Origin of the sequence: Bordetella bronchialis, assembly GCF_001676705.1 — a bacterium.
Lineage (GTDB): Bacteria > Pseudomonadota > Gammaproteobacteria > Burkholderiales > Burkholderiaceae_B > Bordetella_C > Bordetella_C bronchialis.
This window is the reverse complement of the sequence record NZ_CP016170.1, coordinates 2,158,190-2,213,134: the sequence shown is the minus strand read 5'-3', so window position 1 is coordinate 2,213,134 and position 54,945 is coordinate 2,158,190. Positions and strand designations below refer to the sequence as shown.

General features: G+C 67.2%; 55 protein-coding genes, 1 tRNA gene and 2 pseudogenes (2 of these 58 only partly in view). 22 read left to right on the top strand and 36 right to left on the bottom strand.

Features of this window, described 5'->3' with window-relative positions; translation table 11 throughout:
• A protein-coding gene (locus tag BAU06_RS09970) for an NAD(P)-dependent oxidoreductase (RefSeq protein WP_066348000.1) crosses the window boundary here: on the top strand, positions 1-853 show its 3' portion. Its footprint begins 32 nt before the window's first position; 853 of the gene's 885 nt are visible here — the last part of the coding sequence; the start codon falls outside the window, past its left edge; it ends in the stop codon at positions 851-853.
• An 89-nt stretch (positions 854-942) separates the two neighbouring features.
• Here BAU06_RS09970 and BAU06_RS09965 read toward each other — a convergent pair whose 3' ends face one another.
• A complete protein-coding gene (locus tag BAU06_RS09965) occupies positions 943-2,217 on the bottom strand; it encodes an amidase (RefSeq protein WP_231934034.1) in 1,275 nt (424 codons plus the stop codon).
• 58 nt (positions 2,218-2,275) lie between these two features.
• A complete protein-coding gene (locus BAU06_RS09960; protein ID WP_066347997.1) occupies positions 2,276-3,274 on the bottom strand; it encodes a Bug family tripartite tricarboxylate transporter substrate binding protein in 999 nt (332 codons plus the stop codon).
• Between the two features lie 120 nt (positions 3,275-3,394).
• Here BAU06_RS09960 and BAU06_RS09955 point away from each other — a divergent pair, with 120 nt between their 5' ends.
• On the top strand, positions 3,395-4,303 hold the full coding sequence (locus tag BAU06_RS09955) for a LysR family transcriptional regulator (protein WP_066347990.1): 909 nt from the start codon (positions 3,395-3,397) through the stop codon (positions 4,301-4,303).
• Here the strand turns inward: BAU06_RS09955 and BAU06_RS09950 are convergent.
• Entirely contained in the window at positions 4,300-5,280 is a 981-nt protein-coding gene (locus BAU06_RS09950) for an aldo/keto reductase (protein WP_066347989.1), read from the bottom strand. The two genes, BAU06_RS09955 and BAU06_RS09950, sit on opposite strands and share 4 nt — an antisense overlap.
• 136 nt (positions 5,281-5,416) lie before the next feature.
• Between BAU06_RS09950 and BAU06_RS09945 the strand changes: the two genes are divergently transcribed.
• Positions 5,417-7,279: an ABCB family ABC transporter ATP-binding protein/permease gene (locus BAU06_RS09945; RefSeq protein ID WP_066347987.1), complete on the top strand. Its 1,863-nt coding sequence runs from the start codon at positions 5,417-5,419 to the stop codon at positions 7,277-7,279.
• 93 nt (positions 7,280-7,372) lie between these two features.
• On the opposite strand, the gene BAU06_RS09940 is transcribed toward BAU06_RS09945, so the two are convergent.
• Positions 7,373-8,005, bottom strand: a complete 633-nt coding sequence (locus BAU06_RS09940; protein WP_066347986.1) for a nucleotidyltransferase family protein — start codon at positions 8,003-8,005, stop codon at positions 7,373-7,375.
• A 58-nt stretch (positions 8,006-8,063) separates the two neighbouring features.
• Between BAU06_RS09940 and BAU06_RS09935 the strand changes: the two are divergent.
• Positions 8,064-8,516, top strand: a pseudogene (locus BAU06_RS09935) ((2Fe-2S)-binding protein); the annotation flags it as partial.
• 113 nt (positions 8,517-8,629) lie between these two features.
• Complete coding sequence (locus tag BAU06_RS09930) at positions 8,630-10,945, top strand: xanthine dehydrogenase family protein molybdopterin-binding subunit (protein WP_066347984.1); 2,316 nt, start codon at positions 8,630-8,632, stop codon at positions 10,943-10,945.
• Between the two features lie 33 nt (positions 10,946-10,978).
• On the opposite strand, the gene BAU06_RS27270 is transcribed toward BAU06_RS09930, so the two are convergent.
• The 3 genes from BAU06_RS27270 to BAU06_RS09915 all read right to left on the bottom strand — a co-directional run bounded on the left by BAU06_RS27270 (position 10,979) and on the right by BAU06_RS09915 (position 12,800).
• On the bottom strand, positions 10,979-11,359 hold the full coding sequence (locus BAU06_RS27270) for a hypothetical protein (RefSeq protein WP_335617498.1): 381 nt from the start codon (positions 11,357-11,359) through the stop codon (positions 10,979-10,981).
• 62 nt (positions 11,360-11,421) lie between these two features.
• A complete protein-coding gene (locus tag BAU06_RS09920) occupies positions 11,422-12,576 on the bottom strand; it encodes an AGE family epimerase/isomerase (RefSeq protein ID WP_335617497.1) in 1,155 nt (384 codons plus the stop codon).
• 8 nt (positions 12,577-12,584) lie between these two features.
• Positions 12,585-12,800: a hypothetical protein gene (locus tag BAU06_RS09915; RefSeq protein WP_066347974.1), complete on the bottom strand. Its 216-nt coding sequence runs from the start codon at positions 12,798-12,800 to the stop codon at positions 12,585-12,587.
• A 78-nt stretch (positions 12,801-12,878) separates the two neighbouring features.
• Here BAU06_RS09915 and hpaI point away from each other — a divergent pair, with 78 nt between their 5' ends.
• Both hpaI and BAU06_RS09905 read left to right on the top strand, forming a co-directional pair.
• Positions 12,879-13,685, top strand: a complete 807-nt coding sequence (gene hpaI / locus BAU06_RS09910) for a 4-hydroxy-2-oxoheptanedioate aldolase (protein WP_066347972.1) — start codon at positions 12,879-12,881, stop codon at positions 13,683-13,685.
• Positions 13,686-13,724: 39 nt separating this feature from the next.
• A complete protein-coding gene (locus BAU06_RS09905) occupies positions 13,725-14,066 on the top strand; it encodes a hypothetical protein (protein ID WP_066347966.1) in 342 nt (113 codons plus the stop codon).
• Positions 14,067-14,081: 15 nt separating this feature from the next.
• Here the strand turns inward: BAU06_RS09905 and BAU06_RS09900 are convergent, their stop codons facing one another.
• Together BAU06_RS09900 and BAU06_RS09895 are read right to left on the bottom strand one after the other, a co-directional pair.
• Entirely contained in the window at positions 14,082-14,297 is a 216-nt protein-coding gene (locus BAU06_RS09900; protein WP_066347958.1) for a hypothetical protein, read from the bottom strand.
• Positions 14,298-14,833: 536 nt separating this feature from the next.
• Positions 14,834-14,974, bottom strand: a complete 141-nt coding sequence (locus BAU06_RS09895) for a glycine zipper 2TM domain-containing protein (RefSeq protein ID WP_231934074.1) — start codon at positions 14,972-14,974, stop codon at positions 14,834-14,836.
• Positions 14,975-15,331: 357 nt separating this feature from the next.
• Between BAU06_RS09895 and BAU06_RS09890 the strand changes: the two genes are divergently transcribed.
• The 4 genes from BAU06_RS09890 (at position 15,332) to BAU06_RS09875 (ending at position 19,698) form a co-directional block, all read left to right on the top strand.
• Complete coding sequence (locus BAU06_RS09890) at positions 15,332-16,765, top strand: DUF7125 family protein (protein WP_066347950.1); 1,434 nt, start codon at positions 15,332-15,334, stop codon at positions 16,763-16,765.
• Between the two features lie 34 nt (positions 16,766-16,799).
• Entirely contained in the window at positions 16,800-17,162 is a 363-nt protein-coding gene (locus tag BAU06_RS09885) for a response regulator (protein WP_066347948.1), read from the top strand.
• A 338-nt stretch (positions 17,163-17,500) separates the two neighbouring features.
• On the top strand, positions 17,501-18,595 hold the full coding sequence (locus BAU06_RS09880) for a porin (protein ID WP_066347942.1): 1,095 nt from the start codon (positions 17,501-17,503) through the stop codon (positions 18,593-18,595).
• 179 nt (positions 18,596-18,774) lie between these two features.
• Positions 18,775-19,698, top strand: a complete 924-nt coding sequence (locus BAU06_RS09875; RefSeq protein WP_156770202.1) for a hypothetical protein — start codon at positions 18,775-18,777, stop codon at positions 19,696-19,698.
• A gap of 72 nt (positions 19,699-19,770) precedes the next feature.
• Here the strand turns inward: BAU06_RS09875 and BAU06_RS09870 are convergent, their stop codons facing one another.
• A complete protein-coding gene (locus BAU06_RS09870) occupies positions 19,771-19,971 on the bottom strand; it encodes a hypothetical protein (protein WP_066347932.1) in 201 nt (66 codons plus the stop codon).
• Between the two features lie 237 nt (positions 19,972-20,208).
• Between BAU06_RS09870 and BAU06_RS09865 the strand changes: the two genes are divergently transcribed.
• Positions 20,209-21,072 (top strand): scabin-related ADP-ribosyltransferase, encoded by an 864-nt coding sequence (locus BAU06_RS09865; protein ID WP_066347927.1) that lies wholly within the window; start codon positions 20,209-20,211, stop codon positions 21,070-21,072.
• Positions 21,073-21,215: 143 nt separating this feature from the next.
• On the opposite strand, the gene BAU06_RS09860 is transcribed toward BAU06_RS09865, so the two are convergent.
• The 7 genes and pseudogenes from BAU06_RS09860 to rpmI all read right to left on the bottom strand — a co-directional run bounded on the left by BAU06_RS09860 (position 21,216) and on the right by rpmI (position 26,411).
• Positions 21,216-21,292: transfer RNA gene (locus BAU06_RS09860), tRNA-Pro, on the bottom strand.
• A gap of 166 nt (positions 21,293-21,458) precedes the next feature.
• Positions 21,459-21,860: pseudogene (locus BAU06_RS09855) on the bottom strand (MerR family transcriptional regulator); the annotation flags it as partial.
• Between the two features lie 59 nt (positions 21,861-21,919).
• Entirely contained in the window at positions 21,920-22,246 is a 327-nt protein-coding gene (locus BAU06_RS09850) for an integration host factor subunit alpha (protein ID WP_066347926.1), read from the bottom strand.
• 34 nt (positions 22,247-22,280) lie between these two features.
• On the bottom strand, positions 22,281-24,698 hold the full coding sequence (pheT, locus tag BAU06_RS09845; protein WP_066347917.1) for a phenylalanine--tRNA ligase subunit beta: 2,418 nt from the start codon (positions 24,696-24,698) through the stop codon (positions 22,281-22,283).
• Positions 24,699-24,711: 13 nt separating this feature from the next.
• Positions 24,712-25,734, bottom strand: a complete 1,023-nt coding sequence (gene pheS, locus BAU06_RS09840; RefSeq protein ID WP_066347914.1) for a phenylalanine--tRNA ligase subunit alpha — start codon at positions 25,732-25,734, stop codon at positions 24,712-24,714.
• 100 nt (positions 25,735-25,834) lie between these two features.
• Complete coding sequence (rplT, locus tag BAU06_RS09835; protein ID WP_066347909.1) at positions 25,835-26,194, bottom strand: 50S ribosomal protein L20; 360 nt, start codon at positions 26,192-26,194, stop codon at positions 25,835-25,837.
• A 19-nt stretch (positions 26,195-26,213) separates the two neighbouring features.
• The gene (gene rpmI / locus BAU06_RS09830) at positions 26,214-26,411 is read right to left on the bottom strand and encodes a 50S ribosomal protein L35 (protein WP_006387997.1); all 198 of its coding nucleotides are present in this window, start codon (positions 26,409-26,411) and stop codon (positions 26,214-26,216) included.
• A gap of 732 nt (positions 26,412-27,143) precedes the next feature.
• Here rpmI and BAU06_RS09825 point away from each other — a divergent pair.
• Complete coding sequence (locus tag BAU06_RS09825) at positions 27,144-29,441, top strand: phosphocholine-specific phospholipase C (protein ID WP_066347906.1); 2,298 nt, start codon at positions 27,144-27,146, stop codon at positions 29,439-29,441.
• Between the two features lie 110 nt (positions 29,442-29,551).
• Here BAU06_RS09825 and BAU06_RS26590 read toward each other — a convergent pair whose 3' ends face one another.
• Both BAU06_RS26590 and BAU06_RS09820 read right to left on the bottom strand, forming a co-directional pair.
• Positions 29,552-29,710: a hypothetical protein gene (locus tag BAU06_RS26590; RefSeq protein ID WP_156770201.1), complete on the bottom strand. Its 159-nt coding sequence runs from the start codon at positions 29,708-29,710 to the stop codon at positions 29,552-29,554.
• Between the two features lie 70 nt (positions 29,711-29,780).
• Complete coding sequence (locus BAU06_RS09820; protein WP_066347903.1) at positions 29,781-31,295, bottom strand: YifB family Mg chelatase-like AAA ATPase; 1,515 nt, start codon at positions 31,293-31,295, stop codon at positions 29,781-29,783.
• 472 nt (positions 31,296-31,767) lie between these two features.
• Here BAU06_RS09820 and BAU06_RS09815 point away from each other — a divergent pair, with 472 nt between their 5' ends.
• The 5 genes from BAU06_RS09815 (at position 31,768) to BAU06_RS09795 (ending at position 36,310) form a co-directional block, all read left to right on the top strand.
• Positions 31,768-32,673 (top strand): TauD/TfdA dioxygenase family protein, encoded by a 906-nt coding sequence (locus BAU06_RS09815; protein ID WP_066347899.1) that lies wholly within the window; start codon positions 31,768-31,770, stop codon positions 32,671-32,673.
• 85 nt (positions 32,674-32,758) lie between these two features.
• Positions 32,759-33,712, top strand: a complete 954-nt coding sequence (locus BAU06_RS09810) for a LysR family transcriptional regulator (RefSeq protein WP_066347897.1) — start codon at positions 32,759-32,761, stop codon at positions 33,710-33,712.
• Complete coding sequence (locus BAU06_RS09805; protein WP_066347895.1) at positions 33,709-34,524, top strand: carbon-nitrogen hydrolase family protein; 816 nt, start codon at positions 33,709-33,711, stop codon at positions 34,522-34,524. The genes BAU06_RS09810 and BAU06_RS09805 overlap by 4 nt, the downstream gene beginning before the upstream one ends.
• A gap of 1 nt (position 34,525) precedes the next feature.
• On the top strand, positions 34,526-35,194 hold the full coding sequence (locus tag BAU06_RS09800) for an RraA family protein (protein WP_066347893.1): 669 nt from the start codon (positions 34,526-34,528) through the stop codon (positions 35,192-35,194).
• Between the two features lie 120 nt (positions 35,195-35,314).
• Positions 35,315-36,310: a Bug family tripartite tricarboxylate transporter substrate binding protein gene (locus tag BAU06_RS09795; protein WP_066347884.1), complete on the top strand. Its 996-nt coding sequence runs from the start codon at positions 35,315-35,317 to the stop codon at positions 36,308-36,310.
• A 32-nt stretch (positions 36,311-36,342) separates the two neighbouring features.
• On the opposite strand, the gene BAU06_RS09790 is transcribed toward BAU06_RS09795, so the two are convergent.
• From BAU06_RS09790 to BAU06_RS09750, 9 genes are read right to left on the bottom strand one after another with little or no spacing between them, the layout of a single operon-like run.
• Positions 36,343-36,702 (bottom strand): RidA family protein, encoded by a 360-nt coding sequence (locus BAU06_RS09790; protein ID WP_066347881.1) that lies wholly within the window; start codon positions 36,700-36,702, stop codon positions 36,343-36,345.
• On the bottom strand, positions 36,699-37,862 hold the full coding sequence (locus BAU06_RS09785; protein ID WP_066347870.1) for an NAD(P)/FAD-dependent oxidoreductase: 1,164 nt from the start codon (positions 37,860-37,862) through the stop codon (positions 36,699-36,701). The genes BAU06_RS09790 and BAU06_RS09785 overlap by 4 nt, the downstream gene beginning before the upstream one ends.
• 9 nt (positions 37,863-37,871) lie before the next feature.
• Entirely contained in the window at positions 37,872-39,317 is a 1,446-nt protein-coding gene (locus BAU06_RS09780) for an FAD/NAD(P)-dependent oxidoreductase (protein WP_066347867.1), read from the bottom strand.
• On the bottom strand, positions 39,314-39,622 hold the full coding sequence (locus BAU06_RS09775) for a (2Fe-2S)-binding protein (protein WP_066347865.1): 309 nt from the start codon (positions 39,620-39,622) through the stop codon (positions 39,314-39,316). The genes BAU06_RS09780 and BAU06_RS09775 overlap by 4 nt, the downstream gene beginning before the upstream one ends.
• On the bottom strand, positions 39,606-40,766 hold the full coding sequence (locus tag BAU06_RS09770) for an NAD(P)/FAD-dependent oxidoreductase (protein ID WP_066347862.1): 1,161 nt from the start codon (positions 40,764-40,766) through the stop codon (positions 39,606-39,608). The genes BAU06_RS09775 and BAU06_RS09770 overlap by 17 nt, the downstream gene beginning before the upstream one ends.
• Positions 40,766-41,566 (bottom strand): ABC transporter permease, encoded by an 801-nt coding sequence (locus BAU06_RS09765; protein WP_066347861.1) that lies wholly within the window; start codon positions 41,564-41,566, stop codon positions 40,766-40,768. Before BAU06_RS09765 ends, BAU06_RS09770 begins: the two co-directional genes overlap by 1 nt.
• Position 41,567: 1 nt before the next feature.
• Complete coding sequence (locus BAU06_RS09760) at positions 41,568-42,434, bottom strand: ABC transporter permease (protein ID WP_066347856.1); 867 nt, start codon at positions 42,432-42,434, stop codon at positions 41,568-41,570.
• On the bottom strand, positions 42,431-43,486 hold the full coding sequence (locus tag BAU06_RS09755) for an ABC transporter ATP-binding protein (protein ID WP_066347850.1): 1,056 nt from the start codon (positions 43,484-43,486) through the stop codon (positions 42,431-42,433). The genes BAU06_RS09760 and BAU06_RS09755 overlap by 4 nt, the downstream gene beginning before the upstream one ends.
• A 39-nt stretch (positions 43,487-43,525) precedes the next feature.
• Entirely contained in the window at positions 43,526-44,557 is a 1,032-nt protein-coding gene (locus BAU06_RS09750) for an ABC transporter substrate-binding protein (protein ID WP_066358638.1), read from the bottom strand.
• Positions 44,558-44,783: 226 nt separating this feature from the next.
• Between BAU06_RS09750 and BAU06_RS09745 the strand changes: the two genes are divergently transcribed.
• A complete protein-coding gene (locus BAU06_RS09745) occupies positions 44,784-45,581 on the top strand; it encodes a GntR family transcriptional regulator (protein ID WP_066347848.1) in 798 nt (265 codons plus the stop codon).
• A 161-nt stretch (positions 45,582-45,742) separates the two neighbouring features.
• Here the strand turns inward: BAU06_RS09745 and BAU06_RS09740 are convergent, their stop codons facing one another.
• From BAU06_RS09740 to BAU06_RS09720, 5 genes are all read right to left on the bottom strand, one after another.
• Positions 45,743-46,720, bottom strand: a complete 978-nt coding sequence (locus BAU06_RS09740; protein ID WP_082993596.1) for a Bug family tripartite tricarboxylate transporter substrate binding protein — start codon at positions 46,718-46,720, stop codon at positions 45,743-45,745.
• Positions 46,721-46,802: 82 nt separating this feature from the next.
• The gene (locus tag BAU06_RS09735; RefSeq protein ID WP_066347842.1) at positions 46,803-47,873 is read right to left on the bottom strand and encodes an Ldh family oxidoreductase; all 1,071 of its coding nucleotides are present in this window, start codon (positions 47,871-47,873) and stop codon (positions 46,803-46,805) included.
• A 94-nt stretch (positions 47,874-47,967) separates the two neighbouring features.
• Positions 47,968-48,888 (bottom strand): SMP-30/gluconolactonase/LRE family protein, encoded by a 921-nt coding sequence (locus BAU06_RS09730; protein WP_066347839.1) that lies wholly within the window; start codon positions 48,886-48,888, stop codon positions 47,968-47,970.
• A 44-nt stretch (positions 48,889-48,932) separates the two neighbouring features.
• Complete coding sequence (locus BAU06_RS09725) at positions 48,933-49,244, bottom strand: DUF4387 domain-containing protein (protein WP_066347836.1); 312 nt, start codon at positions 49,242-49,244, stop codon at positions 48,933-48,935.
• Between the two features lie 30 nt (positions 49,245-49,274).
• On the bottom strand, positions 49,275-50,636 hold the full coding sequence (locus tag BAU06_RS09720) for an acyclic terpene utilization AtuA family protein (RefSeq protein WP_066347833.1): 1,362 nt from the start codon (positions 50,634-50,636) through the stop codon (positions 49,275-49,277).
• Between the two features lie 190 nt (positions 50,637-50,826).
• Here BAU06_RS09720 and BAU06_RS09715 point away from each other — a divergent pair, with 190 nt between their 5' ends.
• A complete protein-coding gene (locus BAU06_RS09715) occupies positions 50,827-51,831 on the top strand; it encodes a LysR substrate-binding domain-containing protein (RefSeq protein ID WP_066347828.1) in 1,005 nt (334 codons plus the stop codon).
• A 20-nt stretch (positions 51,832-51,851) separates the two neighbouring features.
• On the opposite strand, the gene BAU06_RS09710 is transcribed toward BAU06_RS09715, so the two are convergent.
• Positions 51,852-52,151, bottom strand: a complete 300-nt coding sequence (locus tag BAU06_RS09710) for an accessory factor UbiK family protein (protein WP_082993594.1) — start codon at positions 52,149-52,151, stop codon at positions 51,852-51,854.
• Between the two features lie 487 nt (positions 52,152-52,638).
• Between BAU06_RS09710 and BAU06_RS09705 the strand changes: the two genes are divergently transcribed.
• Together BAU06_RS09705 and amt are read left to right on the top strand one after the other, a co-directional pair.
• Positions 52,639-52,977, top strand: coding sequence for a P-II family nitrogen regulator (locus tag BAU06_RS09705; RefSeq protein ID WP_066347801.1), 339 nt, complete (start codon positions 52,639-52,641; stop codon positions 52,975-52,977).
• Positions 52,978-53,009: 32 nt separating this feature from the next.
• Positions 53,010-54,248, top strand: coding sequence for an ammonium transporter (gene amt, locus BAU06_RS09700; RefSeq protein WP_066347795.1), 1,239 nt, complete (start codon positions 53,010-53,012; stop codon positions 54,246-54,248).
• A gap of 80 nt (positions 54,249-54,328) precedes the next feature.
• On the opposite strand, the gene cydX is transcribed toward amt, so the two are convergent.
• Positions 54,329-54,445, bottom strand: coding sequence for a cytochrome bd-I oxidase subunit CydX (gene cydX, locus BAU06_RS09695; RefSeq protein ID WP_066347793.1), 117 nt, complete (start codon positions 54,443-54,445; stop codon positions 54,329-54,331).
• A gap of 14 nt (positions 54,446-54,459) precedes the next feature.
• A protein-coding gene (gene cydB / locus BAU06_RS09690) for a cytochrome d ubiquinol oxidase subunit II (RefSeq protein ID WP_066347791.1) crosses the window boundary here: on the bottom strand, positions 54,460-54,945 show its final stretch. Its footprint extends 663 nt past the window's final position; only the last 486 of its 1,149 coding nucleotides appear in the window; the start codon falls outside the window, past its right edge; its stop codon occupies positions 54,460-54,462.

The window sequence follows — 54,945 nt, the reverse complement described above, 5'->3', positions numbered from 1 at the left end:
CGCCATGGGCAGCGCCATCGGACACCGGCTGGACAGCCATGGATTCCAGGTCCTGACTTCGCTGGAAGGCCGCAGCGACGCCAGCGTGGCGCGCGCGCGCCGTTGCGGCATGCACCATCGCACCGATGTCGAATTGGCGCACGCCGACATTTTCCTGTCCATCGTCCCGCCGGCCGAGGCCATCGGTCTGGCACGCCGCTTCGCGCCGCTGTTCAAGGAACATGGACGCGCGCCCGTCTATGTCGATTGCAACGCCGTCAATCCGCGCACGGCGCGCGAGATCGCCGCGCTGGTCCTGGACAGCGGCGCGGCCTTCGTCGACGGCGGCATCATAGGCGGGCCGCCGCGGCCCGGGACGCCGGGGCCGGCGTTGTATTGCTCCGGGCCCGCCGCGCCCGCCGTGACGGCGCTGCGCGACGGCGGCGTGCGCGTGCGGGTGCTGTCCGACGACCTGAGCGCCGCCTCCGCGCTGAAGATGTCGTACGCGGGCATCACCAAGGGCCTGGTGGCGCTGGCCTCCACCATGATGCTGGGCGCCTCGCGCAACGGCACCGCGCAGGCCCTGTACGAAGAGCTGGCCGAGAGCCAGCCGCACCTGCTCAAGCACTTCGCGCGCACGGTGCCCGACATGTTCGGCAAGGCCTACCGCTGGGTGGCGGAAATGGAAGAGATCGCGGCGTTCCTGGCGCCGGACGAGCACGGCCAGCGCTTCTTCGAAAGCGCCGCGCGGCTGTACGAGCGGCTGGCCCGCGACGATGGCGCCGGCCGCGCGGAAATCGAAGCGCTCAGCGCCTTCCTGGCGCAGCAGGCCCGGCCCGCGCCTGAGGCCTCGACCCTGAAGCCTGAACCCTGAAGCCTGAAGCCTGGACCCTGGATCCCGGATCGGTCCGCACCCTTGCGACGGCTTTCGGAACGCCCGATTGCCGCCGTCCGGCGTCAGCCTTACCCGCGCATCGCCCTGCCCCGGTCCTGCCCGGCACGCCTGTCCAGGGCGGGATGCAGCGCGGCCGCCCATCCCAGCAGCTCGGCATCGTGGTCCGGACGGCCTATCCACTGCACGCCCACCGGCAAGCCCAGCTCGCCGGTGGCCGTCGGCAGGTGCAGGCAGGGCCATCCCAGCAGCGACCAGATCCGGTTGAAGACGGAAGACCCCGTGCTCGCCAGGCCTTGCGGGGCCTCTCCCGGCGCGCTGGGTGAAACGATGAAATCCACATCGGCCAGTGCATCCAGCCAGCGCGCCGCCAGCGCGGCGCGCAGATGCTGCTGCCGCACGTACTCGTCATAGCCGATCGCCAGGCCTTCGCGCACGGTCTCGGCGGTCTGCGCGGTGACGCCTGCCGCCCGCGCCTGCACGATGGGCAGCATGCCGCGTGCGAACTCATAGCGCATGACCCGGCCGTGTACCCCCACCAGCGTATCGATATCCGCGTCCAGGCCCGGGCGCAGGATCGTCGCGCCCAGGCTTTGCAGGACTTCGATGCAGTGGTCCATGGCGGTTTGCGCGGCGGGGCTGAGCCGCCCCAGCGATGCGCAGGGCAGCACCGCCACCCTGGGCCCGCGGCCATCCTGGCGCGCGTTCCCCGGCCGCGGCATCAGCACCGAAGCCACGGCGATGGTCTCCTCGACCGAACGGGTGAACCACCCTATGGTGTCCAGCGTATCGCACAGGACCTGCATGCCCGCGCGGTGCACGCGCCCGAACGTGGGTTTGTACCCCACCACGCCGCAAAAGGCGGCCGGCCGGATGATGGATCCCCCGGTCTGCGTGCCCAGCGCCAGATCGACCATGCCCGCCGCCACCGCGGCGGCGGACCCGCTGGACGAGCCGCCGGGCGTATGCGTGGGCCGGCGCGGATTGCGGGTCGGGCCGGGCGCCATATGCGCGAACTCGGCGGTTACCGTCTTGCCCACGGGTACGGCGCCGGCCGCGCGCAGTTGCGCCACGCAAGCGGCATCGAAGACCTTGGCGGACATATCGGCGGCTTCGGCGCCGCAGCCTGTCGGCATGCCCGCCACGTCGATCACGTCCTTCACGCCGAAGGCCATGCCGGACAGCGGGCCGGGACGGGCGGCGCCCAGCGTGGCAGGGTCGGCTCGCCAGGCAAAGGCACGCAGTTCGCCGTCCCGCTCGGCGATGGTCCGCAGTGCCTGGCATGCGCGGTCGGGGTGGGCCTGTACGGCCGCTTGGGAATGCATGGACATGCGCGTCGTCGTCATGTGGAAATTCGAGCGCGGCAGGCGCTCCGCGAAAGGGAACGCGCCCGCCGCATACCGCTTACTGGATGGTGATGTGCTTGGCGTCGATCAGCTTGCTCCAGCGCGCGGACTCGCTGGCGATGAAGGCCTTGAAGTCGGCCGGCGAGCCGCCGGCGACCTCGGCGCCCTGGGATTCCACCACGCTGCGATACGCCGGGTCCTGCAGGACGGCATTGATGTTCTCGTTCAAGGTGCGGATGACGGCCTCCGGCGTGCCGGCCGGCGCGATCACGCCAAACCAGTTCGAGGCGACCATATTGGCAATGCCCAGTTCCTGGAAGGTCGGCACATCGGGAAGCGCCGCCAGCCGCTTGTCCGCCGACACCGCCAGCAGGCGCAGGCGCGGCTGCTCGCCCTTGGCGTAGGGAATGAACAGGCTGGCCAATTCCAGATAGAAATCCACATTGCCGGCCATCAGGTCGTTCACGGCCGGCGCGCCGCCGCGATACGGCACGTGCGTGGCCGCCACGCCGGCATGGGTCTGGAACAGTTCGGTCACCAGATGCGAGGCGCTGCCGGCGCCCGTGGACGCGTAGTTCAGCTTGTCCGGGTTGGCCTTTGCCGCCTTGATGAGCGCGGCAACGTCCGGATACGCCGACTGGCTGTTCACCCCCAGCACCATGGCGCCGCGTTCGATCAGCACGATGGGCGCGATGCCGTGGTCGGGATCGAAACCCAGGTTGCTGCCATAAAGCGATTTGTTCACCGACAAGGGCGCGAAATTGCCCAGGCCTATGGCGTAGCCGTCCGGGTTGGCGCGGGCGATCTGCGCCGTGCCGATATTGCCGCTGGCGCCGGGCTTGTTCTCCACCACCACGGGTACATGCAGGCGTTCGCCCAGCCGCTGGGCCAGTTGCCGGGACCGCGTGTCCGAACTGCCGCCGGCGGCATAGGGCACGATGAACGTGATGGCCTTGTTCGGATAGGCCAGCTGGGCGCGCGACGCCGCGGGCACCGCCAGCATGATGGCGCTGGCGGCGGCAAGGATGTACTTCGAAAGCTGTGGCGATTTCCCCATGGATTCCCCCTGGAACGATGTGCGCGGGACGCGAGCGTTGATGCGGCAGATTCTAGGGAGGCGGTATTGTGTTGTCTAATACTCAATAAATTCGCGATTGATATTCTGGACGACATAATCATGCTGGACAGCCGCCTGCTGCATGTCTTCTCCATCGTGGCCGAGGAACTGCATTTCGGCCGTGCCGCGCAGCGCCTGCATATCAGCCAGCCGCCGCTGAGCCAGAGCATACGCAAGCTGGAGGAGATCCTCGGGGCCCGGCTGCTGGTCCGCTCCACGCGTTCGGTGCGCCTGACGGCGGCGGGCGCCGAACTGCACCGCCGCGTGCGGCAGCTGGCCGCGGACTCCGACGCCATGGTGCGGGCCGTGCAACAGACCGCCAAGGGCGTAGCGGGGCACCTCGTGATCGGGCTGACGCCCAGCGCGGCATACTCCAACCTGCCGGAGGTGCTGTACGAGTTCCGCCGCCAGACCCCCACCGTCAGCCTGGACTTGCGGGAGATGAACTCCAACGCCATGCCGGAGGCGCTCCACCAGCGCCAGCTGGACCTGGCGCTATTGCGGCCGCCCTTCGCCGATCCGGACCTGGCGCCGCTGCGGGTGTACGACGAACCCATGCTGGTCGCCATGCGCAAGGACCATCCCCTGGCCGGCCGCCGCTCGGTCACCATGGACCAGGCGCTCGAGTACGACATGGTCGGCTACTCGCGCCAAAACTCGCGTTACTTCAGCCAGATCCAGCAATTGATGACCGGCGTGGCGCGCAAGCCGCCACGCATCGTCATGGAAAGCATGATCCCCACCATCCTTACCCTGGTGGAGGCCGGCTTCGGCCTGGCCCTGGTGCCGGCCGCGCTGTCGCGCATGCGCGCCGATACGCTGGTCTATGCCGGCGTGCGGGGGCCCGGCGCCATGCGCGCCGAATTGCTGGCCGCGCGGCAGCCATCCTCGTTCAATCCGGCCATCGACCGCTTCATCGACATCATGCAGGCGGTGGCCGCGCGCGGCCGGCGGCCCCGGCGCGGCTAGCCGAAATTGGCGGCGCGGTGCGGTACGTAGGATTCCTCGAGCTTGCGCACTTCATCGGGAGCAAGCTTCAGGGACAGGGCCGCCACCGCATCGACCAGATGCTGCGGCCGGGACGCCCCGATAATGGGCGCCGTCACCACCGGCCGCTGCAGCAGCCAGGCCAGCGCGACCTGCGCGCGCGGCACGCCTCGCGCCGCGGCGACCTCGCCCACCGCCTGCACCACGCGGCGGTCGGCATCCCGGGTGTCGCCGTACAGCCGCGCCATGGTCTTGTCGCTTTCCGTGCGGGCCGTGCCTTCGTCCCAGTCGCGCGTCAACAGGCCTCGCGCCATCGGGCTCCACGGCACCACCCCTATGCCCTCGGCCGCGCACAGCCGCAGCATTTCGTTTTCTTCTTCGCGATACAGCAGGTTGTAGTGGTTCTGCATGCTGACGAAGCGCGTCCAGCCGTGCAGGTCGGCCGTGTACAAGGCCTTGGCGAACTGCCACGCGTACATCGACGACGCGCCGATATAGCGCGCCTTGCCCGCCTTGACGATATCGTGCAGCGCCTCCAGCGTTTCCTCGATGGGCGTGTGCTCGTCCCAGCGATGGATCTGGTACAGGTCGACGTAATCGGTGCCCAGGCGGCGCAGGCTGTCGTCGATTTCCCGCATCAGGTTCTTGCGCGACAAGCCGCCGCCGTTGGGCCCCTTGCGCATGGGGTAGTACACCTTGGTGGCGATCACCACGTCGTCGCGGTCGGTGAACTCGCGCAGCGTGCGGCCGACGATTTCCTCGCTGGTGCCGTCCGAGTAGCTGTTGGCCGTGTCGAAGAAATTGATGCCCGCGTCCAGCGCCTGGCGTATCAGGGGGCGGGCCTCCGCCTCGTCCAGGGTCCAGGGGTGGTTGCCCCGGTCCGGCACGCCGTAGGTCATGCATCCCAGGCACAGGCGCGATACCTGCAAGCCGGTCTTGCCCAAACGCACGTATTCCATCGCATCGCTCCATAGACGCCGCCGCGGGGCTCATACCCGTGCGCGCGGCGGGGTTATCCGGGCTCCCGATCGAACGCATCATAGTGCCCTTGGACGATAATGGCAGCTTGTCATCGCTGCCATGCCACGGCACTCCATGTCTTTCCCAAGCTCATCTTCGTCCGCGCCGTCTTCCACGACGCCGCGCGGCAGCATTGCCACGCTGCGCGCCCTGGGTCCCTACCTGTGGCCCATGGGCCGCGCCGACCTGAAACTGCGCGTCGTCGCGGCGGTCGCCTGTTTGTTCCTGGCCAAGGCCGCGACGGTCTACATTCCCATTCTCTACAAATCGGCCGTCGATGCGCTGAACCGCGGCGCGGGGGCGGGTCCCGCCGCCCTGCCCCTGGGGCTGATCCTGGCCTATGGCGGGGCGCGCATCCTGTCGCTGCTGTTTTCCGAATTGCGCGACGCCATCTTCGCGCGGGTCGGCCAGCACGCCGTGCGCGAGGTCGGGCTGCAGGTATTCCGCCACCTGCACGCCCTGGCGCTGCGCTTTCACCTGGGCCGCCACACCGGCGGCCTGACGCGCTCCATCGAGCGGGGCACGCGCGGCATACAGACCTTGCTGCAATACCTGCTGTTCAATGTGCTGCCCACCCTGTTCGAGATTGCCCTGGTCTGCATCCTGCTATGGCGCATGTTCGACGCCTGGCTGGCCCTGGCCACGGCGGTCACCGTCGTGCTGTACCTGGCCTACACGCTGGCGATCACGGAATGGCGCACCAAGTTCCGCCGGCGCATGAACGAAACGGACTCGGAGGCCAATACCAAGGCCGTCGAAAGCCTGCTGAACTATGAAACCGTCAAGTACTTCGGCAACGAAGAACACGAGGCCCGCCGTTATGACGTCTCGCTCAAGCAGTACCAGCGGGCGGCGGTCAGCAGCCAGGTCAGCCTGTCGCTGCTCAACATCGGCCAGGCCGTCATCATTTCCGTCGGCCTGACACTGGTCATGTGGATGGCGGCGCGCGGCATTACGCGCGGGCAATACACGCTGGGCGACTTCGTCCTGGTCAATACCTACCTGCTGCAGCTCTACGATCCGCTGAGTTTCTTCGGCTTCATCTACCGGGAAATCAAGCAGTCGCTGATCGATATGGAGCGCATGTTCGAACTGCTGGGCGAAGACCGCGAGATCCAGGATCCGCCCGGCGCCCCCGCGCTGCGGATACAGGGGGGCGCGGTGGAATTCCGCGGCGTGACCTTCGGCTACGATGCGCGCCGGGCCATACTGAAAGGCGTGGACTTCGCCATTCCCGCCGGCAAGACGCTGGCCGTGGTGGGCCCGTCCGGCGCCGGCAAATCGACCCTGGCGCGGCTGCTGTTCCGCTTCTATGACGTAGGCGGCGGCGCCATCCTGATCGATGGGCAGGACATCCGGCACGTTACGCAGGCCAGCGTGCGCGCGGCCATAGGCATCGTGCCGCAGGACACGGTGCTGTTCAACGACACCATCCGCTACAACATCGCCTACGGCCGCCCCGGCGCGACCGACGCCGAGATCGAAGCCGCGGCCCGCATGGCCCATGTGCACACCCTGGTGATGAATATGCCCGACGGCTACGACACGGTGGTGGGCGAACGCGGCCTGAAATTATCCGGCGGCGAAAAGCAGCGTGTCGCCATCGCCCGCACCCTGCTGAAGCGCCCGGCGCTGTTCGTGTTCGACGAAGCCACCAGCGCGCTGGACACGCACACCGAACGAGAGATCCAGGCCAACCTGCGCGAGGTCAGCATCGGGCGCACCACGCTGATCATCGCGCACCGCCTGTCCACCATCGTCGATGCGGACGAGATCATCGTGCTGGGCGACGGCCGCGTGGTGGAGCGCGGTACCCATGCCTCGCTGCTGGCGCGCGACGGTGTCTACGCCGGCATGTGGCACCGCCAGCAACGCACCGCCGAGCGCGACGCCGGCGGGCAGGACGAGGAAGCCGCGGATACGGAACGGGCCGGCTGAAGCGCGGCGCACGTCCGTTCACCGTTCACCGTTCACCCGTTCACCCCGTACGTCCGTTCGCCCGGGCCCATGCCGCCCGGCTCGCCGCGTGGCCTATCGCGGCAGGTCGTCGACCGTATCGACGTCGCGCAACACGCCAGGATCCGCGCAGGCGATCTCGTGCACGCCGTGGCGCTTCAGCAGCGCGCGCGCCCCTTCGTCGCCATCCAGCGCGGCCAGCTCGGGCAACAAGTCCCAGGCGAAGGCCACCGGGTGTCCCCGGCGGCCCTGGTATGCCGGCGCGGCGATACGGTGCGTTTCCGCGGCCCGCTGCACCGCCAGCATGGTGGCGGGCATGACCCACGGCATATCGGCCAGCGCCACCAGGCATCCGCGTGGCGCGTCGCCCGTGCCGCCATGGGCCGACAACAATGCCTGCGCCGCCTGGGCCAGGCTGGCGCCCATGCCCCGCGTGGCGGCCGCGGTCTCCAGGACCGCGCAGCCCGATGCCTGCAGCGCCTCGCGCAGCGCCGGCGCGCCCGGGCGCACGACCGCCAGCGCGAAAGGCAATGTCTGCAACAGGGTACATGCCGACGCCGCGGCGACGGCGCGGCCATCGGGTAATGACGACAGCAGCTTGTCAGCATCGGGCCGTCGCGCGGACGCGCGAAACCGTTCGCCGCGGCCCGCGGCCAGCAGAATTCCCACAAACCGGTTTCCCAGCCGCTCGATCGGTACTATGCTCATCGGCGCAGTGTACTCATCTGGAGTGCATTCACGTCACGCATCGTGAGGGACCTCATTCATGGCAACACTGACCATCAACGGGCAACAGCATAACGTCGATGTCCCGGACGACACCCCCATACTCTGGACCCTGCGCGATGTCGTGGGCCTGACGGGGACGAAGTTCGGTTGCGGTATGGCCTTGTGCGGCGCCTGTACGGTGCATATGGACGGCGCGCCGATACGCTCCTGCGTCACGCCTGTTTCCGCCGCCGTCGGCAAGCAGATCACCACCATCGAAGGCATAGGCGCCGACGCGGTGGGCAAGAAAGTGCAGGATGCCTGGGTGGCCCTGGGCGTACCGCAATGCGGCTACTGCCAGTCCGGCCAGATCATGTCGGCAACCGCACTGCTGAAGGCCACGCCCAAGCCCACCGACAGCGACATCGATAGCGCCATGAGCGGCAATATCTGCCGCTGCGGCACGTATACCCGCATCCGCGCCGCCATCAAGCAGGCCGCGGGCGCCAAGCCCGCCGCGGCAGCCGCCGCGGCGGCGACGCCGGTGGCGGCTGACTCGCCACGCGCCCAGGCGGACCTGCTGGCCCGGGCCGAACCATCCCAGGACAACGAGAGGGCCATGCAATGAGCGCGAATCCCCGCATCGCCATTCCCGCCGACGCCGCGCTGTCGCCGCGCCGCCGCGCCTTGCTGAAAGCCGCCGGCATGGTCGCCGGCCTCTGCCTGCTGGGCGGCCGCTCCGGCGCCGTCTACGCGGCCGACACGCGTAAGTACGGCGTGGATGCCTTTCCGGGCGGCGCCGTCGAAGACCCGCTGGTCTTCGTGCACATCGGCACCGACGGCATCGTCACCATCACCGCGCTGCGACCCGAGATGGGCCAGGGCGTGCGTACCGGCCTGCCCATCGTCATCGCCGACGAGATGGAAGCCGACTGGCGCCGCGTCCGTGTCGTACAGGCACCGGGCGACCAGCAAAAGTACGGCAACCAGAATACCGACGGCTCGCGCAGCACGCGCCATTTCTTCACGCCGATGCGGCGCGTGGGCGCGGCCGCCCGCGGCATGCTGGAAGCCGCTGCCGCCAGGCACTGGAACGTGCCGGTCGCGGAAGTCCACGCCAGCAACCACGAGGTGGTCCACGACAAGACCGGACGCAAGCTGGGCTACGGCGAGCTCGCCCAGCAGGCCGCCGCCATGCCGGTACCGACGGGCGACGCCGTGCGCCTGAAAACCGCCGAACGATTCCGCTACATCGGCAAGCCCGACGTGCGCAATATCGACGGCCGCGACATCGCCACGGGCAACACCCACTACGGCATCGACACGCGGCTGGATGGGATGCTGTATGCCGTCATCGCGCGCCCCGGCGTGTTGGGCGGCAAGGTCAAGCACTACAACGCCGACGCCACGCTGAAGGTGCCCGGCGTCGTCAAGGTGGTCGAAATCGCCGCCACGCCGCTGCCCGCGCAATTCCATCCGCTGGGCGGCGTCGCCGTCATCGCCACCAACACCTGGGCGGCGATCAAGGGCCGCCAGGCCTTGCAGATCGAATGGGACAACGGCCCCAACGGCAGCTACGACTCCGACACCTACAAGGCCTATCTGCGCGACCTGGTGCAAAAGCCCGGCAAGGTCGCGCGCAACGACGGCGACGCCATGGCGGCGCTGGCATCGGCGCCCAAGCGCGTGCGCGCCGAGTACTACCTGCCCCACCTGGCGCACGCCACCATGGAGCCGCCCGCCGCCGTGGCCCGCGTGCAGAACGGCAAATGCGAGGTCTGGGCCTGCGTGCAGGCGCCGCAAGCCACCGCCGACATCGTCGCCGAGCACCTGAAAATCAAGCCCGCCGACGTCACGGTCAATATCACCTTGCTGGGCGGCGGATTCGGCCGCAAGTCCAAGCCGGACTTCGTCGCCGAAGCCGCCCTGCTGTCGAAAGCCATGGACGGCAAGCCGGTCAAGGTGACCTGGACCCGCGAGGACGACCTGCGCAACGACTACTTCCATACGGTCTCGTACGAGCATCTGGAAGGCGGCCTGGATGCCAGCGGCAAGGTGGTGGCCTGGCTGCACCGCAGCGCCGCGCCACCCATTGCGTCGACGTTTTCACTGCAGGCCAAGGGCGAGCAGCCTTCCGAGCTGAACATGTCCGCCGTCAACCAGCCCTTCGATATCCGCAACATGCGCGTGGAGGCTCCCGAAACCGACGCCCACACGCGCATCGGCTGGTTCCGCTCGGTGTCCAACATCCCGCATGCCTTTGCCGTGCAATCCTTCATCGCCGAGATGGCGCACGAGGCCGGCCGCGATCACCGGGACTTTCTGCTGGACCTTATCGGCCCGCCGCGCAAAGTGTCGCCCCGGACGCTCTCGGACAACACCAACTACGGCGAATCGCCCGACCGCTATCCCGTCGATACGGGACGCCTGCGCCGCGTGATCGAACTGGCCACGCGCGAGGCCGGCTGGGGAACCCGCAAGCTGCCCCCCGGCCACGGGCTGGGCCTGGCCTATGCGTACAGCTTCGTGACCTACGTCGCCATGGTGGTGGAGGTCGCCGTCGGCAAGGAGGGCCAGGTCAGCGTCAAGCGCGTGGATATCGCGGGCGACTGCGGTCCGCAGGTCCAGCCGGACCGCATCCGCTCGCAGGCCGAGGGCGCGTGCATCATGGGCCTGAGCCTGGCCACGCAGGGGGCCATCACCTTCAAGGATGGGCAGACGGAGCAGACCAACTTCCACCAATACCAGGTGGCGCGCATGCCGGAGGCCAATATCGACATCCGGGTCCACCTGGTCCCGCACGGCTATGACGTGCCGCTGGGCGGCGTGGGCGAACCCTTCCTGCCGCCCTTCGCTCCCGCGCTATGCAACGCCATCTTCGCCGCGACGGGCACGCGCATCCGCACCCTGCCTATCGGCGAGCAGTTGCGTTCGGCCTGAGGGGATAGCCGGGCGGCCCGCGCCGCCCGGCTTTTATTCCGGCAAGTGATCCGGAATGCCGTTCTCGTCCACCGCCTTGACGGACGCGAGCGCGTTGCGCGCCGCCGACATGGCTTCCACACCGCTGCGAAACCGCCGCGACAGGTAAATCTCGAATACCTGCGGTTCGTTGCCCTCGCCTTCCTTGCGCGTTTCCATGAAGGCCCTGGCGGGCTCCCGCCCCTGTGGCGGTACCGAATAGGCATAGACCGTATAACCGTCGATCAACCTGGGCGTCATCGCTGCGCTCCTGTTCGGAAACCGGGCCGGCCGGCGTTGGCGCGCAGCATCGCAGAAATCCAAATATTTCGCAAGAAAACCGAATAATGTGAAACATTCAGGGACGGGCACGGCCTTCAGCAGTCCCTGCGGCATGTCCTGGAGCCACGCCCCCGGGGCGTATCCGCGACGCGTCCGGCCAGCCAGGCGATGCGCACTTAACTCGCGGGCGACGGCTCCGGCCCTGGCGGCAAGGCCGCATAGCAGGATGCCAGGTGATACGGGGTCGTGGACGGCATATCGGCGCGCGCGACCTGCCCGCCCGCGTCCAGACATTCATACCAGCCCCGTTCATGCAGGAAGCGCTGCTCGAAGCATGCCAATTGCCGGGACAGCGCGGCGGCCGCGGCCTCGCTCCCCTGCAGCGCCAGGCAGCGCGCGTATTCCGTCTGCGCCCAAATCCGCTGCGTACCGTCGATGACGCCGCCAGCCAGGTCCAAACTGGCGCAAACCCCTTGCACGCCCGCCGTCACGCCATGCCGTTGCGCATAGTCGACGGCCCGCGGCACCGACGCCGCGAGTTCGGTGCCATCGAAGACCCCTGGCGCCCCGCGCACCAGCGCATACCATTCGAATTGGTGCCCCGGTTCGATGCGATTGCCCGTTTCGGCCGTGGGCAATTCGCATATGCAGCGCGTGGCGGCGTCCATGAAGTGCGTCGACATGCCGTGCGCGATGCGGCGCAGGGCGGCGTCGTACCAGGCGGTGTCGCCCGCTTCCCGCGCCGCCAGGTAGGCCTCGGTCAGGTGCATGATGGGGTTCTGCAGCGGCCCCTGCCGTTCGCTCGCGCCGTCGTCCTGCGTCTGGGCGCGATAAAGGCCGCCGCCCAGGCCGAAGCGGGATTCGATCAGCGTTACGGTTTCGCCGATCAGGTCAAGGGCGCGGGCGTCGCGCGACTGGCGGTAATACGCCGCGCAGGCAAACACCACGAAAGCATAGGTATACAGGTCATGATACGTTTCCAGCGGCGCGGCGTCCGGTCCGATGCTATAGACCCAGCCGCCCGCGGGGTGGCGGAACCGGCCCCGCAAGGACTCGAACAGCAGCGCCGCGTGCGCCGCGTGCGCCGCCGCGGCCGGGGCCCGGCTCGCGGAAAACACGAAAAGCTGGCGGGCGCAGGCCATGGCGCGGTAGCGCTGCGGCGGCAGCGGCCGTGCATCCGCGCTGGACAGCGATTCGTAGGGCAGGCCGAGCCGCGGGTTGAAGCCTTGCGCCAGCCACGCCGGCAGCACGACCCCGTCGTAATGGGCCCGCAGGCGGGCCACCGTGGCCGTCAGGGCCGCGTCGTCGCCGGTGCGGGGCATGGCGGTCATGGCCGGGCTCATGCGTCGTAGGAGCCGGCGGATTCCATATGCAGCGCCAGACGTCCCTTATCCGTGACTTCCGGCTTGCCGGCGGAATCGATCTCGATGCAGCGCAGAAGCAGCAGCGCGTCGATGAAGCGCTGCGGCACCGGTTCCGCGGGATCCGCCTTGCCCTCCGCGATGACACCCAGCCAATAGGCCAGCTCGCCCTTGTTGAATTGATGCATGGCCATGCGGCTGCCTCCGTGCCGCCACCACGGCGGAATCGCCTATTATCGTCCATCTTCCTACACCACTACCGAAGACGACGCATGGATATCCTGAGCAATTCCTTCAAGCGCGCGCTGCGCGAAGGCAAACCCCAGATTGCCTTGTGGACCGCGCTGACCCATCCCTACGCGGCGGAAATCTGCGCCGGCGCGGGCTTCGATTGCCTGGTCATCGATGGCGAACACGCGCCCAACGAGCTCCAGAGCATGCTGGCCCAATTGCAGTCCGTGGCGGCCTACCCCGTGGCCCCGGTCGTGCGGCCCCCGTGGAACGACTTCGTGCGGATCAAGCAGATCCTGGATATCGGCGCGCAGAACCTGCTCATTCCGATGATCCAGTCGGCGGAGGAAGCCGCCGCGGCCGTCGCCGCCGTCCGCTATCCGCCGGCGGGTATCCGCGGCGTGGGCGCCGCGCTGGCCCGCTCCTCGCGCTGGAACCGCATCCCCGATTACCTGCGCCGCGCCAACGACGAAATGTGCGTGCTGCTGCAGATAGAGACCCCGGCCGGCCTGGCGGCCCTGGACGACATCCTGGCCATCGACGGCGTGGATGGCGTCTTCATCGGACCCGCCGACCTTTCCGCGAATATGGGCCACCTGGACAACCCCGGTCATCCCGAGGTCACCGCCGCCATCGACGGCGCGATCCGCCGTATCGTGGCTTCCGGCAAAGCGGCGGGCATTCTGCATACCAACCCGGAGCGTGCCAGGCATTATCTGTCGCTGGGCGCCACCTTCGTGGCGGTGGGCATCGACGCCACCCTGCTGGCGCGCGCCGCCGAATCCCTGGCGGCGCAGTTCGACCGGCGCGCACCGTCCGCCGGCGCCGCACAGCAGGGTCCGTACTGAATGCATAAAATAGCGCCCACACGCCCCACCGGAGGACACATGCGTTTTCTTATCGCCCCTGGGCGGACCCTGCTTCTGCTGGCATCCCTTGCCACGCTGGCAGGATGCGCCACCGCCAACGGGCCCATCATCCCGACGGGGCAGCCCGGCCAATACACCCTGACGAGCCGGTCCGGCGGTTTCTCCACATCCTGGGTGGAACTGAAGCGCCAGGCGATCGATCGCGCCAAGGACTTCTGCGCGTCGCAAGGCTTGAAATTGACCAACCCCGATGTCTCGTCCAATCATGCGACGGGGTTCACGCGCGCCGTCACCTACGTTACCTTCAACTGCGACACCATCCCGCAGCCCAGCAAGGACCAGGGCCAGAATCAACAATAACGACAGCGGCAGGCGCTAGAAATTCTCGTCTATCCATTGCCTGGCCCATTGCTCCGCGCCTTTGCGGGCCAGGTTTTCCGTCTGTATGGACGATCCCGGATACGGTGGAAAGGCGAAGCCATTTACCGGATTCCCGCTTTCCAGCATCGAAATGAAAATGCGTGCCTGGAACAGTCCGTCTTTCAGCGTTTCCACGCCGCATTCGATGATGAAGTTCTTGTATTGGATCATGGGCTCGCTCCGGACATCCCAGGGGGCAAGCGGCATGGCGCCGTTTCCGGTTGCCCATGCCAGAAAGGCCGGCGCTTACCCCTCGTATTACGCCGCCCCATCTGAATACGCGCGATGCGCGCCGATAATATTGCACCGCGGGGCGACGGCCGCCAAGACCGCCAACCCTTGCAAATGCAAGCATGCTTGACGGCAAACTGAACGGCGTGCGGCGCGGCCCCGCGCGCCCCAGCCCACCGTCGGATGAGCACTTAAGCATGAGCGAAACCCCCGGCCAGCCGCGGCGGCCAGAAGGTGCGCAAGAGGAAAGTGCTAATCCGGGGGGCCGTTCCGGTGCAATGAGGCGCCGCGCCGCAAGCCGCTTCAGCCGCGCGGAGCCGATCGATCCGCCACATCCAAGGGCTGGCCCGGATGGTGCCGGCTCCGCCCCAAGTATGGGGCAACAAAGTCCGCGGGCGCGGCGCCTCCGCCAACCGGCCGGGGCGCGAGCACGGCGCTTACACCGTATGTACCGCTACATGGGGAGCCGATCGGCCCTAATCCTTGCCGATTTCGTGGCCGATCACACCGCCCACCACGGCGCCTCCGACGGTGCCGGCGGTGCTGTGCGTGGTTTCATGGCCGATTATGCCGCCGGCTGCCGCGCCGCCCAGCGTGCACCCGCCTAACGCTGGCATGCACGCGATCACCACCAGCGCCGCGATCCTACGTAGTCGGTTCATAACAAGCTCCTTCGCTGTAATGGGAACCCTGCTCATGCAAGCCGCATACCTGTCCGGCACAGCACAACCGACCGGGGACAGCCATACTCGGGCACGATTCTTGCGCTCCGGGATCTTCCTTCAACCGCTGTTCTTTCCATCGGCCCGCCCGCAAGGCGCTTAAAACCCCAGCCCGCCTCCTTCGGGGCCCGACCGCGGGGCCGCGACGACACAATGCGGAATTACTGTTTTTGCTTGACGCCCAAATCGGACATGCGGGACACTTTCGCGCGAACCGTTCATGGGCGCGACGGAATTACGGAGGAATTGGCGGTGCAGCATCTCGCACGCATGGCGAGTGGAATCGAAGGACTGGACCGTATATTGCACGGCGGTTTTATCGAAGGCGCTTCCTATATCATCCAGGGCCGCCCAGGGGCCGGGAAAACCATTCTTTCCAACCAGATCGCGTTTTCGCACGTTGCGAATGCCGGCAAGGTGCTTTATGTCACCCTGCTCGCGGAAAGCCACGAAAGGCTTTTCCACGCAATGTCCACGCTGGACTTCTTCCAGAAAGAAAAACTGGGGCGGGAAATCGTCTACGTCAGCGTTTTCCACGCGCTCCGCGAAGAAGGCCTGGGCGCGGTAGTAAAACTGCTGCGCCATGAAACCAAGCGGCACAACGCGACCCTGCTGGTTTTCGATGGCCTGCTCAACGCCCGCGAACGCGCGGAAACGGACCTGGACGTCAAAACCTTCGTGGCGGAAGTCCAGGGCCAGGCCGGCTTCATGGGCTGCACGGTACTGTTCCTGACCAGTACCCGCCTGGACGACAGCAGCCCCGAACACACCATGGTCGACGGCGTGATCGACCTGAGCGACGAAATCTTCGGCGTGCGGACCGTCCGGCAGCTGCAGGTGCGCAAATCGCGCGGCAGCGCGGCGGTCGGCGGCCTGCACCAGTATGAGATCACGCAGGCCGGCATCACGATTTATCCGCGCGTCGAGGCCGTCTCGTGGCCCTTGATACCGCCCTCGCCCGAAATCCTGGCGCAACGCGTCACCAGCGGCAACGACGGCGTGGACCACCTGGTCGGCGGCGGTTTGCCGCGCGGCTCCGTGACGCTGCTGACCGGTCCCACCGGATCCGGCAAGACCACGCTGGGCCTGCATTTCCTGAGCGCCGCGTCCGCGGACGAGCCGGCCCTGCACTTCGGTTTCTTCGAGACGTCCACCTTGCTACAGCGCAAGGCCGAAACGCTGGGCATCGCCCTGAAGCCGTCCGCGCACCTGGAACTGGTGTGGACGCCCATGGCGGAGAACCTGCTGGACAAGCTCGGCCATGAACTGATGGAACACGTCGAGCGCCGCCGGGTGACTCGGCTGTTCGTCGACGGCATCGGCGGATTCGAACGCGCGGCCACGCACCGCGCCAGGCTCATCGAATTTTTCACGACCATCACGAACCGCCTGCGCGCCATCGGCGTGACCACCATTTTCACCTGGGAAATGCGCGAGATCGTCGACCGGGATGTCACCGCGCCCGCCGATCAGTTGTCGGCCATGTTCGATAACGTCATCCTGCTGCGCCAGGTGCTGCAGGACCATGACCTGAAGCGCACGATCGCCGTCCAGAAGATGCGCGACAGCAACTTCGTTCCCAATACCCGCATCCTGGATATCACAAGCAAAGGCTTGCGTATCGGCGCCAAGTTGGGCACGTCCACCCGGACGAGCACCGTGGTGGACTCTATCGGCGGATCCTGACGATGACTTGCAACGCGTCACGAGGCCACTCGCCATGGCGTTGATCCTCGTCGCCGACGACGAGATCCTGCTCGCCGAAATGCTGGCCGATCTCCTGGAGGACGCCGGACACGAAGTCCTGACGGCACCCCATGGCGGCGCCGCGCTGGCGCTCATGCGCAGCCGCCGCCCGGACCTGCTCATCACCGACTTCATGATGCCGCTCATGACCGGGCTCGAACTGGCCGAGGCGGTACGCGCCGACGAAAGCATGCGCGCGCTGCCCATCATCCTGGTGACCGGCGCGCAAGGCCTGCTGGCGCGGCAAAGTCCCAATCTGTTCGACCTGGTGGTGGACAAACCCTACGACCCTCGCGCGCTGCTGGCGCAGGTGGACGGCCTGCTCACGGACAAGTGATGCCGGCGGGGCGGCCGACGCCGCGGCCGGCAGTGCGTTGAATTGCGTCCGCAAAGCCTCGAGGCCTTTGCATCGCACAGGGCACAAAATAGGACTATCCCTAAAGGGTGAACTACATCGTTTCACCTATACTGCGCCGGCTGCTTGGATTTCGTCCCAGTTTTCATGCAATGGGCACGCTATCCCCGCAGCGTCCCCTACGCGGCCGGCGCCTACCCAGGTCCACCGGTCCGTAGGCGACGAAAAATGCTGGCGTCGCGGTCATCCGCCGCACGACGCCACGGTTCTGGAGCCCGGCACCCATGTGTGCCGCAGACTGGGAGAGGAGAACACCATCGATGCGTAGACACCCGTCGAAGCAAACCGCGATAGCACTGGCCATCGCGGCCACGGCAAGCGCCGCCGCGCAAGCCGCCGAAACCAATATCCAACTGTATGGCATCGCGGACGCCAGCGTCCGCTACCTGAGCACCGGCCCCGGCTATCAACCCGACAATAGCCGGATCTCGATGGAAAACGGCGCCATCACCAACAGCCGCTGGGGCCTGAAAGGCACCGAAGACCTGGGCAACGGCAACACCGCCTTCTTCCGCCTGGAAAGCGGCATCAATCTGCAGAACGGCAGCCAGAGCGACCCCAGCCGCATGTTCAACCGCCAGTCCTATGTCGGCCTGGACGGCGGCGAGGCCGGCGCGATCTCGCTGGGACGCCAGGACACGCCGCTGTTCACCATCCTGGGCGACACCTTCGACCCGCTGACGGTCGGCAACTACGAACAGAACTCCTGGCTGCCGGTGGCCATGTCGCGCGGCCGGACGTCCGATTCGGTGCGCTATCGCAACAACAAGCTGGGCGGCTTCGACCTGATCCTGTCGTACGCCTTCGGCGACTCCTTCGACGACCACAAGCTGGGCCAGCAATACGGCGGCACGCTAACCTACACCACCGGGCCGCTGACCCTGGGCGGCGGCTATCAGCTCACACGCGCCGACACGAACTCGGACTACACCCAGCGCGTGTGGAACCTGAACGTGGCCTACCACCTGTTCGACAATACGCGGCTGTTCGCCGGCTACTTCAACGGCCGCGACGAAACCGGATTCGTCAATACCGTCATGGGTATCGCGGATGTTCCGGACAATGGGCTGGAACGCAAGGACAACGGCTACTACGCCGGCGTCACATGGCAGCCCATGGCCACGTCCTGGACCTTCACCGGCGCGGCGTATTTCGACACCAGCAAGAACGTGATCCAGGACGGTGACAAAGGCAAGCGCTACGCCCTGGTCGCCGTCGCGGAATACGCCTTGTCCAAGCGCACCCAGCTTTACGGGACGGTGGACTTCAACCGCGTCTACGATGCGTCCACGGCGGAGATCGCCAGCGGCTCCACGCAATTGGGCGTGGCCACTGGCATACGGCATATTTTCTAGGCCAGCGTTTCGATCCGGAAGTCCGCGGCTCCATCCATGCGCCCGCTCGCGTGGATGGAAGCCGCCGGGCCATACGCGCGCCGTCCGGCCGCACCGCCGGTTGGCATTCAACGGTGCTTCAGCGCCCACGAAGGCACACTTCGCGGATGTCCGCACGGCCGGACGCGGAGCGCGACAACATGAACCCATCGATCGACACCGGGCCGGACGCCCAAGGCCTATTCACTGGCGTGCGGACCGGCCCCCTGGCCCTGGGCTTCTGCCTGGCCGCCGTCCTGGCCCTGAGCGTCCATGCGGCGATGCTGCAGTTGCTGCACGTACCCTATCCGTCGGAACGTCTTACCGCTTTCCTGCCGGAAGCGATCAACACCATGCTGATGATGTGGGGCGCGCTGTGGCTGGCGCGATGCCTGCACAAGCGGTTTCCCCAGCGCTCCCTCATGTTCCGCGCCGGCATCCTGCTTCTGTTGGTCTCCACGCTCAACGAGACACTGCGCGGCTGGTTCATGAACGGCTATTGCGCCTCCGCGCCGCACGCGTGGGCATACTTCGCGATCTCGGCGCTGCCTCGCCTGGCGCCGTATGCCGTGGTCGCGCTGGTGGCATCGGGCGCCGGCCCACGGCTCGCGCATGGGTGGCAGCGCGGCGTGGGCGCCGCCGTGCTCGGCCTGGCGCTTGCGCTGGCCATGCCGTCCTTGTCGGCTTGGCTGGACAGCGCCGTGGTGGTCCGCTTCCAGGACTGGGCCCCGACCGAGGGATGGTGCCAACTGCCCTACGGATGGAAGGTAGTGCTGCCGGCGTATCTGACCTTCATCGCCGAACCGGCGCTGGCCTGTCTTTTCTGCATGGCCTGTGCGGCGCCTGCCCTGCCGGCAAAAGGCCTTGCGCGTCCGATGGCCTTCATGCTCATGATCCTGGCGCTGAAGAAGCAACTGTTGATGGCGGTGTTCTATGCGGTCTATTCCTCGATGCCGGCCCTGACGGCCCTGGCCAGCATGGGGCAGTTCTCCCTGGAATTCGCGATCCTGGGATTTCTCGTGGCGGTAAGCTGGGACCACGCCGCGCGCTCGCGGCCCGGTGCGACGGCGGCGGTGCGCCACTGACCTGCCGTGCCGCGACCTGCCGTGCCGCGACCTGCCGTGCCGCACGTACGCGCTTGAACTGCCCTCCCGGCATCACGCCAGGTCGTACTCGGCCATCACCCGCTCGACGGCCGCGCGGAATTCGGAGTCCTTCGCCACCGGCACGCTCCAGTTCGGATCGCATCCATCGCGCCGCTCGATCGGGGGCGCCGGCACGTTCCCACCGGCGACCATGGTGAACTCGTCGTGCAGGATGCTGCTCAATTCCGTAACGGTGACTTTCTTTTTGGGCATGGGATGCTCCCCGGGACGAACATGCCACGCCCATAGCAAGTAGTGTGCATGTCCTTGTCCGGGGCGCGGTATGACCCGGTCACGGAAGATTACGGTGCGGATCCGGGCGGGCCCGCGAACGCGGCCCGCGCTGCACCGATAATCGGCTCTCGGGGCGATGCGGTCTTCGGGACCGCGGCTCGGCGCGCCAGCCGGTACAAGCCATGCAGCATCGTCCGGCGTCATAAGGAAAGGAAGATGAGATCGCTTGCACTCCGGATCGCGATGGCGGTCCAGTCGGTTTTCCTTGCATACGGCCTGGGTACCCCGGCCGCGGCGGCGCCTGAAATCGTATACCGGGTGGATGCCCGGGCCCCGACGGAGATCTTCGCCAACGGCTTCCGGCCATGGGGCGACAACGATGACGTGCTGGCTCACGTCGCTGGAAAAACCACCGCGATAGGCAGCAGGAGTTCCGCATTCGTCGCCACGACGGAAGACATGAACCAGGCGCTGCGCTTCCTGAATTTTTTCTCGTCCGCGAACCAGGGCTCGACGTATTGGTTATATCGGATCTATACGGACGACTCGTTCTACAGCACCAACGTTACGTTGGAGAGCATCTACAAAACGCCGCCGCGCTACCGCAATTACGACGACGCCGTCGTCACCGCTGCCAGGACGCTGTACGCCACCTTTCAGGTCCAGAAAGAGTGGCTGGCCAAAGGCGGGATTGCGTCGAACCTGATTATCGATGCCGCCTCATACCAATGGGACGGCAGCACCAACGAAATCAAGCCAGCCGGCGCCAGGACCAACGGCAATGCCAGCAAACCGGCCAGTCCCGCGACCGACCAGGCGTACGACTTCACGCCCCAAGAAATCGCGACGTACTCGTACATCAAGCAGTCGAGTTGTAATGTGATTACCGACGACTTCTGTCCGGCCCATGATGAACGCAAGATAAGAGCAGCCGGATCGACCTGCCTGGGTCAACCCATGGACCAGAGTCGATATGCGACCCCGCGCTCATGCGGGATGGTTTGGCTAAACGTGCTGATGCATCCTTGGGTGATCTTCATGACCGTGTTTCCGGAGTCGTGGTCGGCGTGGCCGCTATAACGGCCGAACCATACGGTCAAACGAAATAGGCCCAGGCAAGTGAACCCAAGCAAACCCGCCCCAAGCCAACTCAGCACAAATGAAAACTCAGCACAAATGAAAAGGGTGTTAGTGACGATCATCACTAACACCCTTTGAACTGCTGGTCGGGACGGCGGGATTCGAACTCGCGACCCCTTGCACCCCATGCAAGTGCGCTACCAGGCTGCGCTACGCCCCGAAAGACCGAAAGTATATCAGATGTCGCGACGCCGTGCGACTCAATCCGTGCCGCCGGGGGAAACAGGACCCGTGCTGTCCGATTCAATGCGGTCCGGCCCGCCCTGCGTGGCGGGACCGGCATCGCCGCGCGCGGCGGCGCCCACATCGGCTTGCGTTCCACCGCCCGCAGCGCCCTGCCCGATACTGTTCAAGGCTTCGGCCAGCACGGCCGACACGCCGCGCAATTCCGAGCGCAGGGCCTGCATCTCGGCGCCCGTGAAGCGGACGGCAGCGTCCTGGTCGCGCGGCGGTGCCTCGCGGGTATCGCCCAGGCGGTTGCGCGCGCCGCTGATGGTGAAGCCCTGTTCATACAGCAGCGAGCGGATGCGGCGAATCAGCAGCACTTCGTGATGCTGGTAGTAACGCCGGTTGCCACGCCGCTTGACGGGCTTGAGCTGGGTGAATTCCTGTTCCCAGTACCGCAGCACGTGCGGCTTGACGCCGCACAGCTCGCTGACCTCACCAATGGTGAAGTAACGCTTGGCCGGGATCGGGGGCAAGACAACGGCAGGTTCTGGTCGAGTCATGGTAGGAACGTTAGCGGCACGGCCCTTCCGGCCGGAGACACATCAAGGTGCCGACGCGCTCAGTCGGCCGACGACGGTTCGGGCGTCGCGGTGTTTTCGACGATGCTCTTCAACTTCTGGCTCGCGTGGAAAGTCACCACGCGGCGGGCGGCGATGGGAATGGTCTCGCCGGTCTTGGGATTGCGTCCCGGGCGCGGCGGTTTGTCGCGCACCTGGAAATTGCCGAACCCAGACAGCTTGACGGAGTCTCCGCGGGCCAGGGCATCGCGGATCTCCTCGAAAAAGGTGTCGACAATGTCCTTGGCCTCGCGCTTGTTCAAACCCACCCGTTCGAACAGTAGTTCCGCGAGTTCGGCCTTGGTCAATGTGCGTGGCTCGGAAAGCATGGTTTGTAATCCCCTTTTCTTATCCCGGCGCGCATCAGGCGCGCAGGCGCGCGCCGTGCGCGTCGATCAGCCTGTCCCTTAGCCGCGCCAGGCAGTCGGACACGCGCGCATCGTCCAGCGTTGCGTCAGTGTCCTGTAGCCAGAAGCGGAAAGCAAGGCTTTTTTCTTTAGCAGAATCATCAGCTTGCGTCTTTTCCCGCCAGACGTCGAAGAGCCGGGCATCCTGCACGATGGCCAGTTTCGGGTCCTGGGCGACGGCCTGCGCGATGGTGTCGAGCATGGCTTGCGCGGGCAACGCGGCATCCACCCAGAGCGCCAGGTCGCGCACGACCACCGGCTGCCGGGAAAGCTCGCGCACCTGCGGCAGCCGGCCGTCCAGCACCGCCTCCACATCCAGTTCGAACAGCACCGGCGCATGCGCCAGTTCCGCCTTCTGCGCCCAGCGCGGGTGCAGCTCGCCCAGCCAGCCTATGGGCTGGCCGTCCAGTGAAATGCGGGCGCCGCGGCCGGGATGCAGGGCCGGATGCGGGGCGGCCTGGAAGCGCAGCTCGGCGCCGCGCGCACCGAACAGCGCCTGCACGTCGCGCTTCACGTCATAGAAATCGACCTGTCGCGTCGGCGTGCCCCATTGTTCTTCCACGCTGGGGCCCCATGCCGCGCCCGCCAGTTTCAGCGGCTGCCGCACGCCCGCAACGGCCAGTTCGCCATCGGCGATCGACGCATCGCGATAGAACACGCGGCCCAGCTCGAAGACGCGCACGCGGGACTGCTTGCGGTTCGCATTGTGGACGATGTTGGCCACCAGTCCACCCAGCAGGCTGGAACGCATCACGGCCAGCTGGCTGGCGATCGGGTTCAGCAGCTTGATGGGATCGGCATTGCCCGCGTAGTCGCGTTCCCAATCGGCCTCGACGAAGCTGAAGTTGACCACTTCCTGGTAATCCAGCGCGGCCATCTGGCGGCGCACGGCATGCGGACTGCGCCGCGCCTCGGGCGGCACGCGCATCTTGGCCAGCGCCATGGGCGGCTGGTCGGGGATGCTTTCGAAACCGTGGATGCGCGCGATCTCTTCGATCAGGTCTTCCTCGATGGCCAGATCGAAACGGTAGGACGGCGGCTCGACCAGCGCCACGTCGCCCTCGATGCGGTGGCGCAGGCCCAGGCGCGTGAAGATACCCGCGACCTCGTCGCGGGGGATATTGACGCCCAGCACGCGGTCGCAACGCGACAGGCGCATGCTGACGGGTTCCCGGCGCGGGACGTTGACGGTCTGGTCCTGGATGGGACCGCATTCGCCGCCGCAGATGTCCAGGATCAGGCGCGTGATGATCTCGAGATGCTCGGGAATGTTCTCGTAGTCCACGCCGCGCTCGAAGCGATGGCTGGCTTCGGAGCTGAACTTGTAGCGGCGCGCGCGGCCCGCGATGGCCTCGGGCCACCAGAAGGCCGCCTCGACGTAGATGTTGCGGGTGTCCAGCGTCACGGCGGTGGCGTCGCCGCCCATGATGCCCGCCAGGCTTTCCACGGTGTCGCCCGCGCTGATCACGCCGACGTCCTGGTCCAGCGCGATCTCCTGGCCGTTCAGCAGCTTCAGGGACTCGCCGGCGCGGGCCCAGCGCACGGTCAGCCCGCCGGAAATCTTGTCCAGGTCGAACACGTGGGTCGGCCGGCCCAGTTCGAGCATGACGTAGTTGGAGATATCCACCAGCGCCGACACCGAACGCTGCCCCGCCCGCTCCAGGCGGGTCTTCATCCACTGCGGGGTGGCGGCACGGGCGTTCACGCCACGGATGATGCGGCCGGCAAAGCGGCCGCACAGGTCGGGCGCCTGGATGTCGACGGAAAGCACGTCATCGAAAGCCGGGCGCACCGGCTCGACGGCGGGCACACTCAAGGGCGCGCCGGTCAGCGCGGCGACTTCGCGGCCCACACCCAGGATGGACAGGCAGTCCGCCCGGTTGGGCGTCAGCTTCAGCGTGAAGAGGGTGTCGTCCAGGTCCAGCAGGTCGCGCAGCGAAGTGCCGGGCGCGCTGTCCGCGGGCAGCTCCAGCAGGCCGGCGTGATCCTGCGACAGCCCCAGCTCGCGGGCCGAACACAGCATGCCGGCGGACTCGACGCCGCGCATCTTGGCCTTGCCGATCTTGATCTCACCGGGCAGCTCGGCGCCGACGCGGGCCAGCGGCACTTTCAGCCCCGCCGCCGCATTGGGCGCGCCGCACACGATCTGCAGGGGCTGGCCCGAGCCGTCGTCCACCTGGCATACGCGCAGCTTGTCCGCGTTGGGATGCGGCGCGATTTCGACGATGTGCGCCACGACCACGCCGGAGAACGGCGGCGCGGCGGTTTGCAGGTCTTCGACTTCCAGACCCGCCATGGTCAGGCGATGCGCCAGTTCTTCGGTATCGATGGCGGGATCGACCAGCGCGCGCAGCCAGGATTCGGGAAATTGCATGATCAGCCGTAGGTTATTCGTTGAACTGGCGCAGGAAGCGCAGGTCGCCTTCGTAGAACTGGCGCAGGTCGTTGACGCCGTAGCGCAGCATGGTCAGGCGCTCCAGGCCGGAGCCGAAGGCGAAGCCGATGTAGCGTTCCGGATCCAGTCCGAAGTTGCGCACGACCACCGGGTGTACCTGTCCGGCGCCCGAGATCTCCAGCCAGCGCCCGCGATTGGGGCCGCTGGTAAACATCATGTCGATTTCCGCCGACGGTTCCGTGAACGGGAAGAAAGACGGGCGGAAGCGCACGACCAGGTCGTCGCTTTCGAAGAAGCAGCGCAGGAAATCCGTGTAGACGCCCTTGAGATCGGCGAAGGACACGTCTTCGGCGATCCACAGGCCCTCGACCTGGTGGAACATGGGCGAATGCGTGGCGTCGCTGTCGACGCGGTAGGTCCGGCCCGGCGCGATCACCTTGATGGGCGGCTTGTTCATGCGCGCATAGCGAACCTGCATCGGGCTGGTATGCGTGCGCAGCAACAGCGGCAGTCCCTGGGCGTCTTTCATGTCCACGTAGAACGTGTCCTGCATGGAGCGCGCGGGATGGTTTTCCGGGTTGTTGAGCGCGGTGAAATTGGTCCAGTCGTTTTCGATCTCGGGGCCGTCGGCCACATCGAACCCGATGGAGCGGAAGATGGCTTCCACACGCTCCCAGGTACGGATCACGGGATGGATGCCGCCCACGCCGCGGCCACGGCCATCCAGGGTGACGTCGATGGTTTCGGACGCCAGGCGCTGGTCCAGCTCGGCTTGCGCCAGTTCGGCGCGGCGCAGGTTCAGCAGTTCTTCGATCTGCTGCTTGGCGCGATTCACGCGCGCGCCCATTTCGCGCTTTTCTTCCGGCCCCAGTTGCGCCAGTCCCTTGAGCAGCACGGTCAGCGCGCCTTCCTTGCCAAGGAAGCGGGCTTTGGCGTTTTCCAGCGCGGCGGCGTCGGGCGCGGCGGCGAATCGTTCTTTCGCCTGAGCGATCAGGTCATCGACCAACAGTGTCATGGCATCAGCCTAGGAAACGCGGCGCGGAAAGCAGCCGTCAAAAACGCAAACAGGGCCATGACAGCCCCGTTTGCAGCAATGCGCGTACGTCGAACAACGATCAGGCGGACAGGGCAGCCTTGGCCTGTTGGACGATGGCGGCAAAGCCGGCCTTGTCGCGCACGGCCAGATCGGCCAGCACCTTGCGGTCCAGATCGATGGACGCCTTCTTCAGGCCGGCGATGAACACGCTGTAGGTGACGCCGTGCTCACGCACCGCGGCATTGATACGCGTGATCCACAGGGCGCGGAAGGTACGCTTCTTGTTGCGGCGGTCGCGATAGGCATATTGCCCGGCGCGCATGACCGCCTGCTTGGCGATGCGGAATACATTGCCGCGGCGGCCGCGATAACCCTTGGCGGCATTCAGGACTTTCTTGTGACGGGCGCGGGCGGTAACGCCGCGTTTGACGCGAGGCATAGTGGATCTCCGTAATCTATCAAGCGAAAGGCATCATGGCCTTGACCGAGGCGACATTCGTCTCGTGCACCGCGGCCGAACCGCGCAGTTGGCGCTTGTTCTTCGTGGTCTTCTTGGTCAGGATGTGGCGCTTGAAGGCCTGACCCCGCTTGATCGATCCGCTGCCGCGAACCTGAAAGCGCTTTGCCGCGCTTTTCTTGGTCTTCATCTTGGGCATGATAGTCCCTTGCTTCCTTTCGGAGTGTCGTCCGTTGCCGGACGAAGGTTGATTAACATCATGGTCGCGCAGGTGCTTGGCCGGCGAACGCCGCGCGCCGAAAACGGCATCGCGGCCCACGCCACGCACAAGGCTTCGAGGGCCTGGGGCCACCCGGACCACTTGTGGTCTGCTACTGGGGTTGCTACTGGGGTGATACTCGGTACTTCTACTGCTACTACAAACCGCGCTTTCCACACAACGGCGACGAAGCAGCAAGCTGCAAACCGCCGTGCGCTGAAGCCGGAAAGCCTTTGATTATATGGCATTTTCCGCGCCCTTGTCGAACCGCGGCACTGGGCAGTCCGGATGCGGCGCTCCTGTCATCCGTCCCCGTGGGAGCCGTCGAGAGCTAGCGTCAAGCCTGACGCCCCAGGCGGCCACTGCTCTGCCCGGGGGTCGCCATTGTGGCGCCGCCGCAACGCCGGGCCGCCGCCGTAGCGCGGGCAAGTTCCGAAACATCTTTTACCAACGCTCATCGACGTCCCGGGCCTACGCCACCCTGTCGGCATAAAGTCCTTGGTCGGCATGCCCCGACAACGATGGTTACGAAAGTTGCGCCTGCCGTCCATTCTTCGGCGCCGCGGCGCCGCCCGCGACGACACGCCAAGCAACCGTCATATGCCGTCTCTAGCCTCTGTCGCGTCGCCGATCCAGGCGGCCACGCCCCCCTAAGCCAAGGACACGCATACGATGACTTCCCGCCGTCAATTCCTTCACAGCGTCGCCACTTCCGGCCTGTCGGCCGCCGCGCTGGCGACGTTCCCGCCCGGTATCCGCCGCGCGCTGGCCATCCCGGCGCACCACGATACCGGCACGATCAAGGACGTGAAGCACGTCGTGCTGCTGATGATGGAAAACCGCTCCTTCGACAGCTACTTCGGCACCTTCAAGGGGGTGCGGGGCTACGGCGACCGGTTCGCGGTGCCGGCCCCCGGCGGCAAGAACATTTTCTACCAGAGCTATACGAAGACATCCCCCGCCACCACCTACACGCCCTATCACCTGGACGAGAACCAGGGCAACGCGCAGCGTGCCGGCAGCACGCCGCACAGCTGGGCGGACACGCAGGCCGCCTGGGACCACGGCCGCATGAACCGCTGGCCGGATGCCAAGAACCCGCTTTCCATGGGCTATTACGAAGATGCCGAAGTCCCGTTCCAGCGGGCGCTGGCCGATGCCTTCACCCTGTGCGACCACTACCATTGCGGCATGCACACCGGCACCATCGCCAACCGGCTGTTCTACTGGACCGGCACCAATGGCCCGAACGGCAGCGACCCGTCGGAGGGCGGGCCGGTCAACGTGGCGGTACTGAACAACCAGTACAACGGCGGCAACGACATCGGTCCGTCCACCGAAGGCTGGACCTGGACCACCTACGCCGACCGCCTGCAGAAGGCGGGGGTCCGCTGGAAGGTCTATCAAAGCCTGATCGACAACTACGGCTGCAACGAGATGATGAGCTTCCGCCACTGGCGCGCGGAAATCGAGAAGATGCCGCCCTCGCGGCGCCCCCTGTACGTCCCGAAGACCGATATCACGCAAGACGCCAGCCTGGCCGGCCCCGTGTACGACCCGCTGACCGATGACGCGCTGAGTCCCTTGGCCAAGGGCTTCGCCAACACCATGCCGCAGGGCTTCCTGGAAACCTTCCGCGCCGACATCCAGGCCGGCAAGCTGCCCGACGTGTCGTGGATTATCCCGCCGTCGGTATACAGCGAGCACCCCGGCCCCTCCAGCCCCGTGAAGGGCGGCTGGTATGTACAGGAGGTGCTGGATGCCCTGACGTCCAACCCCGAGGTCTGGAGCAAGACCGTGCTGCTGGTCAACTACGACGAGAACGACGGCTTCTTCGACCACATGCCGCCACCGTCGGCCCCTTCGCGCAATCCCGATGGCACCCTGGCCGGCGGCACCACGCTGCGCGATGACGAAATGGCGGTCGAATACCACGACTACACGCCGGCCACCGCGCAGCAACCCGCGCGCGACGGCCGCCCCTACGGGCCCGGCCCCCGCGTGCCGCTGTGGGTGGTCTCGCCCTGGAGCCGGGGCGGCTGGGTGAATTCCCAGGTGTTCGATCACACCTCCACGCTGATGTTCCTGGAAAAGCGCTTCGGCGTGAAGGAGCCGCAGATCAGCGATTACCGCCGCGCGGTGTGCGGCGACCTGACCAGCGCGTTCAACTTCGACAATCCCAACAATGAACCGCTGCCCACGCTGAACGGCAGTTCGACCAAAGACCAGGTCGACGCGCTGACGGCCGCGCAGCAAAGCGCGCCCAAGATCGCGCCGCCCGCCACGCCCAGCATGCCGGCGCAAGCCACCGGCGTACGCCCGTCGCGCGCGCTGCCCTACGAGCTGTCGGTGGATATCGACGCCCATCCAGGCCGCGGCACGGTGGAGCTGAAATTCCGCAATTCGGGCGACGCCGGGGCGGTATTCCATGTGTACGACAAACTGCACCTGGACCGCGTGCCGCGGCGCTATGCGGTCGAGCCGCGGCGCTCGCTGCAAGGCAACTGGGCCGCCGGCGCCGACGATGGCGGCAAATACGACCTGTGGGTGCTCGGCCCGAACGGCTTCCATCGCCACTTCGCGGGCGACCTGGACGCGCTGAACGGCCGCCGGGCGCCGGCGCCGGAAGTCGGGTTCGAGACCGACGGCAGAAGCGGCAACGTACGGCTGATCGTGCGCAACCAGGGCGACAGCCCGGTCGAATGCACGGTGAAATCCAACCGCGCCTACGGCGACCTGCGGGCACGTGGCGGCGACTTCGACGCCCGGCGCGACGGATCCTGGACGGCCACGGTGCGGCCGGGCCACAAAGCGCAGATGACGCTATCGCTGCGCGACAGCGGCAACTGGTATGACCTGCGGGTAACCGCGGATTCGGACGCAAGCTTCGTGCGCCGCCTGGCCGGTCGCGTCGAAACCGGCCGGCATTCCGTCAGCGACCCGGCGATGGGCCTGCCGGACGCGTTCTGACGCCGCGGGCGGCTTCCCTCGCCATCGCGCCCAGCCGGGCACCATGGCGAGCGGCCACCAAGTCCGCGTGCGCGCCGCGCCCGCCCCAAGCCGAGGGGCGGGCATGCGCATCACTGCCCGGTATCGGGGTACATGGGCCCCGCGTAGCTGAAGCCGTATTTCCATGCGTCGCCGTTGACGCGTTCGGCGCTGGGGGCGGCGCAGCCGCCCAGCATCGCTGCCAGCGCAATGGCCAACGCGGCTATACGGATGCGGTTTCTGCTGTCCATCGATATCTCTCCTTGCAGGCCCGACGTCTGGCCGGACGGCGCGCGGGCCCCCGCCGATTACCCAGCGGCTTTATCCGGGTTGCCGCAGCTGCACCCCTTCCGCGATGTGGCGCGCGCCGACGACGGGCTCGCCTTCCAGGTCCGCGGCCGTGCGGGCCACCCTTAGCACGCGATGCGCGGCGCGTCCGGACGCGTTCAGGCTGGCCATCGCCTGGCGCAACAAGACCCGCGCGTCATCCGCGAGGGGACAATGTAGCGTCAATTCGCGCGGGTCGAGCCGCGCGTTCACCTTGCCCTGGCGTGCCTGCTGGCGCGCGCGGCAGTCTAGGACACGATCGCGCACGGCGGCCGATGCCTCGCCCGGGGGGCCGTCCATCCAATCGGGCTCGGGCGGCGGCAACTCTATCTGAAGATCGATGCGATCCAGCAAGGGACCGGACAACCTGGCGCGGTAGCGCTGGGCCTGTTCAGGCGTGCAGCGACAGGCGATGCGAGGATGCCCGCGCCATCCGCAGGGACAGGGATTCATGGCGGCGATCAACTGGAAACGCGCCGGATACTGCAAGGTATGGGCGGCGCGGGCGATCTCCACGCTGCCGCTTTCCAGGGGTTCGCGCAAGGCCTCCAGCGCGCGGCGATCGAACTCCGGCAATTCGTCCAGGAACAATACGCCGTGATGCGCCAGGCTGATTTCACCCGGCCGCGGACGCGTGCCGCCGCCCACCAGGGCGGCCGCGGTGGCGCAATGATGTGGCGCCCGGAACGGGGGCCGGAGACTGAAGGTTGCATCGCCACCCGCCAGGCCGGCGATGGCGGACACCTCCAGCGCCTGGACGAGCGACAGCCGGGGCAACAGCCCCGGCAGGCGATGCGCGAGCATGCTCTTGCCCGCGCCCGGCGGCCCCACCATCAGCAGGCTGTGGCCGCCGGCCGCCGCCAGCTCCAGCGCGCGGCGGGCCCCGCCCTGCCCGCGCACATCGGACAGGCAGGGCCCGTCGGCCGCCTCCGGCCACGGCGCGGGCACGGCGCGCGGCATGGCGGCTTCGCCGCTAAGATGCGCCACGACATCGCCCAGGGTGGCTGCGGACAACACCTGCAAGCCGGGAACATGCGCCGCTTGCGCCGCGCTGGCCGCGGGCAGGACGAGCGTGGCATCCGCATGATCGGCCGCCACGCCCAGGGCGATGGCCAGGGGCGCGGCGATGGGCACCAGGACACCGGTCAGCGAGAGCTCGCCGGCCAGCACCATGGCGGAAAGGCAGGACGTGTCCGCCCGGCCCAGCAGTTCCGGCATGGGGATCTGGCCGGAGGCCAGCAGCACGCCCACGGCGATGGGCAGGTCGAAGCGCGCCGATTCCTTGCGCAGATCCGCGGGCGACAGGCTGACGGTCAGCCGCCCGGCGGGAAATTCGAAGCCGCTGTTCTGGATGGCGGCCCGCACGCGTTCCCGGCTTTCGCGCACGGCCGCGTCGGCCAAGCCCACCACGGTGAACGACGGCAGGCCCGGGGCGAGATGGGTTTCCACCCGCACCGGCACCGCCCGCAGGCCCGCCAGCGCGCGGCTGCCCAGGACGGCAAGACTCATGACCACCACGCTGTTTCCGAAGAAGGGCCCAGTATGCGGAAATCCTTGCCGGCACATCGGCCGGCCAGGATGAAAGTGTCACGGTCGGGGCCCTGGGCTTTCCCTTGCGGACGTGCGATCGAGAAGGTCGGTGGAGCAGCCCGCCGATTTCCGGATGGAGGACCTGCGCGCCGTCATTGAAGGTGTATGTCGCCCTCCGCGATCACCTTGGCCCATTTGCTGTTTTCGCCGGCGACGAATGCCGCGGTTTCCGCCCCGATCAGGTCGTTCATTGCCGGCCCGCTGCCCTTGTAGGGGCAAGCCAGCCGGCAAGGCCCCCCGCAACAAAACCTTGGCCGGCCTGCAAGAAAAAAGCGTTCGACGCCCTGCCACGCCAGACCAGATACTGCATCCACCTTGACCGCGGCGTGACGCAACCGGATCCGACGGGTCGACGCGGGCAAGGTCATTTTGAAAACGGGAGCAAACTGCCATGGCTATCGTCGTCAAACCATTCGCGCGGAACTTCGGCGCCGATATCGTCGGCGCGCCGCCGGACCTGCAAGTATCGGACGACGACTTTCGGGTGATCGAATCCGCCTGGGCGGCACATAGCATCTTGCGGTTTCGCGGCCTGGACATGAGCCCGGAACAGCATGTGGCGTTCAGCCGGCGCTTCGGCCCGCTGCACATCATGACGCCGCTGAAATTCAACCTTGCCGGCCATCCCGAGATCTTCGTCGTCTCCAATGCCAGCAAGGACGACCCGAGCCGGCCGATCGCGCAGGAACAAGGCGCGGGCGACGCAGGCTTGAAGCGTGCCGGCGAAGGCTTCCACACGGATGGCGAGGACAAGCGCATCCCCAACGCCGGATCCTTCCTCTACGCCAAAAGCGTGCCGCCCGAACGCGGCGACACGCTGTTCGCCGATATGTACGCGGCCTACGAAGCGCTGCCGGACAAGATCAAGCAGGCCATGGCCGGACGGCGGGCGCGCTACAGCCGGATCGACCTGCATCACGTCTACTACCCGCTGATGGACCCGCTGACGGAAGAGCAGAAACGCGAGCGTCCGGATGTCTGCCATCCGCTGGCGCGCCGGCATCCGGTAACCGGCCGCACCTCGCTCTATATCGGCCGCTGGGCCTGCGACATCGAAGGCCTGCCCAAGGACGAAGGGCGCGCGCTCGTGCGCTATCTGCAGGAATTCGCCCGGCAGCCGCGCTTCCTGTTTCGCCAGCAGTGGCTGCCGGGCGACGCGATTCTTTGGGACAACCGCTGCACCCAGCACTGCGCGACGGGATTCGACGACACGCGCTATGTCCGCACCATGCACCGCACGACGCTGGAAGGCGACGAACCGCGCATGGCCGAAACCTCCGCGGCCCTGGCGCTGTGAGCCGGGCCGGGCGCGGGGTAGTCACCAATGGCGCGCGATCCGATTCGGGGCATGATCGACGAATCACCAACGATCGAGAAATGCCATGAACATCCGCTTTCTGGAAACCGTGCTGTGGCTGGCCAGGCTGCGCAGCATCAAGGCCACCGCGGAAAAGCTGTGCATCACGCACACGGCGATATCCAACCGCATCGCTTCCATCGAGTCGGACCTGGGCGTGCGGCTCTTCGTGCGCTCCGAACTGGGCTTCGAGCCGACGGCCGAAGGACGACGCTTCATCGACCAGGCGCAGATCATCATCGACGACTACCAGAAGCTGCGCCGCATGATGCTGGACCCGGCGGAAATGCGCGGCCAAGTGCGGGTCGGTGCGGTCAGCACCCTTATCCCCACCCTCTTCCCGCCCCTGGTCAAGACCATCCGCGAGGAGTATCCGCATATCTCCCTGAGCGTGACGACGCAGCTTTCGGAGCTGCTGCTCGCCGAGCTGGACGCCGGCCGGCGGGACATCGTGCTGGTGTCGATCACGCCACCTGCCGAGGCTGGGGTGGTGATCGTGCCCTTGCTGAGCTTCTCGATGTGTTTCGTGGCCAGCCCATCGCTGGGTATTCCGCTGGACCGTCCGCTATCTCCGCAAGACCTGGCCCGCTATCCGGTGATCGGCTATCCCCACGGCACGCCGTCGCAGGCCCGGCTGGACAGTTACTTCGCCGACGAGGCGCAGCAGACGGTAGTGATCCACGCTTCGGCGGCGGTGCCCACCAACGTGCAGATGGCGGCGTCCGGCATCGGCATATGCGCGGTCCCGCGGGCGGTGGTACGGCAGGAGATCGATCGGGGCGCCCTGGTCGAGCTGCCGGTGGTCAAGCCTTTCGTCGCTGTCAATTACGTGGCGGTGTTTGCCGACCGCGAACATTCCGACCTGCCGCGTGGCGTGGCCGCCCTGGCCCGCCAGGCCGCCAAGCTGTATTGCCAGGCTTCCGACCCCGCCTGGGCATGGGAAGACGAATCCACGGACGCCGTCCAGGAGGACATGTGAAAGCCAGCATCATCCAGATGAATTCCGTGGCCGACAAGCCGCGAAACATCGAGACCGCGCGCCGCCTCGCGCGCCGCGCCATTGAAGAGGACGGCGCCCGCCTGGTGTCCTTCCCCGAGCATTTCGACTGGGCCGGCGGCACGGTGGCCGACAAAGTCGCCGCGGGAGAAGCGGAACGCGACGGCCCGGCTTACGACATGTGCCGGCGGCTGGCGGTCGACCACGGCATCCATGTGCACTCGGGCAGCTTCTACGAGCGCTCGCCAGATCCCGCCAGGGTCTATAACACATCGGTGGTCTTCGATCCCCGGGGGCGCGAGATCGCCCGCTATCGGAAGATCCATTTGTTCGACATCGTCGCGCCCGACGGCCTGCGCTATGGCGAATCGGACGCGGTGATGGCGGGCCGCGAGTCGGTGGTGGCGGAAATCGATGGCGTGGTCTTCGGCCTGGCCATCTGCTACGACCTGCGCTTTCCCGAACTATTCCAGATACTGGTCGAGCGCGGCGCCCAGGCCATCCTGCTGCCAGCCTCCTTCACGCTGCAGACGGGCAAGGATCACTGGGAGGTGCTGTGCCGCGCGCGGGCCATCGAAACCCAGTGCTACTTCCTGGCGCCCGCGCAGATCGGCCCCTTCATGCAGGACGGCGAGCGCCGGCATACCTATGGCCATACGCTGGTCTGCGATCCCTGGGGCCACGTGGTGGCGAAGGCCTCGGACGAAGAAGGCTTCGTCACCGCGCGCATCGACCCGGCGCTGGTGCGACGCGTACGAGCGCAGATCCCGTTGGCCAGCCATAAGGTGCTTTGAGATGAAGAAATACGTCATAGGCCCGTCCCCCGCCGCGCTGGACCCGTCGGTTTTCGAATTGCTCGAAGACGTGGAGACCGCGACCGTCGGACACTTCCGGCATTGGGGCTTCATGGATCCGGCGATCCAGGCGCTGGGCACGCCCGCCCGCATCATCGGGCGGGCGGTCACCCTGGCGCTGCCGGCGCAGGACTCCACCCTGCTCCATCACGCGCTGGGGCAGCTGAGGCCTGGCGATGTCGTCGTCATCGACAGGCTGGGCGACCGCAAGCACGCCTGCTGGGGCGGCGGCGTGACGCAACAGGCCAGCAAGGCAGGCGCGGCCGGCGCGGTGGTGGACGGCGCCTGCACCGATCCATCCGAGATCGCCGCCTTCGGCATGCCCGTCTGGTGCCGGGGCGTTTCCCCGATCACCACGCGCATCTACGACCTGGCCGGCATGCTCAACATGCCGGTGTCTTGCGGCGGCGTCGTGGTCAATCCGGGCGACGTCATCCTGGCCGATGAGAACGGTGTGCTGGTGCTGCCGCCAAGAGAGATCGCCGAAGTCGCCGCGATGGCGAAAGCGAAGCAGGCGCGGCAACGCGCCAATGCGGAGAAGATCGCCGCCGGCGCGGCCCTGCTTGGCGAGCTCTCCGGCGCCAGCGGCCACGTGGCGCGGGATGGCTGAATTCGATCGGCCCGCGTTACCGCAGGCCGTGAAGCGCACCGCCCAAGGCGGCGAGTCGAGGGGACAAGCCAAGGCGGCGGAGTCGGACCGCCATCAACAGAACCTATCAAGGGGAGTCTCATGCAGACTACGCACATATTCACGAAGCGACTGGGTTTGCTCGCGCTATGTGGCGCCATGGGCGCCATCCCGTTGGCGGCCGCCGCCCAGCAAGGATGGCCCGATCGTGCCATCCGCATTATCGTGCCCTTCCCGCCCGGCAATTCCTCCGATGTATCGATGCGCCTGGTCGCCGAGCAGCTTGGCGGCAGCCTGCACCAGAGCGTCGTGGTGGAAAACCGCACCGGCGCGGGCGGCTCGATCGGCACGGCCTACGCCGCCAAGGCGCCGGCGGACGGCTACACCCTGGCAATGGGATCGACGGGCCCGATGTCCATCGGGCAGTGGCTGCATCCCGGTACGCTGGGCTATGACCCCGCCAAGGACTTCGTGCCGGTCGGCGCGGTGGCGTGGGCGCCGCAGGTGCTGGTGGTGCGCAAATCCTTTCCCGCCTCGACTTTCCCGGAGATGCTGGCGTACGCGAAACAGCCCGGCGTGCACCTGAAATACGGCTCGTCCGGCATAGGCACGACGCCGCATCTGGTCATTTCGGCAATGCTGAAACAGGCGGGCATCGAAGCCGCGCATATTCCCTATCGCGGCGGCGTACAGACCGCCACCGATCTGGTGGGCGGACAGATCGATTTCATCTCGGACAACGTACCGGTGGTGGCAGGGCTGTTGGCCAAGGACGTCGTGAAGCCGCTGGGCGTCAGCTCGAACACGCGCATCCCTTCCCTGCCCGATGTTCCTACCCTGCAGGAACAGGGATTGAAGGACTTCAACCTGCAGGGCTGGATCATCCTGATGGCGCCCGCAGGTACGCCGCAGCCCATCGTCGACCGGCTGCGCGCGGAAATGCGGAAAATCGTCGCGAAGCCCGAAGTTCGGGACAGGATCAATGGCCTGGGGCTGCTGCCCATGGATATGGGCACGGCGCAACTGGGCGGTTTCCTGGCCAATGAATCGACCAAGTGGAAGCAGCTCGTCAAACAGTCCGGCGCCGCGGAGAACTGACGCGGCCGGGCTCCGGTTTCCGGCCCGCCGGATCAGCCCGGGCGCCTGGCGGCCGTCACGATGATCTCCACCAGCAGATCGGGCGAGGCCAGCCTGGCCTCGCACGTCGCCCGCGTCGGCAGCGCATCGGCCGGCGCCCATTCGGCCCATACCTGGTTCATGCCGGCGAAATCGCGCTCGATGTCCTTCAGCCAGATCTGTACCGACAGCAGGCGCGTCTTATCCGTATCGGCCCGCGCCAGATAGCCGTCGATCTTGGCCAGCACGTCGCGCGTCTGCGCGACGATGCCGCCCTCGGCGGAAGAGGTCACGCCCGCCACGTACACGGTGTCGCCGTGTATCACGATGCGGCTCAGGCGCTCGTTGGAATCCTTGCGCACGATATCGGTCATGGGTGCTGCTCCTTGGAAGTGGAAGCCGGCGCGCCCGTGGCACCGGCGAAACGATCGATGGCGAAGGGCGCGATCGGCAGCGCGGTTGCACCGGTGGTGATCAGATCGGCCATGATCCGGCCGACGATAGGCCCCAGCTCGAAGCCATGCGCGGAGAAGCCGAAGGCGTGGAAGGCGCTGTCAAAACGGCGGCTGCGCCCGATCACGGGAATCTCGTCGGGCATGGCGGCCTCGATGCCGGCCCAGCCGCGATTCACCACCGCGTGGCGCATGTGCGGAAACAGGTCGCATACCGTGCGTGCGCCCTCGGCCAGCGAATGAAAGTCCAGTTCGGTCCATTCGGCGTCGCGGTCGACCCAGGCGCGCCGGCCGCCGCCGATCAGCACGGTGCCGTTGGCGCGCTGCTTGAACGACAGCGGCCGGCCGGTGCCCAGCACCACCGCATCCAGGAAATGGTCCATGCGCAGCGTCACCAGCATCATCGGGCCGATGGCGGTCAGCGGCACCGGCTCGCCCCATTCGGCGGCGATGCGGTCGGCCCAGGCGCCCGCGCAGTTGAGCACCTGCGGCGCGGTGTACACCCCGGCGTCGGTCTCGACCCGCCATTGCCCTTGCTCGTGCGCGGTGCGCAGCACGCGCACGCCTTCCAGGAAACGCGCGCCCAGGCTGGCGGCCTTGCGGCGGAACGCCAGGGTGGTGCGATAGGGATCGGCGGCCGCGTCCTCGCGCGCGATCAGTCCGCCGTGCACCGTGGGCGCCAGCGCGGGAATCATCGCCCGCAGTTCGTCGCGGCCTATCCATTGCTCATGGGTATAGCCATGCGCCCGCATCGTCGCCAGGCGTTCGCGCAGCGCCGCCGCGTCGGCCTCGTTCTCGGCCACGCGCACCTGTCCATGCTGTTCGAAGCCGCAGTCGTCATCGACCAGCTCGCCGATGCGATACCAGAGCTCGCGCGAGGCCAGCGCCAGCGGCACCTCGGCCAGATGCCGCGCCAGCGTGCGCACGCCGCCCGCATTCACTCCCGAGGCATGGCGGCCGACGTAGTTCTTCTCGATCACCAGCGCCGGCACGCCGGCGCGCGCCAGGTGCAGCGCCGCCGAACTGCCGTGCAGGCCGCCGCCGATGATGATGACGGCGGCCGAACGGGGAGCGTCCGTCATGGCGGCCTCCTATTTCTTCAGGCGCACCACCGCCTGGCGGGATTCGTCGGTCTGCGGCAGCGACGCCAGCTCGCCCAGCGTCAGCGGCTTGGTCGGGAAGCGCAGGCGGTAGTAGCCCACTTCCGGCACCGGCACGCCGCGTTCCTCGGCGATGATCTCCGACACCGTCAGGCCGCAGAAACGGCCTTGGCAGGGCCCCATGCCGCAGCGCAGGAAGGCCTTCATCTGGTTCGGACCGCCGCAACCGAGCTTGACCGTGTCGCGCACCTGCGCCGCCGTCACTTCCTCGCAGCGGCAGACGATGGTATCGCCGGTGGGACGACGGAAGGTCTCCGGGGCCTTGTACAAGGCGTCGAAGAAGTCGCGTCCGCGCACCGCCCGCGCCAAGGCGGCGCGCGGCGCGGCGGCTTCGCTGTCGCGCCGCGCGGCATCGATGCGGCCCAGCAGATGCGCCGCCTGCAAGGCCGCCAGCCGGCCGCGCTGCTCGGCCGCCAGCGCGCCGGCGATGCCGGCGCCGTCGCCCGCCATGCCGACGCCGTCCACCGAGGTCAGGCCCCAGTCGTCCACGTCCGGCTCCCAGCAATCCAGCGCCGTATTCCAGCGGTGCTCGGCGCCGATGGCGCGCGACAGGTTGACGTTGGGCACAACGCCCTGGTGCAGCAGCAGTTGTTGCGCGGGCAGGGTCCGGGTTTGTCCCGCCGCGGTGGTGTAGCGCACGCTTTCCAGCTTGTCCTGGCCCAGCGCCTCCAGCGCCGTCACGCCCCGGACGATGGGTATCGCCGCCTTGACCGCGCGCAACAGCGACAGCCCCTTGCCCAGGTAGGGCGAACGCAGGAAGTCCCACACCTTCGGCAAGGCCTGGCGCAGGCGACCGGGCGGCGTGGTTTCGAGCAGCGCGTCGACCTTCACGCCGGCATTCAAATACTGCCAGGCCACCAGGTATAGCAGCGGTCCACAGCCGGCCAGCACGGTGCGGTCGGCCGGCACCACGCCCGCCGACTTCAGCAGGATCTGCGCCGCGCCGGCGGTGATGACGCCCGGCAGCGTCCAGCCCGGGATCGGGAAGGGGCGCTCCTGCGCGCCGGTGGCCAGCAGCAGGCGCCGCGCATGCAGGATGCGCGCCTCGCCCGCCACCGAATACGCCACCTCGAAGCCCAGCGCCGGCTCCGGCGCCGTACGCTCGGCCACCGCCCATACGGTCGCGCCCGCCACATAGCGCGCGCCGGACTGCCTGAACGGCTCGACCAGCGAGGCGCCGTGCCAGTAGTCCGGCCCCAGCACGGCGCGGTCGGTGACCGGCGTGGTGGTGATGGCGCGGTAGATCTGCCCGCCCGGCGCGGGCTGTTCATCCAGCAGCACCGTCTCGACGCCCAGCCGCGCGGCCGTCGTGGCCGCGGCCAGCCCGGCCGGCCCGGCGCCCACCACCAGCAAATCGCATTGCATCGTCTCTATCATGCCCGCACCTTGCGCGCGCCCAGCTGGCGCTCGATCTTCATGCCTTCGCGCACGGCCGTCATGCAGCCCTGCTGGTTCGCCTGGCCATCGATGGTGACCAGGCAGTCGTAGCACACGCCCATCATGCAATAGGGCCCGCGCGGCACCTCGCCCACCGCGGTATCGCGACAGGCCTGCACGCCGCCGGCGAACAATGCCGCGGCCACGCTGTCGCCGGCGCGGCATTGCAATTCGGCGCCATTGACGGTCACCCGCACCGGCGCGCCTTGCGCCTGCCGCTGCGCTTCGTCAAGCCTCTTGAACATGGAACCTCCGGGTCGAGAAGGGCGCCATGTCGTCGGCCAGCCGGCCGGCGGCGATCATCGGCGCCAGTTTGAGCGCGTGCGCGGCGGCCAGGGTCACGCCGCTGTGACAGGTGGCGACGAAAGCGCCCGGGCACGCCTCGGATTGTTGATAGATGGGGAAACCATCCTTGGACATCACGCGCAGCGCGGCCCAGCTGCGCACCACCCGCACCTCGCGCAGGGCCGGCAAGGTACGCACGGCGCGGTCGGCCAGCGTGCCCAGGATAGGCAAGCCCACCTGGTTGTCCACATAGCCGGCCTCTTCCTGCGAGTCGCCGATCAGCCAGGTGCCCTCATCGGTCTGGCGCAAGGTGGAAAGCGGCGTTTCCAGCAGGCGGCGGGTCCGCTCCAGCACCACGATCTGGCCGCGCTGCGGCCGCACCGGCACCGACAGGCCGACCTGTTCGCCCAGCGCCTTGTTCGACAGCCCGCTGGCCAACACCAGCTTGCGGCCGCGCACCGTGCCGGCCGGCGTGGTGATCTCGAACACGCCGTCGTTTTGGCGGATGTTTTGCGCCGGACAGCGCGGCAGGTAATCCACGGCCCGCTGTGCAAAACTCATGTGCAGCGCACGCAGCAGCTTCAGCGGATTGGCGATGCCGTCCACCGGCGTCCAGCTGGCGCCGCGTACCTCGGGACCGATGCCCGGCACCATGTCGGCCAGCTCCTGGCGATCCAGCAGCTTCCAGTCGTATTGCGCCATGCCGGGCTGCGCCAGCAGCGTGCGCATGAAGGTGGCGCGCGCTTCCATTTCCTCGTCGCTCAATAGCGCGTGCAGGCCGCCGCGCTGCTCCAGGTGCACGTCCACGCCGGTCTGGTCCCGCAGCTCGGCCGCCAGTTGCGACCAGGCGGTGGCCGAGGTCATGGTCCACACGCCGTAGCGCGGCAGCCCCATGCCCTTGCTCTGCACCCATACCAGGCCGAAGTTGCCGCGTGAGGCACGGTAGGCGACATCGCCCTCGTCCAGCACCGCGACGCGGTCCAGCTCGCGCCGCAGCCCGTAGGCCAGGGCCGAGCCGACCAGGCCGCCGCCGATCACCACGGCGTCGTAGACGCCGCGATGCGCCGGCGCGCGCGGCGCCGCCAGTTGTGTTTCGTCCGTCATTAACGTCCCTTTCCGACAAACAGCTTTTCCAGGCCCACCAGGCGGTCCAGGATGAAGATGGCGATGATGGTCACGTAGATCAGCACGGCCGACACGGCCGTCACCAGTGGGTCGATGGTGTCCTCGATGTGCAGGAAGATGCGCACCGGCAGCGTGGTCGTGGACGGCGAAGCGATGAAGATCGACATGGTCAGCTCGTCGAAGCTGGTGATGAAGGCGATCACCCAGCCGCTTACCACGCCCGGCAGCAGCAGCGGCAGCACCACACGCCGGAAGGCGGTCCAGTTGGACGCGCCCAGCGACTGCGCCGCACGCTCCAGCGCCGGGTCGATGCCGGTGGCCGACGCCAGCACCAGCCGCAGCGCATAGGGCATTACCAGGATCACGTGCGCCACCACCAGCCCGACATAGGTGCCGGCCAGGTCCACGGTGGTGAAGAACTTCAGGAAGGCCAAGCCCAGCACCACGTGCGGAATCATCAGCGGCGACAGGAAGAACGCCAGCAAGGCTTCGCGGCCAACGAACCGGTTGCGCGCCAGCGCCAACGCGCTGGGGACCGCCAGCCCGATCGCCAGCGTGGCCGACAGCGTGCCCAGCCCCAGGCTGAACCAGAACGCCTCGATGAAGCGGGGGTTGTCCAGGATGGCGCGGAACCAGCGCAGGGACAGGCCGCCGCTGGGCAGCGAGATGAAACCCTCGGAGGTGAACGCCACCGCGCAGACCATCACGATGGGCGCCAGGATGAACAGGATGAAAAGCGTATGGAACAGCAGGCCGATGGGGCCGTTCCGGAAGTTCATGTCAGGCTCCCGACGGATTGAAGACCGCGCCATAGCGGCGCTCGATCAGCCGGTTGGCCGACAACAGCACCACGACGGTCGCCACCAGCAGCACCACCGCCAGCGCCGCGCCTAGCGGCCAATTCAGCGTGTTCAGGAATTCGTCGTAGGCGGCGGTGGCCACGTTTTTCAGGCGGCGGCCGCCGATGATGGCGGGCGTGGCGAACGAACTGGCGGCCAAGGCGAACACCATGATCGAGCCCGACAGGATGCCCGGCATGACCTGCGGCACGATCACGCGCCGGATCACGGTGAACTGGCTGGCGCCCAGCGACAGCGCGGCGGCCTCGGTAGACGGATTGATCCGCTGCAACGACGCCCACACCGAGATCACCATGAACGGCACCAGCACGTGCGTCAGCGCAATACCCACGCCCAGATTGCTGTACATCAGGTCCATCGGCGTCGAGATCAGGCCGATGCCCATCAGCGCCTTGTTGATGAGGCCGGTGGAACCGAACAGCAAGGCCCAGCCCAGCGTGCGCACCACCACCGAAATCAGCAGCGGCCCCAGCACCACCATCAGGAACAGGCTCTTCCACGGATTGGCCATGCGCGACAGCACATAGGCTTCCGCCGTGCCCAGCACCAGGCAGGCCACCGTCACCAGCGCCGCCACGCCGAAGGTCCGGGCGTAGATTTCGTAGTAATAGCCGTCGCCCAGGATCTCGATGTAGTTCTTCCAGGTGAAGGTGGCCTGCACGCCGCCGTAGAACTGGAAGTCGAAGAAGCTGATCAGGAATACCAGCGCCATCGGCACCACCAGAAAGGTGGCGTAGAGAGCCAGCGCCGGCCCGCTCAACAGCCAGGGGTTGACGCGCGCGCTCATTGCGCGGCCTCCTGCCCCGGCACCGCGCACATGTCCTGCGCGCGCCAGCGCAGGTGCACCGTCTCGCCCTCGGCGGGCACCGGCACGCCGTCGTTCTGGCGGATCACCAGCACCTCGCCCACGGAGGTATCCACCTGGCATAGCCAGTGGTTGCCCAGGAACACGCGCGTCTTCATGCGGCCCGGCAGGGAACAGGCGCCGGCCTCGGCGAACAGGATTTTCTCAGGCCGCACGATCACCGCGCCCCGCGGCACCGGCTGGCCCTCCATGGCGATATGGGCCTCGCCGATGCGCGCCCGCAGCTCGCCCGCATAGGGCTGGGCCGTGGGCGTGAAAACGTTGGCCTTGCCCAGGAACCCGCCGACAAAGCGGCTCGACGGCGCCTCATAGGCCGCGAAAGGCTCGGCCACCTGCTCGACCCGGCCCTGGTTCATCACCACGATACGGTCGGACAGCGCCAGGGCTTCGGACTGGTCGTGCGTCACCAGGATGGTGGTGGTGCCGACGGTGCGCTGGATGCTGCGCAGCTCCAGCTGCATTTCCTCGCGCAGCTTCGCGTCCAGGTTCGACAGCGGTTCGTCCAGCAACAGCACGCTGGGGCGTATCACCAGCGCGCGCGCCAGCGCCACGCGTTGCTGCTGGCCGCCTGACATGCGCGCCGGATGGCGGTCGGCCAGGTGCGACAGGCCCACCAGCTTGAGCGCCTCGGCCACCCGCGCCCGCCGCTCTTCCTTGCCGACGCGCTGCATCTCCAGGCCGAACGACACGTTCTCGGCCGCAGTCATGTGGGGAAACAGCGCGTAGTTCTGGAACACCATGCCCAGGCCGCGCTTGTTGGCCGGAATGCGGCTGACGTCCTTGCCGTCCAGCACGATGCTGCCGCCGCTGGGCTCGACGAACCCGGCGATCATTTGCAGGGTAGTGGTCTTGCCGCACCCCGACGGCCCCAGCAGCGAGATGAACTCGCCGCGTTCGACCGACAGGCTTAGGTCCTCGACCGCCGTCAGGTCGCCGTAGCGCTTGGACAGGCGGTTCAAAACGAGATAGCTCATGGATGCTCCCGCTGGCGGCGCGCCCGCGCCGCCGTTGCCTCAGCGCTCGATTTCACGCGTCCAGCGCTTGTTCCAGTCGTCCCGGTTCTGGTTGACGGTGTCCCAGTCGATCACGATCAGGTCGGCGGCGCGCTTGCCGATAGGCAGCGGCACGCGCGGATCGTCGACCACCTTGGCCTGCTTGTTGACCGGGCCATAGCCATAGGCGGTGGCCAGCTGCTCCTGCACCTTCGGGCTGACCAGATAGTTGACGAAGGCCTGCGCCAGCGGATTGGCGTCGGCCTTGGCCACCGGACACACCGACGACAGCAGGGCATAGGCCCCTTCCCGCGGATAGACGAAGCCCACCGGGAAGCCGGTGTCGGCGAAGGCCTTGACGCGGCCGCTGCCCCACACCGCGATGGTGGCCTGGCCGCTGGAGAACAGCTCGGTCATCTTGCCGGGCGAGGGCTCGTACACCAGCACGTTGGGACCGACCTCGTCCTTGAAGGTCTTGAAGCCGGGATCGATGTTCTTTTCGCCCCCGCCGCCTTCGCGGGCGTATTCCACCAGCGCGTGCAGGCCGTAGGTATTGTTCAGGGGCGGCACCACCAGCTGCTTCTTGTACTTGGGATCCTTCAGGTCCTTCCACGAGGTGGGCGCGGGCCACTTGCGCTCGTCGAACACCTTCTTGTTGTACATGATGCCCGTGGCGACCATGCCGATGGCCACGGCCTTGTCGTCCTTGTAGCGCGCGGTGCCGTACAGGTCGTCGGCCGGCAGGCCCTTGATCGGCGCGCAGAAGCCGAGCGCGATGGCCTGGTACATCGGGCCGTCGTCGATGATGGCGACGTCGATCTGCTGGTTGCTTTTCTGCGCCTGCAGCCGCGCCACCGTGTTGGTGGAGTTGCCGGCCACGTAATCCAGCTCGACGCCATGCTGCTTGGCGAAGGGCGGGAAGATGTCCTTGCGCATGATGTCTTCGAACGAGCCGCCGTAGCCGGCGACCACCAGTTTCTGCTGCGCCTGCGCGCTGGCGCACACACCGACGGCCACCGTGGCCGCCGTCAGGACTGCGAGTACCTTGCCCATGAAAACCCCCATTATTGGAAGAGAACTGCAAGAACTGCGATGCCGCCTGAATCCGGGGATGGACTCGCCGCAGAAAAAATGCGGACCCGCTTGCCCCGCGACCTCATGTCCGCCGTACAATTTGTCCGTACATGAATGTCCGGACAAATAATGGATCCACCATGACGGCGTTGTCAATCGGTTATTGTCCGGACAAACCCCGATAGAGCGAGAAAAGGAACCATCCATGACCCGATCCTCCGAACGCGCGCCAGAGCCGGCCGCCGCGCGCGAGGCCCTCGGCCAGGCCACGGGGCCGGACGACGAGGCTGGCGGTCCGCGCTACAAAAGTATCTACCAGCAGCTGGCGCGCGACATCGGCAGCGGCCGCTATCCGGTCATGACGCTGCTGCCGACCGAACATGAACTGTGCGAGCAATTCGGCGCCAGCCGCCACACCATCCGCGAGGCCATCCGCATGCTGACGGTGGCCGGCATGGTGTCGCGCCGCCCGGGCGTGGGCACGCGCGTCGAGACCGCCCACGCCACCACCCGTTTCACGCAACGTATCTCGCAGTTCCCCGACCTGCTGCAATACGCGCGCAACGCCGCGCTTCTGGTGCAGGACGTGCGCACCGTCAAACTCGCCAGGCGGCTGGCGGAGACCCTGGGCGCCGAACCCGGCCAGTCGTGGCTGCATATCAACTCCATCAAGACGCTGGACGACCGCGACACGCCGGTAGCGTGCACGCTGATCTACGCCGATCCGGCGCATTCCGACCTGCGCGCCGACATCCAGCCGCGCATCTCGCTGCTACGGTTGATCGAGGACCACTTCGGCAGCCGCATCCACGAGGTCAACCAGGAGTTCTCGGCCACGCCCATCGCCGCGCCCATCGCCCGGCAATTGCACGTGGAACCGCGGACGGCGGGCTTCGTCATCACCCGCCGCTACTACGGCAGCGGCGGGGTGCTGCTGCTGGCCACCATCACCACCTTTCCCCACGACAAGATGAAGTACTCGATGTCGCTCAACGTGGCGTAGCCCATGTCGCGGCCGGCCGGGCTGCCCTTGCCCCGGCCCGCGTCACCGGGATGCCAGGCCCAAAACAAAATCCCCCGCGGACCCGAAGGGTCGCGGGGGATCGGGTTGGCAGAAGGCCCGCGGCTTGACGCCCGGGACGGCGTCAAGCCCCGCTGGCCGCGTCAATCCACCTTCAGGTTGCGCTCGCGCACGATGGCGGCCCAGCGGTCGATCTCCGCGTTGGTGAACGCCTGGAACTGCTCCGGCGTGCTGCCGACCACGTCGATACCCGCACCGCTGAGCTTCTCCTTCACGTCGGGCATCTGCAAGGCTTTCTGGATATCGGCCGAAATGCGCTTGACCGTGGCGTCCGGCATGGAGGCCGGCGCATAGACCCCGTACCACAGTACCGTCTGGTAGCCCGGCAGGCCGGCCTCTTCCATGGTCGGCACATCCGGCAGGGCCGGCGAGCGCGTCGCGCTGGTGACGGCCAGGGCCTTGACCTTGCCAGCCTTGACCAGCGGCAGGCTGACCGGCAAGCCGGGGAAGTACAGCTGCACGTCCCCCGCCGCGGCGGCGGTCAGCGCCTGCGAACCGCCGGTATAGGGCACATGCATCATCTGCAGATGCGCCATCGAGGCGAACAATTCGGCCGCCATGTCGTCGGCATTGCCGATGCCGGCGCTGCTGAAGTTCAGCTGGTTGGGCTTGGACTTCGCCAGGTTGATGAAATCCCGCAGGTTCTGGACCGGCAGCGTGGGCGTGACCACCACCACGTGCGGCATGGCCGTCACCTGCGATACGGCCTTCAGGTCCTTGCGCAGGTTGTACTTCAGGCGCGGGTACAGCGAGGCACTGACGGTGATCGCGTTCTGCGCGATCAACAGCGTGTGGCCATCGTCGGCGCGCGCCACGTGCTCGGCGGCGATATTGCCGGCCGCGCCCGCGCGGTTTTCGACGATGACGGCCTGGCCCCACAATTCAGCCAGCTTGGGGCTGATGGTGCGCGCGACCAGGTCCATGCTGCTGCCGGCGGCCAGGCCGGAAACGATGCGCACGGTGCGGGTGGGAAAGTCCGGCGCGGCCTGGGCCGATGCCGAGCCCATCAGGACCTGCGCGCACAGCGCGACGCCGGCCTGGATGATCATTCTGCGGTTCATGGAAAGCTCCTCCTTATCTATATCGGGACGCCGCGCTGAACGCGGGCCCGGGCTACACGTACGGCCGCTGGCGCGGCCGGATTCAAAATGGAAACGGCACGCCGGCCTCGCGCGCCACGCGCTCGATGTCGGACAGCGTATCGGCGGGCAGCGCCAGGCCGCTCGCGCGGTTTTCCGCGTCGGCCTGGACTTCCATCTCGCCGGGGTAATAGACCTGCCGATGTCCCGGGGCGACGGGAACATCCTTCAGCGAGGCGATATAGGCATCGATGCGGGCGTTGTAGTCCTCCATGGGCTGGAAGGCCGCCACATTCAGGGCAATCATCAAATGGCCGGCGCCGCTGCGGTTGACGGGATCGTAGGGACCATGCACGCGGTCCAGGAATTCGCTGCCCGACAGCACGCCGGACAGCACGTCGACCATGACGCCCATCACATAGCCCTTGTGGCCCGCCATGGGCAGGATGAATCCTTCCAGCGCCGCCTTCGGATCGGTGGTGGGATTGCCCTGGGCGTCGATGGCCCAATGCGAAGGAATGGGCTCGCGGCGCTTGTTCGCCAGGTAGATCTTGCCGCGCGCCACGCCGGAGTTCGCCATGTCCATGACTACGGGCGGATGGCTGCCGCCGGGCGCCGCGATGGACCACGGATTGGTGCCGATCTTCTTTTTCAATCCGCCCCATGGCGCCATATTGGGACCGGCATTGCTCATGAGCATCATCACGCAGCCCTGCTCCGCGCCGATGCGCGTGTAGTACATGCAGGTTCCGAAGTGATTCGAATTGCGGATCGACACCACGCCGACCCCGTGCTTGCGGGCGCGCGCCACCGCCTCGTCCACCGCCCGGCGGGCCACGACCTGGCCCATGCCGTCGCCGCCGTCCAGGACGGCGATCGCGCCGGCGTCCACCGCCAGCCGGGTTTCCGTCACGGCCTTCATCGCGCCCGAACGCAGGCGCGCGTAATACCAGCCCAGGCGCAGCATGCCGTGCGACTGGTGGCCCCACAGATCGGCCTGTACCAGCGTATCGGCCGCCAGCAAGGCGTCGGCCGCCGGCACGCCGGCGCTTTCGTAGACCGCGGCGGCCAGGTCGCGCATGCGCGCGGGGTCTATGCGTTTCGCGCCCTGTCGGGCGGACTCGGTATCTTCCATGATGGCTCCAGTGAATTGCTGTCGGGATCGGGCGCCTGCGCCACGACATCCGGCGGGACCGGGCCACGGCCCGGCGCCGTCGGCGCGTCCACCCTCATGCGGCGTGCGAGTACATCGGCTGTCCAGGGATGTCCATGCGTGCGACCAGCACGCTGCCGCTTTCCGACTCTGTGATGTACAGGTCGCGATTGTCCTTGCCGCCGAAGGCGATATTGGTGGTCATATGCCCCATGCAGGAATCGATGCGCAGCAGCGGCTCGCCGCGCGGCGAGAACTTCCACACCGCCCCCATGCCGGCATGCGCCACATACAGGTTGCCGGCCTGGTCCACGGCCATGCCGTCCGGCCCGCTGCCGCCCGACATCTGGATGAACAAGCCGACCCGCGTCAGCGACCGGTCCGGCAGCACCATGGCGCGCCAGACGCAGTTGCCGCGCGTGGCGGCCACGTACAGCGCGGTCTCCGAGGGGCTCATGACGATGCCGTTGGGGCTGGGTACGTTGTCCAGCAGGCATTCCAGGTAGCCGTCGGCTCCCTGCCGGTACACGCGGCCGGAGGGATCCTGCAAGCCCGTCTGGCCCTGGTCCGTGAAATACAGGTCGCCGTTGGCGGCGAAGAAAAGGTCATTGGGTCCCTTGAACCCCTCGGTCCTCGCCCTGCGGATATACGGCGTCACGCGCCCGGCGTCCGGATCGAGCAGCAGGATGCCATTCTTGTGGTCCGCCACGAAAATGCGGCCGTCGCGATGGATCTTCAATCCGTTCGGCTCGCCGTCGTACTCGATCAACTGCGTGACCTCGCCGGCGGGCGACACGCGGAAGATCAAACCGAAGGCGATATCCACCAGGTACAGGTTGCCCTGCCTGTCGAAGGACGGGCCCTCTATATAGCTGTCCGTCGCGCGGGTGCCCTTGCCGGCGCGCAGGCGCTCCTCGGACAACTGGCCCGCCTTGCGGTAGCGGTCGGGAATGCGCGTGAAGACCTCGGTCTTCATCGCCGGGGGTGCGGCGTACATGGCGGTCTCCTTTCCTCTTCGCGTCTTGCCGTGACGTGCCCGCGCTACAGCGGCAATTCCAGGTCGAGCAGCGGCGCATGCTGCTGGGCGCCGTAGACGTCGGTATCGCCGATGGCGCCGGATACGATGCGTCGCGGCAGGGTCGCCTTGTAGGCCAGGGCCGGCGGATATTCGGTGAACAGCACGTCCTCGGGCGCGACGCCGTACAGCGCGGCGATGCGCTCGCGCGTGATCACGCCGGTGCGGCGAACCCGCTCGAAGGTCTCGGCGCTGTCGAACATGATGTCCAGCGTCAGCTCGAAGGGGCCCGCGTTCTTGCTTTTGCAGGCCTTGGCGATATCTTTCAGTTTGGTCATGGCGGATCTCTTGTCCAGGGACGCGGCGCGCTAGACGGTCTCGTATTCGATCGGGAACATGCCGAGCGGATCGTCGGTGCGGATCACATGCTGCATGGTGAACTCGTAGACCGGGCCGCGCTCGATGTCGGAGGGCGAGAACGGGAAGGCCATATTGCCCTCGCGGCACAGCCGCCCGGGAAAATCGCTGTGCAGCAGCGTGACGCGGGTCAGCGCCAGTGCGGCATTGGCGATTTCCTGGGTGTCGCCGACCACCTCGGCCAGGATGCCGATTTCGTGGCTGCGGGCCTGGCGCAAGGGCTCCCACTCGCCCATCACCCCGTCCTTGCCATACAGGCGCATGACAATGCGATAGCGTTCGCGCGGAATCCCCAGCGCCGCGATCTTGGTGTGGGAAGCCTCCGTCACGGCCGCGATGAAGCTTTCCAGCTGGCCGATCAGGCCCGGATCGCGCGTACCGGCGAAGGCGATGGCGCTATAGCCCGAGCAGGCCGCGGCTTCCAGCTTGATGGTGTAGGGCTGCGGCTTCCACTGCATGCCGGTGATGCGGACGCGCCGCTCCGAGACGGCCTGCATGACGCAGGCGCTGGTATCCAGGACGCCGCCGGGCTCGTAGCGCACGATGGGGCTGGCGCTCTCGTGCAGGGCCTGCACCGATACCGACAAGGGCGTGCAGCGCAGTTCCGGGTTGGCCGGCTCCACCTCGACATAGTCCTCGCCCAGCGTGGCGATCAGGCAGTCGTGCTTTTTCGGCAATGCGGCGTTGCAGGCGCATTCCAGCAGCTTGCCCGCGTACCAGGCCGGCGCCGCCGGAATGCCATGGTGCATGGCCAGCGCCACCCAGGGCGCGGGATCGGTGCCGCGGCCGGCCAGGATGACCTGCGCGCCCGCGCGCAGCGCCGCCAGGTGCGGTTCCGGCCCCATCATGCCGACGATGCGCTCGGCGCGCTCGACCTCGTCCTCGGACAGCGGACCGGCCTTGCCGAGCGGCTGCACGCGCCCCGCGCGGATGCCGGCCTTCAGCCGCTCCTTGTCCTGCTCGGCATGGATGAGCGCCATCTTGAAATGCATGCCCTCTTCGCGGGCGATCTCGCGCACCAGCGCGGCGCAGGCCTGCAGGTGCGGCTCGCCACCGGCGCCGCCGCACGTGCCTATCATCATGGGGATATCCAGCTCCATCGCGCCGCGCAGCAGCAGGCGGATGTCCCGCTTCATCTGCAAGGCGGAATTGAGCGTCTTGCCGGAACCCAGGTAATGCGGCCCGGGATCGGAGCTGCCCCCATCCACGCCCACCATATGGGGCCGGGCCCGCAATGCGGTGGCCAGGGAGGCTTCCGGAAAGCCATATCCCAGGATTCCGCTGGCCGAGACCATACGGACTTCGTTCGTCATGTGCCCTACCCTCCTCTGCGCCCCGGCGTCGCGCCCGGATCCATTTTTTGTGGAATCATGTCGGCTCGTCGCGAGCCGCAGGCCGTCACTTTCCCGCTTCGCGCGGTACGCGGCAAGCGATCATTCAAGAGGGGGGTCATGCCGTACCGGCACGGCACTTCCCGGTATCACGGCGCAAGAGAGGAGAAACATGGACCCACACGGCGTGCCGCCCGGCGACGGAACGATGGATCCCTTGATGCGCAGGCTGGACCTGACCTCCCTGCGCCTGTTCGTGGACGCCTGCGAGGCCCGCAGCATCGCCGCGGCGGCGGCCCGCGCCTGCATCGTGCCCTCCGCCGTCAGCCGGCGGATCTCGGACCTGGAGAAATCCGTAGGAATTCCGCTGCTCTTCCGTTCGCCACGCGGCATCACGCCCACGGCTGCCGGGGAAACGGTATTGCGTTATGCCAGCGCGGCGCTGGCCCAGCTGCAGCACATGGGCACGGCACTGGGACGCTACGCGTCCGGCCTGCAGGGCACGGTACGCGTGGTGGCAAATATTTCGTCCATCGACCAGTACCTGCCCGAGGACCTCGCGGCGTTCTCGCAGACCTATCCCGATGTCAGCATCGAACTGGAAGAAAAACGCGGCGGCGAGATCCTGAAATCCGTGGAAGACGGCACGGCGGACCTGGGTATCGGCAACGACTGGTACCTGGGCGAAGCGGCGGCGGTCAGCCGCCCCTATCGCGAAGACAGCCTGGTGGCGATATTCCCCCGTTCGCATCCGATGGCGCGCCTGCGCGGCACGCGCTTCGCCGACGTCATCGACGAGCCCCTCATCGGCCTGCACGCCGAAAGCGCATACAACGCCAAACTGGCCCAGCAGGCCGCGTTGATCGGCAAGGAAATACGCATGAAGATCCGCGTCAACAGCTTCGACGCGCTATGCCGCATGGTCCACGCCGGGCTGGGGATTTCCTTCGTGCTGAAGCAGCTGGCGGACATGTATATGGACATCCTGAACATCGCCGCCGTGCCGCTGTCGGACGCCTGGGCCAACAAGCGCATCCTGATCGCCTACCGATCCGACGACATGCTGTCCGCCCCGGCGCGCACGCTGCTGGAATTCCTGACGCGCCAGTTCCTGACGCGGCAGGCCGAAACGCATGGCGGCGCGCCGGCGGAAGCCAATCCCGCGGCGGCGAGCTGACCGGGCCCGAGGGTCCGGGGCTAGGCCTGGGGCGGGGGCTGGACCGGGGCAGCCGGCGCCGGCCTGGCCTGCGCCGCCTCCAGCGCATTGATGCGCGCTTCCAGCAAGGTGACCTGCGCGGCCAGTTGATCGGCCCGGGCGACGGTGCGCGCCAGCAGTTCAGCCTGCACGTCGAATTCCTCGCGGGTCACCAGGTCCAGGCGGGAGAAGCCCTGCGCCATCATGGCGCGCACATTGCGCTCCAGGTCCGCCGCCGGGCTGCGGGCGATCAGGTCGGAAATATTCTTCTGGAGGTCTTCCATCCATTGCGTGGCGTTCATGGCTTTTCTCATGGGAATCGGGACAACGCCAGTTTAGAGCGTCACGCGGGGCGGCGCGAATCGGGCGCCCCCAGCCGGGCGAGGCCCGGCGGCCGGATCCCAACGCCTGAATCCCGGCGGCTGGGCCGGTCTCGGCCCCACCTGGGCCCCGCCCCGCCTGCATCCCGGCGCGTGAACCGCGGCGACTGAACCCGGCGTCGCACTGTGTTACCAGTGTGTGCGAGTCCCGGCCGCCGGGCCCGCATCTCACCCGGGAAGCGTGGCATTCCGCTACACACGCCGGCCTTGCAAATATTTTGTTGCGACGGCTGCACCCGAAAATGCACCACGGCCGGGCACGCATCCAGACGGTGCGCACCGAAGCGGTGCCGCCACGGCCGGGGCCATTCCGCCACGGCCGCAAAACCGGCCCTTCCCCTCTGGAAAAACATGGCATCGATTTTGCTTTAGAGGCAGGGCCAACGTGCAACCATGAGAGGAACCAGCCATGAAACTCATCATCGCCATCATCAAGCCCTTCAAGCTCGACGAGGTGCGAGTGGCTTTGTCCGGTATCGGTGTCCAGGGACTGACGGTGACGGAAGTCAAGGGCTTCGGCCGGCAGAAAGGCCACACCGAACTTTATCGCGGCGCCGAATATGCCGTGGACTTCCTGCCCAAGCTGCGCGTGGAGGCCGCCGTACCCGATAGCCTGGTCGAACAAGCCATCGAAACCATCGAGCAGGCCGCGCGCACCGGCAAGATCGGTGACGGCAAGATCTTTGTCGCCGGACTCGAACAGGTCATTCGCATCCGTACGGGCGAAGCCGGCGAAGCCGCACTGTAAACACAATAAGGACGCTACTGGAGCCATAACAAATGGATAAAGCAGATATCTCGTGGATGCTGGTCTCGACACTGCTGGTGTTGATGATGGCAGTGCCCGGCCTCGCCCTGTTCTACGGCGGACTGGTACGGAGCAAGAATGTGTTGTCGGTCCTGATGCAGGTCATGGGGACCTTCGTCGTTGGGCTGGTGTTGTGGTTCATCTACGGTTATTCGCTTGCCTTCACCGAAGGCAATTCCTTCTTCGGCGGCTTCTCGCGCGTGTTCTTCTCCGGCATGTTCTCGCCGGCCGACGGGAAGTACGCCATGACCGGATCGCTGACGGAGCTCCTGTTCGCGTCTTTCCAGGCGACCTTCGCCGGCATCACCTGCGCCCTGATCGTGGGTAGCTTCGCCGAGCGCGCGCGCTTCTCCGCCGTGCTGCTGTTCACGGTGATCTGGTTCACGTTCGCCTACGTGCCCATCGCCCACATGGTGTGGTTCGCCTCGCCGACCGTCCCGGGCCTGATGAACGCCAAGGGCGCCCTGGACTTCGCTGGCGGCACCGTGGTGCACATCAACGCCGGTATCGCCGGCCTGGTCGGCGCCTATGTCATCGGCAAGCGCGTCGGCTACGGACGCGAAGCCATGCAGCCGCATAACCTGCCCATGGTCATGATCGGCGCTTCCCTGCTGTGGACGGGCTGGTTCGGCTTCAACGCCGGCTCCGCGCTGATGTCCAACGAGCAGGCCACGCTGGCGTTCTTCAACACCATGATCGCCACCGCCGCCGCCGTGCTGGCCTGGCTGTTCACGGAATGGGCGCTGAAGGGCAAGCCCTCCATGCTGGGCGCGGCCTCCGGTGCCGTTGCCGGCCTGGTGGCCATCACCCCGGCGGCCGGCCTGGTCGGCATGGTCGGTGCCTTCGTGATCGGCATCGCGGGCGGCGTGATCTGCGTCTGGGGCGTCAACGGCCTGAAGCGCCTGCTGAAGGCCGACGATGCGCTGGACGTGTTCGGCGTGCACGGCGTGGGCGGCATCACCGGCGCCCTGCTGACCGGCGTCTTCAACGCGCAGGTGCTGGGCGGCCCCGGCCTGAAGACCGCGGGCGAGATCGGCGGCCAGCTGTGGGTGCAATTCGAAGGCGTCATCCTGACCCTGGTGTGGTCCGGCGTGGTGGCCTGGATCGCCTACAAGATCGCCGACATGGTCTGCGGCCTGCGCGTGCCCGAGGACGTGGAACGCGAAGGCCTGGATACGACCTGCCACGGCGAATCGGCGTACCACAGCTGATACCCCGGTCACACGGCATAATCGGTCCGTAAAACGAAAGGGGCGCTCCGAGATGGAGCGCCCCTTTTTTTGTTGGCCGGCTACTCCGCCTGCCCCGTATCGCCGCCATCCAGCTGGTGATACTCCAGCCAGATCCCGTTCAGGATGCCGAAGCACACCGCCAAGCCCAGGCCCAGTATCCACGCGAAATACCACATCGCTTGCTCCTGTGTCAGTAAAGATCCGGATCGGTAGACAGCGCCTTGATGGTCGAACGGCCCCACATCACCTTGAAGGCCCAGGCCGTATAGAGCAGCACGATGGGCAGGAACACTACCGTGACCGCCAGCATGATGAACAGCGTCGTATGGCTGGAGGACGCATTCCACACGGTCAGGCTGGAGCGCGGGTCCACGCTGCTGGGCAGGATGAAGGGGAACATCGAGAGCCCCACGGTGGCGATGATGCCCAGCGCCGACAAGGACGAGCCGCCGAACGCCGGCCATTCGCGGCCGGCACGTATGCCGGCCAGCGCCATCAGGGCCCCGGCAAAGCCCAGTATGGGCGCCGCCATCATCCAGGGATAGGCATTGAAATTCGCCAGCCAGGCGCCGGGCGCCGCGGTGGCGGCCGTACGCAGGGGGTTGGACGGCCCGGCCGGAGCGGCCACGCCTTCCAGGCGATAGCCCAGCCCGCCGTAGGCCACATAGGCATAGCC

What these genes read in the sequence shown, in the direction of transcription:
- BAU06_RS09760 (WP_066347856.1), bottom strand. Translation starts at nt 42,434, where the DNA reads ATGAGCGCGCGCGTCAACCCCTGGCTGTTGAGCGGGCCGGCGCTGGCT.
- BAU06_RS09965 (WP_231934034.1), bottom strand. Translation starts at nt 2,217, where the DNA reads ATGACGACGACGCGCATGTCCATGCATTCCCAAGCGGCCGTACAGGCC.
- BAU06_RS09955 (WP_066347990.1), top strand. Translation starts at nt 3,395, where the DNA reads ATGCTGGACAGCCGCCTGCTGCATGTCTTCTCCATCGTGGCCGAGGAA.
- BAU06_RS09940 (WP_066347986.1), bottom strand. Translation starts at nt 8,005, where the DNA reads ATGAGCATAGTACCGATCGAGCGGCTGGGAAACCGGTTTGTGGGAATT.
- BAU06_RS09900 (WP_066347958.1), bottom strand. Translation starts at nt 14,297, where the DNA reads ATGATCCAATACAAGAACTTCATCATCGAATGCGGCGTGGAAACGCTG.
- BAU06_RS09765 (WP_066347861.1), bottom strand. Translation starts at nt 41,566, where the DNA reads ATGAACTTCCGGAACGGCCCCATCGGCCTGCTGTTCCATACGCTTTTC.
- BAU06_RS09720 (WP_066347833.1), bottom strand. Translation starts at nt 50,636, where the DNA reads ATGACGAACGAAGTCCGTATGGTCTCGGCCAGCGGAATCCTGGGATAT.
- pheS (WP_066347914.1), bottom strand. Translation starts at nt 25,734, where the DNA reads ATGACACTGTTGGTCGATGACCTGATCGCTCAGGCGAAAGAACGATTC.
- BAU06_RS09710 (WP_082993594.1), bottom strand. Translation starts at nt 52,151, where the DNA reads ATGAACGCCACGCAATGGATGGAAGACCTCCAGAAGAATATTTCCGAC.
- hpaI (WP_066347972.1), top strand. Translation starts at nt 12,879, where the DNA reads ATGGATATCCTGAGCAATTCCTTCAAGCGCGCGCTGCGCGAAGGCAAA.
- BAU06_RS09905 (WP_066347966.1), top strand. Translation starts at nt 13,725, where the DNA reads ATGCGTTTTCTTATCGCCCCTGGGCGGACCCTGCTTCTGCTGGCATCC.
- BAU06_RS09810 (WP_066347897.1), top strand. Translation starts at nt 32,759, where the DNA reads ATGAACATCCGCTTTCTGGAAACCGTGCTGTGGCTGGCCAGGCTGCGC.
- BAU06_RS09740 (WP_082993596.1), bottom strand. Translation starts at nt 46,720, where the DNA reads ATGAACCGCAGAATGATCATCCAGGCCGGCGTCGCGCTGTGCGCGCAG.
- BAU06_RS09815 (WP_066347899.1), top strand. Translation starts at nt 31,768, where the DNA reads ATGGCTATCGTCGTCAAACCATTCGCGCGGAACTTCGGCGCCGATATC.
- BAU06_RS09885 (WP_066347948.1), top strand. Translation starts at nt 16,800, where the DNA reads ATGGCGTTGATCCTCGTCGCCGACGACGAGATCCTGCTCGCCGAAATG.
- BAU06_RS09865 (WP_066347927.1), top strand. Translation starts at nt 20,209, where the DNA reads ATGAGATCGCTTGCACTCCGGATCGCGATGGCGGTCCAGTCGGTTTTC.
- cydX (WP_066347793.1), bottom strand. Translation starts at nt 54,445, where the DNA reads ATGTGGTATTTCGCGTGGATACTGGGCCTGGGCTTGGCGGTGTGCTTC.
- BAU06_RS09730 (WP_066347839.1), bottom strand. Translation starts at nt 48,888, where the DNA reads ATGTACGCCGCACCCCCGGCGATGAAGACCGAGGTCTTCACGCGCATT.
- BAU06_RS09715 (WP_066347828.1), top strand. Translation starts at nt 50,827, where the DNA reads ATGGACCCACACGGCGTGCCGCCCGGCGACGGAACGATGGATCCCTTG.
- BAU06_RS09875 (WP_156770202.1), top strand. Translation starts at nt 18,775, where the DNA reads ATGAACCCATCGATCGACACCGGGCCGGACGCCCAAGGCCTATTCACT.
- BAU06_RS09820 (WP_066347903.1), bottom strand. Translation starts at nt 31,295, where the DNA reads ATGAGTCTTGCCGTCCTGGGCAGCCGCGCGCTGGCGGGCCTGCGGGCG.
- BAU06_RS09920 (WP_335617497.1), bottom strand. Translation starts at nt 12,576, where the DNA reads ATGACCGCCATGCCCCGCACCGGCGACGACGCGGCCCTGACGGCCACG.
- BAU06_RS09750 (WP_066358638.1), bottom strand. Translation starts at nt 44,557, where the DNA reads ATGGGCAAGGTACTCGCAGTCCTGACGGCGGCCACGGTGGCCGTCGGT.
- BAU06_RS09705 (WP_066347801.1), top strand. Translation starts at nt 52,639, where the DNA reads ATGAAACTCATCATCGCCATCATCAAGCCCTTCAAGCTCGACGAGGTG.
- BAU06_RS09780 (WP_066347867.1), bottom strand. Translation starts at nt 39,317, where the DNA reads ATGATAGAGACGATGCAATGCGATTTGCTGGTGGTGGGCGCCGGGCCG.
- BAU06_RS09725 (WP_066347836.1), bottom strand. Translation starts at nt 49,244, where the DNA reads ATGACCAAACTGAAAGATATCGCCAAGGCCTGCAAAAGCAAGAACGCG.
- BAU06_RS09770 (WP_066347862.1), bottom strand. Translation starts at nt 40,766, where the DNA reads ATGACGGACGAAACACAACTGGCGGCGCCGCGCGCGCCGGCGCATCGC.
- BAU06_RS09880 (WP_066347942.1), top strand. Translation starts at nt 17,501, where the DNA reads ATGCGTAGACACCCGTCGAAGCAAACCGCGATAGCACTGGCCATCGCG.
- BAU06_RS09795 (WP_066347884.1), top strand. Translation starts at nt 35,315, where the DNA reads ATGCAGACTACGCACATATTCACGAAGCGACTGGGTTTGCTCGCGCTA.
- BAU06_RS09850 (WP_066347926.1), bottom strand. Translation starts at nt 22,246, where the DNA reads ATGCTTTCCGAGCCACGCACATTGACCAAGGCCGAACTCGCGGAACTA.
- BAU06_RS09755 (WP_066347850.1), bottom strand. Translation starts at nt 43,486, where the DNA reads ATGAGCTATCTCGTTTTGAACCGCCTGTCCAAGCGCTACGGCGACCTG.
- BAU06_RS09945 (WP_066347987.1), top strand. Translation starts at nt 5,417, where the DNA reads ATGTCTTTCCCAAGCTCATCTTCGTCCGCGCCGTCTTCCACGACGCCG.
- BAU06_RS09870 (WP_066347932.1), bottom strand. Translation starts at nt 19,971, where the DNA reads ATGCCCAAAAAGAAAGTCACCGTTACGGAATTGAGCAGCATCCTGCAC.
- pheT (WP_066347917.1), bottom strand. Translation starts at nt 24,698, where the DNA reads ATGCAATTTCCCGAATCCTGGCTGCGCGCGCTGGTCGATCCCGCCATC.
- BAU06_RS09785 (WP_066347870.1), bottom strand. Translation starts at nt 37,862, where the DNA reads ATGACGGACGCTCCCCGTTCGGCCGCCGTCATCATCATCGGCGGCGGC.
- BAU06_RS09825 (WP_066347906.1), top strand. Translation starts at nt 27,144, where the DNA reads ATGACTTCCCGCCGTCAATTCCTTCACAGCGTCGCCACTTCCGGCCTG.
- amt (WP_066347795.1), top strand. Translation starts at nt 53,010, where the DNA reads ATGGATAAAGCAGATATCTCGTGGATGCTGGTCTCGACACTGCTGGTG.
- BAU06_RS09790 (WP_066347881.1), bottom strand. Translation starts at nt 36,702, where the DNA reads ATGACCGATATCGTGCGCAAGGATTCCAACGAGCGCCTGAGCCGCATC.
- BAU06_RS09895 (WP_231934074.1), bottom strand. Translation starts at nt 14,974, where the DNA reads ATGCCAGCGTTAGGCGGGTGCACGCTGGGCGGCGCGGCAGCCGGCGGC.
- BAU06_RS27270 (WP_335617498.1), bottom strand. Translation starts at nt 11,359, where the DNA reads ATGCCGCAGGGACTGCTGAAGGCCGTGCCCGTCCCTGAATGTTTCACA.
- BAU06_RS09745 (WP_066347848.1), top strand. Translation starts at nt 44,784, where the DNA reads ATGACCCGATCCTCCGAACGCGCGCCAGAGCCGGCCGCCGCGCGCGAG.
- BAU06_RS09735 (WP_066347842.1), bottom strand. Translation starts at nt 47,873, where the DNA reads ATGGAAGATACCGAGTCCGCCCGACAGGGCGCGAAACGCATAGACCCC.
- BAU06_RS09800 (WP_066347893.1), top strand. Translation starts at nt 34,526, where the DNA reads ATGAAGAAATACGTCATAGGCCCGTCCCCCGCCGCGCTGGACCCGTCG.
- BAU06_RS09930 (WP_066347984.1), top strand. Translation starts at nt 8,630, where the DNA reads ATGAGCGCGAATCCCCGCATCGCCATTCCCGCCGACGCCGCGCTGTCG.
- BAU06_RS09960 (WP_066347997.1), bottom strand. Translation starts at nt 3,274, where the DNA reads ATGGGGAAATCGCCACAGCTTTCGAAGTACATCCTTGCCGCCGCCAGC.
- BAU06_RS09775 (WP_066347865.1), bottom strand. Translation starts at nt 39,622, where the DNA reads ATGTTCAAGAGGCTTGACGAAGCGCAGCGGCAGGCGCAAGGCGCGCCG.
- rplT (WP_066347909.1), bottom strand. Translation starts at nt 26,194, where the DNA reads ATGCCTCGCGTCAAACGCGGCGTTACCGCCCGCGCCCGTCACAAGAAA.
- BAU06_RS26590 (WP_156770201.1), bottom strand. Translation starts at nt 29,710, where the DNA reads ATGGACAGCAGAAACCGCATCCGTATAGCCGCGTTGGCCATTGCGCTG.
- BAU06_RS09915 (WP_066347974.1), bottom strand. Translation starts at nt 12,800, where the DNA reads ATGGCCATGCATCAATTCAACAAGGGCGAGCTGGCCTATTGGCTGGGT.
- rpmI (WP_006387997.1), bottom strand. Translation starts at nt 26,411, where the DNA reads ATGCCCAAGATGAAGACCAAGAAAAGCGCGGCAAAGCGCTTTCAGGTT.
- BAU06_RS09950 (WP_066347989.1), bottom strand. Translation starts at nt 5,280, where the DNA reads ATGGAATACGTGCGTTTGGGCAAGACCGGCTTGCAGGTATCGCGCCTG.